We start from the raw sequence: 46,390 nt of genomic DNA, 5'->3' as shown, positions 1-46,390 counted from the left end.
TTCAACCCCCCCCCGGTGGGGGTGGTTTCGTTTGGTTCTCTCGGGGCCGGGTTTTGGGGGGGGTTGGGCCCGCCCCCCCCCCGGGGGGGCGGGGCCACAACCCGTGGCCCATGTCCGACCGGGCGTCAGGAGACGACGTCGCCGAGCGGCTTGCCCTCCAGGTGTCCCGCGACGTTCTGGATCGCCGCCAAGCCGATGCGGACGAGCGTCTCGCGGGTGACGCCCGCGACATGCGGCGAGAGCACCACGTTCGGCGCCTTCAGCAGGCGCAGGGCGGCGGTGGGCGGCTCGGGGTCGAAGACATCGATGCCCGCTCCGGCCAGCGTGCCGGCCGTCAGCGCGTCGGCGAGGGCGTCCTGGTCGATGAGCGCGCCCCGCGAGGTGTTGATGACGAAGGCCGTCGGCTTGAGGAGGGCGAGGCGTTCGGCGTCCAGGAGGTTGCGGGTCTCCTCCGTGAGCGGGGCGTGCAGGGAGACGTAGTCGGACGTGCGGAGCAGTTCGTCGAGTTCGACATGGCGTGCGCCGCCGAGGCGGGCCTCCTTCTCCGCTCCCGCCGGCCTCGGCCCCGCGTAGACGATGTTCATGTCGAACACGACGGCGCGGCGGGCGACTTCCTCGCCGATGTGGCCGAGTCCGACGATGCCGAGCGTCTTGCCGGAGAGCTCGGTGATGGACTGCTGGAGGCGGGGCAGCGCCCAGTCGGCCACGGTGAGAGCGGTGTGCGCGGGGATCAGCTGCTTGGCGAGCGCGAGCATGAGGGCGAAGGTCTGCTCGGCGACGTTCTGCTTCTCGGCGCCGCTCGAGCCGATCGAGCAGACGACGATGCCGCGTGCGCGGGCCGCGTCCACGTCTACGTAGTCGAAGCCGTGGCTCGCGCACTGGACGACTTCGAGGTCCGGGGCGGCGGCGATGTGCTCGGCGGTGACGGGCGCGAGGCCGGTGACGATGACGTGCGCCGCGCGCAGGGCCGCGGGGTCCTCGTCGGCCGACTCGACGACGGTGACGTGCGCCGACGCGGGAAGCAGCCCGGCGAGGGCGCCTCCCGCCGCGCGGCCGCCCACGTGGGGCGAGACGACGGCCAGGACGTTCTTCTCGGTGGTCATGCGGTCTCCTCGATCAGGTCGTCGGGGGTGAGGGTGGCGGGCCCCGCGTGTCCGGACAGGGCGAGGGTGAGGTCGAGTTCGGCGAGCAGGCAGCGGATCACGTGGTCGACGCCCGCCTGGCCGTCGAGGCCGAGCCCATAGGCGTACGGCCGTCCGACGAGCACGGCTTCCGCCCCGAGCGCGAGCGCCTTGAAGATGTCGTCGCCGGTGCGGATGCCGCTGTCGAACAGGACGCTGAGCCGGTCGCCGACCGCCGCCACGACGCGGGGCAGGGCGTCGGCGGCCGCGACGGAGCCCGCGACCTGGCGGCCGCCGTGGTTGGAGACCACCACTCCGTCCATGCCCGCGTCGGCGGCGCGGCGCGCGTCGTCCGGGTGCAGGACGCCCTTGAGCACGATCGGGCCGTCCCAGTTCTCGCGCAGGAACGCCAGGTCCGGCCAGGTCTTCGCGGGGTCGGCGAACATGCCGACGAAGTGCATCACGGCCGCGTTCGGGTCCTCGTGCACCGGCTTGGCGAGACCGGCCTGGAACGCGGGGTCACTGAAGTAGTTGGCGGTGCCCACGCCGTGCAGGAAGGGCAGATACGCCTGGTCGAGGTCGCGCGGCCGCCAGGCGAGGAGCGGAGTGTCGAGCGTGACGACGAGCGCGGTGAAGCCGGAGGCCTTCGCCCGGTCCAGGAAGCTCTTGGTGACGTCGCGGTCCTTGGCCCAGTACAGCTGGAACCAGCGCTGCGCGTCCCCCATCTCCTCGGCGACCTGCTCCATGGGCGTGCTGGAGGCCGAGGACAGGATGTACGGGACGCCGCGGGCCGCTGCCGCGCGGGCGGCGGCGGACTCGCCCTCCGGGTGCATGATCGACAGGACGCCGACGGGTGCGAGGGCGAGCGGCGCGGGCAGCCGGTGGCCGAGCACCTCCACGGACAGATCGCGTTCGTGTACGTCGCGCAGCATGCGCGGCACGATCCGGCGCCGCTCGAGTGCCGCGCGGTTGGCGCGGGCGGTGCTGCCGTTGCCCGCGCTGCCGGAGACATAGCCGACGGGGCCGGGACCGAGTCGCTGCTCGGTCAGCTCCTCCAGACGGGTCAGGTCGGTGGGCAGGCGGGGCACGGCACCCGTCATGCCGTTGAGATAGATCTCGTACTGGAAGTCCGCCCAGTTCGGCGTCGTCGTCATGTGGTGGGTCCCGTCCGGTATCCGTCAAGACTGCGCTGTCTACCTGACGATCCTTGCCACAGTGACAAGCCCCGTCCATGGTCGTACGCACTCTTTTCCGATGGGACTATCACCTTGTGACAAACAAGCGGGAGCGCGTCCGGCAGGAGATCATGGCCGATCCCCGCCTCGTCGAGGCGGTCGTCGACGCGGTGCACGAGCAGGTTCCCGCGTACACGGCGCTCGACGGCAGCAGGTTCCCGGAGGTGCGGGCCATCGCGGCCTGGGCGACGGACCGTCTCCTGGACCACTGGGTCACGGACGGTGCGATCGGCGACGCCGATCTGCGGCGCTTCCGCGGGATCGCGGCGGCGCGGGCGGCGGACGGCCGCCCCTTGCAGGCCGTCCTGCGCGCCTACCGGGTGGCGGCCGCGGTACTGGCGGACGAGGTGGCCGCCCGCGCGCCACAGCTGTCCGCGAAGGACGCCTTCGCCCTCGCGCAACTCCTTCTCACCGCCATGGACACCATCTCAGAAGAGATGACGACGGCGTACGCGGCCACCAGTGAGCGCCTCACGGGTGATCGGGACAGGTCGCTGCAGCTGCTGCTCGACGACCTGATCGCGGGCCGGCACGCGTCGTTGGGCGCGCTCAGCGCGAGGGCGTCACGCCTGGACGTGCAACTCCCCGAGCGCTACCGCCTGTTGGTGGCGGAATCGGTGGACCCCGGAGTCCTTGACGGTGGCTCCACCGACATCTCCCTCACCACGTCGACCGCGCTGCTCGCGGCCCTCGGTGGCGGCGGGGCCCGGGGCACGTCCCTGGCGACGACACACGGTTCGCGTGCGGTCCTGCTCCTTCCGGCCGCGTCCGCCGACGCCGTACCGGATGTCCTGCGTCGGCACGCCTGGCGCGGCTGTGTGATCGCGGGCGAGAGCCTTGAGCGCGTCGCGGTCGCCCACCGGCTCGCCGCGGGTGCCCTGGACACCGCTCCCCCGCACGCCCACCACGCCGACCGGGTCCTGACCGACGCCGACGCGCACGTCCTCGCGCTGCTCGCGGGCCACCCCGTGGTGAGCCCCGACCAGATCGGCCGGATCGTCCTCGGCCCCCTCGTCGACCGCGCCCAGCGCCACCTCCTGGAAGCCCTCACCGCGTACATCGACACCGGTTCCGCCAACGCCGCGGCCCGCGAGCTCCACCTGCACCCCCAGTCCGTGCGCTACCGCCTGCGTCGCGTACGGGACATCACATCGCGCGACCCCCAGGACCCGTGGCAGCGCCTCACCCTTGACATCGCGCGCACGATCGTGCTCGGGGGCCGGAACGGGTAGGGCGCCGACCGGTCCTGCGCGCGGTCGCTCCACCCCGGCGTGCGCTCGCGGGACAACGCCCCCGCTCGTGACGCGAGTTCACCTATCCGGACCGACTGCCTCCGCCTCCGTTGTGCCGCTCTCGCGGATCACGCGAACCTCGTGGCATCGGCTGGCGCCCGCGTGGCGCCGAGAGGAGACACATGCCCAGGTCGTTCAGCGGTGAGGAATTCCTTCAAGCACTCGCATCGGACTCGGTCCGCGAGAAACCCGTGATCGTCGGGATGGTCAAGAAGTCCGAAGAGGCCACGGAGAGCTTCCAGTTCGCTCCCGGCACGACATGTCAGGACTGGACGACGATCCCCGTGAGCCTCATCGATCAGGTGGAGCTCCTGAGGCAGGTTCCCTGCGACGAACACACGCACAGCCTCGTCCAGCTCACGCTCAAGGAGTCCGACTCCCCGGAGCACACCGTCCTGGCCACACTGCTTTCCCACTACGCGCGGGCCGGCGCCGCCCCGGCACCCTCGCCGTGCGGGACATCATCAGCGCACGCCCAGCCCCCGCCGCAGGGCCCTCAGGCTCAGTCCCAGGCCCGGCCTCACGGCCCTGTGCCTCAAGGTCCAGGAGCCAGAGGCCCGGCGACGCCTCCCCTGACCTGGGGCGTCGCCCCGCAGGGCACACCGCCCCAGGCCACGCCCCGGGCCCAGGCCGAGTGCGTGGACGGCAGCTCGGCCTGTGTGAGCGACGGGTACGGGGGCTACACGTGCCTGGCGTGCTGCCACGGCTACTGGAGCGACATCGGCCCCTGCCTCTACGGCAAATGGTTCGGCTGCAACGGCACGAACTACAACGCGTACAACTGCTGGCCCATCGCCTGACCCCGACCGTCCGCCGGGCGCGCGACGCCCGGCGGACGGACACGTCACCTGCGCCGCCACTCCTCGGCGAGCAGTTCGTAGGAGCGCACCCGGTCGGCATGGCCGTGGGTGATGGTGGTGATGAGCAACTCGTCAGCTCCGGTGGCTTCTTGGAGCTGCTCCAGGAGATCCGCCACGCGTCCGGGGGAACCCGTGAACTGGGTCTCCGTGCGGTCCTGGACCAGGGCCCGGTCCGTGTCGGTCCAGTTGTGGCGGCGCGCCTCCTCCGGCGTCGGGTACTGGATGGCGCCCTCGGCCGTGCGGATGCTGCGGACCCATGGGGCGTAACCCGCGGCGAGTTCGCGGGCGGTCTCGTCGTCCTCGGCGACGACGACGTCCGCGGAGACGCTGACATAGGGCTTGTCGAGTACGTCGGAGGGCTTGAACGCGGCGCGGTACCCCTCTGCCGCCTCTAGCACCGTGCCCGGACTGACGTGGTAGTTCGCGGCGAAGGGCAGGCCGCCCCGACCGGCGACGTCCGCGCTCTGGCCGCCGCTGCTGCCCAGGATCCACACCTGGATGTCGGCGCCCTCACCGGGCACGACATGCGCTTCGATGCCGTCATCGGAGCGGTACGTTCCCGCGAGCAGCGCCAGGATGTCGTCGACCTGCTCCCCGTAGTCCTGCGCCTCGGCGTGCGGCTGCTGGAGCAGCTTGCGCTGGAGGGCGACGCGGGGTGAGCCGAGCAGGTGCTCGTAGGAGAAGCGTGCCGGGATCCGGAGCCCGCCCGGAGCACGGCCGTCGACGACGGGGGTGGCGGTCGGCGGCGCGGCGCCCTGCGTGCCCGGCGGTCGGCCGCCCGAGCGGCCGAGGCCCAGGTCGAGGCGTCCGGGATGCAGCGCGTCGATCAGGCCGAACTCCTCGACCGTGGAGAGCGCGGTGCGGTGTCCGAGCTGTACGGCTCCTGCCCCGAGCCGGATCGTCGAGGTGGCGGCGGCGGTCAGGGCGAGGACGACCGCGGGCGATGTGCCCGCCACACCCGGGTTGAGGTGGTGTTCGGCGAACCAGTAGCGGGCGTACCCGAATCGCTCGGTCTGCCGGGCCAGGTCGATGGAGTTGCGCAGCGCCACGGTCGCGGTGGAGCCGGACGAGATCGGGACCAGGTCGAGGACGCCGAGCGGGATGGCTGACATGGGCGGTGATCCTCCTCAGTGGTCGGCCGACGCGGGCACGGGAGTGGGTACGGGAGTGGGTACGGAGAGAGGCACCCCGGCGTCTGAGCCGGCGTCGGCGTCGGGATGGGCCAGGCCGAGGTGGTCGCGCAGGGTGGTGCCCTCGTACTCCGTGCGGAAGACGCCGCGTTCCTGGAGGAGCGGGACCACGGTGTCGGCGAAGGCGTCGAGGCCGCCGGGGGTGATGTGCGGGACGAGGATGAAGCCGTCGCTCGCGTCGGCCTGGACGAAGGAGTTGATCGTCTCGGCGACGGTGGCCGGGGAGCCGACGAAGGACTGCCGGTTGCCGGTCTCGATGACGAGGTCGCGGATGGACCACTTGTTCGCGGCCGCGAGCTCGCGCCACTCCCGCGCGGTGGCCAGCGGGTCGCGGTACATCCGCACCTGGGCACGCCCGCGGGCGATGGTGTGCTCGCCGACGTCCGGGTCGATGTCGGGCAGCGGGCCCTCCGGGTCGTACGCGGAGAGGTCGCGGTTCCAGACGAACTCCAGGTGCTTGATCGCCGTGGCGCCGCTGACCTGCTTGCGCCGCACCTCCCGGGAGAGCTCCTCCGCCTCGGCGTCCGTGTCCCCGAGGACGAAGGTCGCCGCCGGGAGGATGAGCAGCTGGTCCTGGGTGCGGCCGTGGCGGGCCAGGCGGCCCTTGACGTCCGCGTAGAACGCCTGCCCTTCCTTGAGCGTGCTGTACCGGCTGAAGATCGCGTCCGCGCCTTCGGCGGCGAACTCGCGCCCCTCCTCCGAGTCACCGGCCTGGAAGATGACAGGTCGGCCCTGCGGGCTGCGCGGGACGTTGAACTGCCCCTGGATGTCGAAGTGTTGCCCCTGGTGGACGAAGGCGCCCGCCTTGGCGTCACTCAGGAACGTGCCGGTCCCCTGGTCGGCGACGATCTCGTCCCCGCGCCAGGAGTCGAAGAGCTCGCCGGCCGTGCTGAGGAATTCCTTCGCCCTGGAGTAGCGCTCCTCCTGCGGGAGGAACCCGCCGCGGCGGAAGTTCTCGCCGGTGAAGGCGTCCCAGGAGGTCACGACGTTCCAGGCGGCGCGCCCGGCCGAGAGGTGGTCGAGGCTGGCGAACTGGCGGGCCACCTCGTAAGGCTCGTTGAAGGTGGAGTTGATGGTGCCGGTCAGGCCGAGGCGTTCGGTGACGGCGGCGAGCGCGGTGAGCACGGCGAAGGTGTCGGGGCGTCCGACGACGTCCAAGTCGTAGATCTCGCCGCCCTGTTCGCGCAGCCGTAGCCCCTCGGCGAGGAACAGGAAGTCGAATTTGGCGCGCTCGGCGGTCCGTGCGAAGTGCGCGAAGGAGCTGAACTCGATGTGGCTCCCGGCCTCGGGGTCGCTCCATACGGTGGTGTTGTTGACGCCGGGGAAGTGTGCCGCGAGGTGGATCTGCTTGAGCGGCTTGTCCGGTGACTTGCTCATGTCGGGTTCCTTCCGGCTCAGGCGGTGGCGGCGGCGTAGCGGCTTGCGGGGCGGGCGAGGCCGAGGAGACCGCGCAGGGTGTCGGCTTCGTACGCGTCCCTGAAGGCGCCGCGGCGCTGGAGTTCGGGCACCAGGCCCCGGGTGATCGCCGGGAGGTCGTGGCCGACGACCGCGGGGCGCAGCCGGAACCCGGTGAGCCCGGAGTCGCGCAACTCCACGAGCAGATCGGCCAGTTGGGCGGGTGTACCGGTGAACACCCGGGCGTCGCTGGTGTACGGGTGACCTGCGAGGGCGTCCAGACGCTCCCGGCGGGCCGCGGCGGCGGCCGGGTCGTCGTCGAGGAACACCACCAGGTCGCCGAAGAGGTGCAGGGGCTCGTCGGCGCGTCCGGCCGCATCCTGCTCGGCACGGACCGCGGCGACGATGTCGCGTGCGTGCCCGGCGTCGCGCGGGGTGACGTATCCGATGTCGGCGGAGCGGCCCAGGAGCCGGAACGGGGCCTCGGTCGGAGTTTCGTGGGCGAGCGCGCTGACGACGGGAAGGCCCTGCGGCGGCCGTGGCGTGATCGAGGGGCCCTTGACGCTGAAGTGCTTGCCCTCGAAGTCGATGTAGTGCAGCTTGCCGCGGTCGACGAAGCGGCCGGTGGCGACGTCCCGGATCTCCGCGTCGTCCTCCCAGCTGTCCCAGAGCCGACGCACGGCTTCGACGTAGTCGGCCACCTCGTCGAAGAGGTCGAGGGTCAACTCCCGTACGTCCGGCCTGCCGAGGTCCTCGACGGCCTCGAGGGCGGGAAGCGTGCGGCGCCCGAAGTGCGCGGCCTCGTTACGGCGTGCCGACACCTGCACCCGTACGCCCGCGCGTCCCGCGCTGACGTAGTCGAGCGTGGCGATCGCCTTGGATATGTGGAAGGGCTCCGTGTGCGTGGCCACCACCGACGGCACAAGGCCGATGTGGCTGGTCAGCGGGGCGACACGGGCCGCGATGAGGACGGCGTCGAGCCGCCCGCGCACCTGGTCCGTGCGTCCGTCGGGCTCGGTGAAGTGCGAGGACTGGAGCCCTAGCCCGTCCTCGATCGTCACGAAGTCGAGCAGGCCGCGTTCGGCCTCGGTGACCAGATCGGCCCAGTACCGGGCGGTGAGCAACTCCCCCGGGCGGGCCACTGGTTCGCGCCAAGCGGCCGGGTGCCAGCCCGCGCCGTCGAGCGCGACGGCGAGGTGCAGCGCGGCGGAGGAGTCAGCAGAAGCAGAGTCAGCAGAAGAAGCGGAGGAATGAGATGAATGGGGCAATGAAGATGATGACGACACGAAAGGTGTGCCTTCCTGATCGACCGTACGACCGTGCGACCGTGCGAAACACCGGTCCCTCAACTCCGAGGGTGCGGCGGCGGAATGACGGGTCAGGAACGACAGAGCGCGCCGGCGACACGCTGCAGATCGATGTGCGGCCGGGAGTACAGATGTACCTGGCGGCTCGGGGCGATCACCATGACGCGCGGGGCGGGCGCGGGCGGCGCGGGCGACAGATGCGACAGGTGCGGTACAGCTGACACAGGTGTCACGTCCGTCACCTCCGCCCCTCCGACTCGGCGGGCCTGGGGCCTCGCCGGTCTCGCGCTTGCGGAACCCTGGACGGGCACCGCCTGGTCCTCACCTGGAGCACCCCGCCGCGTGGGAGGGTTGCCGGTCAGCAAGCCAGGGCTTGACGCTGACACTCGTAACCTGCTCGGGACGTTACGTGAGGTCGTAGCGGTGCGCAATGCCCGTGGATCATGGGCGTTCCCACATCGCCGTACGCGCCTCGTCGCCCGTCTCCGTCAAGTCAACCACCGGACCACTCCTTCTGTTCCTGGTGCGGGCCTTCTTGACGGAGCCGGGCACCCGGACCCAGACTTCCGGGGACGGTCACGATTGTCAGCGCCCGCCCGGCAGGGTTCCTGCCCGAGCGGGTCATCGGCCCCGGCCCGCTGACGGGCAACCCTTCCTCCGCGACGGGGTGCCCCGGGTGACGACCGGGTCCCGCCGTGGCGGCGGGGCAAGCGCGGCCCCGGGTACAACGGGCCTCGACGGCAGGGCTGGTGGACATGTCCAGGGCGGTCGGTGAGAGGAACAGCATCCAGCGGCCTCTCCTGTCCGCGCCCCGGCCCCGCCCCCGCGTTCTGACCAGACGTCTGCACATCGACCTGCTGCGCGTGTGCAGCGCCTCGGTGCCAGCTGTCTGACGTCCGCGCAGCGTCCACACACCAGCGACGCCTCCGGACAAGAAGCCTCATCGCTGCGGCCCGCTGTGGCCACGGATCCCCCTCTCCCCCGCTGTGCCACCGGCGCCGCGCGTGCCGCCGCCGGTCGGCGCCCCTCCCCTGTCTGGAGAGCCATGCCCGAGATCACGTCGCACCGTTCCCGCCCTGTTTCCCGCCCTGCCTCCCACCTGACTTCCGCCGCGGATTCATGCCCTCCGTACGACTCCGGCCCACTCGGCGCCTGTCCCGCGCCGATCCGCAGCCGCATCGGCGACGACGTGGCCGGCGGCTTCTACCCGGCACCCCACCGCTACCACCTGTATCTCTCGGCGGAATGTCCGGACTCCTTGCGCGTCTCGATCACCCTCGACCTGCTCGGGCTCAGGGAATCGGTCGCCACCACCCTCCTGGCACCGCACACCACCGAGGCGCTCGACTCCCTGCACCGCTCTTACGAGGCCACCGAGCACCACTTCGACGGGCCGCTGACCGTTCCGGCCCTGTGCGACCGATGGAGCGGGCACGTCGTCAGCAACCACACCCCCGACATCCTGCGCGACCTGGCCTGCCGCCTTGCCGCACACGGCAGTGGCCCGCTGCCCGTCCTGCGCCGACCGGCCCTGGCAGCACGGATCGACACCTGGCACGAGCTACTCGCCGAACCGCTCGCCCCCGCGACACTGGACAGGCTCGACTGCCGGCTGGCCTCCCGCTCCTACCTCGTGGGCGACGAACTCACAGCGGCGGACGTGGACTTGTGGGCGAGGCTCGTCCACCTCACCCCGGACGCGGCCGAGGACACCAACACCTACCCCCACCTGCGCGCCTACGTACGCCGCCTGCACGACCATCCGGCCTTCTACGCCAACCACCCCCGGCTTGGAGAGCCGGACCGGTGGTCGGACGCATCCGCCTGCGACCCACAATCCCTTTCCCAAGCCTAGGGCCCCTGTGCCAGGGTCAGCCCGTGAACGATTCCCGACGCGAACTGCTGCGCCGACAGTTCGACCTGACGTGGTCCCTCTTCGAGTACCACCTGGAGCGCCTGGAGCCCGAGGACTTCCTGTGGGAGCCCGCGCCGCTCTGCTGGACGGTGCGGCCCGACGGCGACGGAGGGTGGGTGGCGGACTTCGCGGAGACCGAGCCGGATCCCGTCCCGGTTCCCACGATCGGCTGGATCAGCTGGCACATCGGCTGGTGGTGGAGCGTCACGATCGACCACGCGCGGGGGCAGGTGCCGCGGGAGCGGACCGAGATCACGTGGCCGGGCAGCGGCGAGGCAGCCGTCGACTGGCTTCGCGGCCTGCGTACGGACTGGCTGTCGGTGCTCGACCGGCTCGACGACACGGACCTGGACGACACCGCCCCGTTCCCCTGGCAGAACGACCCCGAACACACCGTCGCCCACATGCTCGCCTGGGTGAACTCCGAGCTGATGAAGAACGCCACGGAGATCGGCCAGCTCCGCATGCTGCGCGTTCACCTCGCGTAGGAGGCCTCCTTCGCCGTGCGCACCACCTTCTTGGTCTTGTGTGCCTTCGAAGAAGGGCGCGAGGGGGACGCCGTCGAGCGTGTGGTGGAGCGGTTCGCCTGCTACCGGCTTGAGGGTGGGGAGCAGATCGCCGGAGAGTGCGGCCCTGCGGCGAAGGACGGGATCACCGGTGCCGCCGCCGCGAGAGCTGCGGGTGCGGCGGCCATGGGTGCCTCATTCCTGACGGCGATCAACGGCCGCGGCACGTGAGTGCCGCGGCCGTCGGGGGATTCACCAGATCCTGACGCGTTCCGCGCGGTCCAGCCAGAGCCCGTCGCCCTCCGCCGTCGCGAACGCCTCGTGGAACTCTTCGAGGTTGCGCACGATGTTGGCCCGGAATTCGGGCGGCGAGTGCGGGTCGATGGTGAGGTACTGCTGCTCCTGCTCCTTGCGGCGCTTGGTGCGCCAGCAGTAGGCCCAGTTCATGAAGAGCCGCTGGGAGCCGGTGAGGCCGTCGTTCTCGGGCAACGGGGCGCCGTCGAGCGCGATGCGGTAGGCCGTGTGCCCGATGGTCAGGCCGCCCAGGTCACCGATGTTCTCGCCCACCGTCAGCGAGCCGTTGACGAACTCGTCGGGGAGGTTGCGCGGCGAGAAGGCGTCGTACTGCTTGACCAGCGCCTTCGACTTGGCCTCGAACGCGGTCTTGTCGTCCGCGGTCCACCAGTCGTTGAGGTTGCCCGCGCCGTCGTACTGCGCGCCCTGGTCGTCGAAGCCGTGCCCGATCTCGTGGCCGATGACCGAGCCGATGCCGCCGTAGTTCTCGGCCGGGTCGGCGTCGGGCGAGAAGAACGGCTTCTGCAGGATGCCCGCGGGGAAACAGATCTCGTTCGTGCCCGGGTTGTAGTACGCGTTGACCGTCTGCGGCAGCATGAACCACTCGTCGCGGTCGACCGGAGCACCGATCTTGGCGAGCTGCCGGTCGGACTCGAAGGCGTCCGCCGCGTGCGCGTTGCCGAGCAGGTCGTCGCCGGAGACCTCGAGCGCCGAGTAGTCGCGGAAGGTGTCCGGGTAGCCGATCTTGGGACGGAACGTGGCGAGCTTCTCGTACGCGCGCTCCTTCGTCTCGTCCGTCATCCAGTCGAGGCGGGCGATCGACTGGCGGTAGGCCTCCAGGAGGTTGCCGACGAGGTCGTCCATGATCGCCTTGGAGCTCGGCGGGAAGTGCCGGGCCACGTACTCCTTGCCGACGGCCTCACCGATGGAGCCCTCGACGAAGGCGACCGCCCGCTTCCACCGGGCGCGCAGCTCCGGGGTGCCGTTGAGGGTGCGGCCGTAGAACTCGAAGTTCTTCTCCACGAACGCGTCCGTGAGGTAGGGCGCGCACGAGCGGAGGACCCGGACCAGTGCCCAGTCACGCCACTGCTCGATCGGCACCTCGGCGAGGGCCGTGGACAGGTGGGCGAAGTACGACGGCTGGCGGACGCACGTCTCGGCGATGGTGGCGTCCGAGCCGCCGAGCCCCTCGGCATAGCCGCGCCAGTCGAACTCCGGCGCCAGGGCGATCAGTTCGTCCAGGGTGGTGAGGTTGTAGGTCTTCTGCACGTCACGCGTCTCGGCCCGCTCCCAGTGCCCTGCGGCAAGACGGGTCTCCAGGGCGAGAACCGTCTTCGCGGCGTCCGCGGGCGAGGCGTGCTGCCCGAGGGTGAGCAGGTCGGTGAGGTAGGCGACGTACTTCTCGCGGATCTCGGCGAACTTCTCGTCACGGTAGTACGACTCGTCGGGCAGGCCGATTCCGCCCTGGAGGACGTTGAAGAGGTAGCGGTCGGAGTCGCGGTCGTCGGAGTCGATGTAGGAGCCGAAGAGACCGGAGCCGCCGGTCCGCTCGAAGCGGCCGAGGAACGCCGCGAGCTCCCGGTTGTCCCGCAGCCCCGCGACGGCGTCGATCAGGGGCTGCGCGGGGGCGAGCCCGCGGGCGTTGATCGCCTCCTCGTCCATGAAGGACGCGTACAGCGAGGCGATCTTGCGCGCGTCATCCGAACCGGCGCCGTCCGACGCGAGGTCCTGGATGATCACCTTCACTTGTTCCTCGGCCGTGTCGACCAACTGCACAAAGGGGCCCCAGCTGGAGCGATCGTCGGGGATCGCCTCGGTCTCCAGCCAGTGACCGTTGACGTGGCCGAACAGGTCGTCCTGCGGCCGGATCTCAGGGTTCATGCCCGCGCGGGCGTCATCCAGCATGCTCATTCACGCACCCTACGCGGACACCGCGCCCGAGCACGATCGGCTTGTCGGCGCCGACCCCGCCTCAGCTCTCGACGTACTCCCGCAGATGCCGCGCCGTCACGGTCCGCGCCCCGGCCACCAGGGCCGCGGGCGTACCGGTGAACACCACTTGACCGCCGTCGTGCCCGCCGCCGGGGCCGATGTCGATGATCCAGTCGGCGTGCGCCATCACCGCCTGGTGGTGCTCGATGACGACCACCGAGTTGCCGTCGTCGACGAGCCGGTCGAGGAGCGCGAGCAGCTTGTCCACGTCGGCCAGATGCAGTCCGGTCGTCGGCTCGTCAAGGACGTACGTCGATGACTTCTCGGCCATGTGGATGGCGAGCTTGAGGCGCTGTCGCTCACCGCCGGAGAGCGTGTTGAGGGGCTGGCCGAGCCGCAGATAGCCGAGCCCTACGTCGCTGAGGCGGCCGAGGATGGTGTGCGCCTGGCCGGAGGGGAAGAAGTCGTACGCTTCGGCGATCGACATGCCGAGGACCTCGCTGATGTTCTTGCCGCGTAGCCGGTAGGTGAGGACCTCGGCCGTGAACCGCTTCCCCTCGCACGCCTCGCAGACGGACGCGACGCCGGGCATCATCGCCAGGTCGGTGAAGATGAGACCGATGCCGTTGCACTTCGGGCAGGCGCCCTCCGAGTTAGCGCTGAACAGCGCCGCCTTGACTCCGTTGGCCTTGGCGAACGCGGTGCGGATCGGGCCGAGCAGCCCGGTGTAGGTGGCCGGATTCGAGCGGCGCGAGCCGCGGATCGGCGACTGGTCGGCCACCACCACGCCCTCCCGTCCGGAGAGGTAGCCGTGGATCAGGGAACTCTTGCCCGAACCCGCGACCCCGGTGACCACGGCGAGCACGCCGAGCGGGATGTCGACCTCGACGTCCTTGAGGTTGTGCAGATCGGCGCCCTTGATGGACAGCTGCCCCTTGGGCACGCGCACCTGCTCGCGCAGTCGGGCCCGGTGCTCCAGGTGCCGCCCGGTCAGCGTGCCGGAGGCGCGGAGCCCCGCCACATCGCCGGTGAAGCAGATCTCCCCGCCCGCCGTACCGGCCGCGGGGCCGAGGTCCACCACATGGTCGGCGATCGCGATGACCTCGGGCTTGTGCTCCACCACGAGCACCGTGTTGCCCTTGTCGCGCAGCCTCAGGAGGAGGTCGTTCATGCGGCGGATGTCGTGCGGGTGCAGGCCGATGGTCGGCTCGTCGAAGACGTACGTCACGTCGGTGATGCTGGATCCGAGGTGGCGGACCATCTTCACGCGCTGCGCCTCGCCGCCGGAGAGCGAGCCCGATGTGCGGTCAAGGCTCAGATATCCGAGGCCGATCTCGACCAACGATTCGAGCAGCTCGCGCAGGCTGGCGATCAATGGGGCGACAGCGGGGTCGTCGAGTCCGCGTACGAACGCGGCCAGATCGCTGATCTGCATCGACGAGCAGTCGGCGATGTTCAGACCGTCGATCCTCGATGACAGCGCCGCCACGGTGAGGCGTGTGCCGTCGCAGACCGCGCAGCGGGCGAACACCACGGCCTGATCGACGAAGGTCTTGATGTGGGACTGGAGGGAGTCGCGGTCCTTGGCGAGCCAGGTCCGCTGCATCTTGGCTATCAGGCCTTCGTACGTGAAGCCGTTCGAGCCCACCTTCACCTTGACCGGGGCCTTGTGCAGGAGGTCGGCCCACTCCTGCTCGGTGAAGTCCTTGAGCTTCTTGTCCGGGTCGTGGAAACCCGAGTTGACCATGATCTGCCAGCTCCAGGAGTCCACCGCGTAGTACGGAACGGTGATCGCGCCCTCGTTCAGCGAGAGTTCGCGGTCCACGAGCCGGTCGACGTCGACCGTGGATGCCTCGCCTGTGCCCTCGCACGTGGGGCACATGCCTTCGGGCAGGTTGAAGCTGAAGGCACCCGCTGTCCCGATGTTCGGGACGCCGAGGCGACTGAAGATGATCCTGAGCATGGTGTACGCGTCGGTGGCGGTGCCCACCGTGGAGCGCGAGTTGGCGCCCATCCGCTCCTGGTCGACGACGATCGCCGCGCTGAGATTGCGCAGGCCGTCCACGTCGGGGCGGCCCTGGCTCGGCATGAACGACTGGATGAACGCGGTGTACGTCTCGTTGATGAGGCGCTGCGACTCGGCGGCGATGGTGCCGAAGACGAGTGAGGACTTCCCGGAGCCCGAGACTCCGGTGAAGACGGTGAGCCGCCGCTTGGGGATGTCGAGCGATACGTCGCGCAGGTTGTTCTCGCGGGCGCCTCGGACCTGAATCACGTTGTGGCTGTCGGCGGGGGTGACCGTCACTGCTGCTCCTTGGCCTGAACCGGGCGGAGTGAATAGCGTACACCGTACCCAATCTCGCCCGGCATTCTTTTTGTGCCTGGCGGGCCATCGATGCGGGGCCGGACGCCCCAAACAGACATATAGGACTAACTGCCCTAAGGTTATTCAGGGGTGGGCGCCACTGGACAGAGTGGCGACTTTCAACGAGGAGGCACTGATGCTTGCTCAGCACACACCGCTTCTGACGACTTCGACGGACGCAACCGCGCTCAGTACGGCGATGGTGGAGCCAGAGGCGATCCTGAGTGACGCGCCGACGTACACGCCGGAGGCCGCCGGCGTGCTGCTGCTCCTGGCGCTGCTCTCGCCGAAGGAACCGAAGGAGCCGAAGAACAAGTGAGTCCTGATCGGTCCGAGGCCGCGTATGCGGGGTCGGCAGCCGATCTGGCTCTTCGTGCCCTCGATGCCCTGCGCGGCATCGGGGGCACGGCCACGATCGCCGAGCACGTCGAGACGGCGCACGACCCCCAGGCCGCCCTCGCGGCCATCCGTATCGTCGGGGCCGACGCCTTCGCCCCCTATCTCTTGTCCGAGGCCCCCTTCCACCCGCAGGACGCGGCGGCCGTGACCCGGTCCTTCGAGGTGTTTCCGCCCCCGGTGAGCACTCCCGCCCCGCCCCCGGCCGGAACGGTCGAGCCCTGGCTCGTCGCCTGGCGGGACTGGGCCACGACGACACTGCTCGCCCAGTTCACGGGACCGGGGGCAGCCGTCTCAGATCTCTCCGACGTCCCCGGACACGGAGCCGACGGCGGCCTCGACCCGGGCGTCGCCCTCGCGCGCCGACCCGCCGGAGCACCCGAGCTCACAGAGCCGGACCCCTCTGCGGCCACCCGCAGCGCCGATCATCCGGGCATCCCTTGGCAGACCTGGTCCGTGCGGATGGGCCAGCTCTCCCCGCTCGCCCTGCCCGGACTCGACGGGCCGGTGCACGACGCGGCCCGTGCGGCGCCGCTCGTCCTCGCGCGGGGAGCCACGCGCGCCGTACTGCGGCGCGACTTCTCCACCGCGGCCCGCATCACCCGCTGGCTCGCCCTGCTGGCCGCCGAGGGCGCCCGCCCGCCGCTCGATCCGGTACCCCTGGTCGAGCACATCGGCCTGCACGGCGGCGGCTCGCGGCTCGCTCTCGACGTCGCGATCAGTCGGCGACTCCTTGCCCTGGAGGGCGTATGACGACGTCCGTGACACAGACCGCGCACGAGGTCAGCTCGCGGGCGCTCACGTGGCTCCACGCGCAGCGGGAGCTCGGCGCCCTTCCCGCCGACTCCACCGCCGACCTCGGCGAACCCGACAGCGTGTACAAACCGCTGGCCGAGACCGCGCTCGCCGCCTCCCTCGTCCTGCGGGAGTCGGTGTCCGGCAGCACCGAGCTCCGTCTCGCCCGCGAGCTCATGGACTTCTCCTGGCGCCAGCTCGGCGACGGCGACATGCTCTACGAACGGCTGCTGCGGTACTCGATAATGACCGACCCCCTGGAGACGTACGCCCCCTTCGCCCGCAGCGGGCTCCGCCACCAGCCCCTGGAGAACCTGCTCGCCCACACCTCCGCACTGCGCTCCGTACGGGCTGCCGAGATGCTGCCCAACCGGCGGCTCGCCGTCGCCAACGCGGCTCGCGTCGTGGGCATCGACCAGGACGGACGCTCGTACGACTGGCCGACGCTGAGCCGCGCCACCTGGCTCGGCGCGACTCCCGAGCCCTGGCTCATCGACTGGATGACCGGCTACTACCTCACCCATACGGTGTTCCACCTCACCGACTGGGGTGCCCGCCCTTCCGGCCTGCCCGAGGACCTCACCGCCTACGTCTCCACCTGGCTGCCCGTGTGGATCGACATCTGGGCCGAGATCGAGCAGTGGGACCTGGTCGCCGAGCTGATGATCGTCGGCTGCTGCCTCACGGAGCCGCACTGCACGGCCTCGGACTGGGAGCGACTGGCCCGGGCCCAGCACCCGGACGGCCTGATGCCCCGCGACGGCGACCCGGTCCCCGACGATCCAGAACGCCGTTTCGCGGACCATCAGCACACCGCCGTGGTCGCCGCTGTCGCCGGGACCCTCGCCGTGTCCCGGACACTGGGCGGCGCAGCAGCGGGCCGGTGAGCCCTCGCGGCGCCATGCGCGCCGGACAGGAGCCGCCTTTCGTGGGGCCCGGATGGGCGGTGGATCTACTCGCCGGCCTGCGCGGCGCCGCTCCCGGAGCCAGCGCTGTGGCCCTGGCGGTGCGGCGCGGTGACGAACACGTCGTGCTCGTCACCGGTGACACGGCCTGGCGCGGCGGAGCACCGGCAGGGCCGGACACACGGTTCGAGACCGGCTCGCTCACCAAAACGTTCACCGCCCTCCTCCTGGCCGAGATGGCGGCACGCGGCGAAGTCGCCCTCGACGACCCGATCTCCCGCTTCCTGCCCCGCGGCTCCGCACCCCATCTCCAGGACGGCCGCATCACCCTCCTCCACCTGGCCACCCACACCTCGGGCCTGCCCCGCCTGCCGCCCGGCTTCCTGCGCCGCGGCGCACCTTCCTGGTTCAGCAACCCCTACGCGGGCTACTCCCCCGCCGATCTGCGCCGCGCCCTGGCCCACACCCGGCCGCGGGCCGCGCCCGGCGCCCGAGTGCACTACTCCAACTTCGGCGTGGGTCTGCTCGGCGATCTGCTCATCCGTGCCGCGAACGGCCGCACCGGGCCGGAACCCGCTAGGCCAGACCCCGCCGGGCCGGACCTCGCCGACGGAGGCTTCGACCGGCTGCTCTCCGACCGCGTCCTGGGGCCGCTCGGCCTGACCCGTACCAACTGCGCCGCCGACCAGCCACAGGCCATCGGCCACTGGCACCGCAGAGAGCGCCCCGCATGGCAGATGCCCGTCCTGCCCGCCGCCGGTGCCGTCCGCTCCAGCGCCCGCGACCTGCTGACGGCTCTCGACGCTCTCCTAGATCCCGCCGGAACCCCCGCCATTCCCGACACGCTGCGGACCGCCCTCGTCGATGTCACGACGCCCAGGATCGCCCTGCCGCGCACCGGCAGTCGCATCGGCCTGATCTGGAACATCAGGCCCCGCCCAGGTCACGACCTCTGCCACCACTCCGGCGGCACCCGCGGCTTCACCGCCTTCGCCGGGTTCAGCCCGCAGACCGGCGTGGCGCTCACCGCGCTGGCCAACACGAGCCCGGCGCTCACGGGCGCCTTCATCCAGCGCGCTTATCTGGATCTGCGGGCCCTCGCCCGCGATGCGTCCGCCGCTGCCTGAGCACCGTTCGGGATGAGACGAGTACGGAATGGGATGAATACGTCGTGCGCTGGAAGAGTCGGCAGCAGAGCGCCACGATGGTGTTGTCGAAGTCGCTTACTCCCTAGGCGACTTGACTAACCACAGTGGTGCCCGCCGGACGCCGGTCCTCTTCTCTTGTGATGAGGAGGCCCGTAGCCTTCTGCGTCGACCGTATAAGTCTCTCCGCATGGGCTGAGGACACGTGGACACTGCGAGTCTGCTTCTGTTAGGCGCAGCGGGCGGAGCAGTGCGTGGAATCGTGCATGCCTACGACTGTATGTCTGAATGGCTTCTGCGGCGGCGGGAGTTCCGGCTTTCGGAGCAGCCCGAGGCCGAGGGGCCGCCTCCCACGTTCGGGGCGTTCTACGACGTCGCGGGCGAGAGCATCGCAGCCGTGGTGCACATCGTGCTGGGCGCCGGAGTGGCGACGCTCATGGCCGCCTGGGGTCAGATCAGTGGAGGCTTCGCGACGTTCGCCGTCGGAGCGTCGGCGCCCTTGATCCTCGTACAGCTGGGGCACACCCGGCTGGCGGAGGCCGTCATCGGTGACCCCACCGCAGCGCAAGCCCCCCAGCCGCAGGACGCCCAGCCACCGGCGGCCGGGCCGTCGAACGAGCAGGCTGTCCCCCGACGACCGGCCACGGGTTCGAGGGGCGCCGAATGACCCGGCCCACGCTGCTCCGTCGGGCCGCCGCGGCCACGATCGGAGTCGGCCTGCGCCCGAGCCGCGCCAGGGTCCTGCCCCCTGTGCAGGACCGCCCGTTGGCACGCAGGGCCGCCGCCGCGGTCATCGGCGTCCGCACATACCCCCTACCCGCGGCAGCGAAAGCCGAGGTATCGGCACCGGACACGGAAGCGGGGCGTGCGGGCGGCAGCTCACAGCCAAAACCACTTCCGTTAGTGACCCTCGACCCGGTTGCCCTCGGCGTGCCCGAGGGCAACCGATTCGGGGAACGGCCGCGCCGTGGACGCGTCCTGACCGGAAAACAGCCGCCGCGCCGTGGACTCGTTCTGACCGCGGCGGCCGCCGTTATGGCCATTGCTCTTGGTGCCTACGTCTACCACGACGCCACCTCTGTGAAAGTGGAGCCCCCATCGGATAAGCCGACACCGACGGGCGCGGCGACGCCGACGACCACAGCACCGCCGACAGGCGCGATACCGAAGAAGTACCTCGGTACCTGGGAGAACACGATCGATAATGAACTCGGCCCCAACTCCCGGTGGATGGTGATTCAGCAGGGCGACGTGGGCGACACAGTCGTGACCCTGACGGCGGTCGGACCGACAAGCGACGGGGACGGATACCGCTGCGTGTTTGAAGCGCCACTGAAATCCGTCACGTCCGGCGCCATCCGGCTGAGCAGTTCGACGGTGACCTCAGCGAAACCGTCCTCGGCGTGCAAGCCCGGCGCTCCCTCGACGCTGACCCTGCTGGGCGAAGACCAGCTACGGCGCGTCAACAGCGATGGCAACGTCAAACTGACGTACGACCGCACCCGATCAACGACGACCGGGCGCTGACTGCGAGATGCACGGCCGCGGTGGTCGGCGTGTGCATGTGATGGCCGACGGGCGGCGGCTTGCTCTCACGTGCCCGGAACCAATCGCTCGGTGCTGCCGGTGTACTGGTCGAGCCGAAGGCAGGCAGCGGCCGATTCGGGCACGACCAGCGAGACCGGAGGATGACACTCCGGAACCAATTGCCTCCCGATGGCGCTTAGTTGGTATGGACATGACCGCCAGGCCACTCTTATGCTCCGCCTGAACTCATCGTGAGAGCGCTCTCATCCCCCTGTTCCTCCCCACCCCGATGGAACGACAGAAAGGGCACTGCCATGAGACGCAGAACCGGAGCCCGCATCGCCGTCTCCTCCTTGCTCCTGGTCGGCACCTGGGCAAGCGCCTCCCTCACCTCCACCGCCGGCGCCGCGCCCGCACCCGCCGCTCCCCCGGCCTCCGCGGGCATGCTCACCGCTCTGCAGAACGACTTCGGGCTCACCGCGAGCCAGGCGCGCGAACGCCTCGCCTCCGAGAAGAGCGCGACACGCGTCGACCGCGCGGCACAGCGGGTCGCAGGATCGACGTACGCCGGATCCTGGTACGACGCGGACACCGAAAAGCTGACCGTCGCCACCACCAGCGCGGGCAGGACCGACGCTCTGCGCGCGACCGGCGCCACCGTCCGCGTGGTCCGCCACAGCGCGAAGGCGCTCGACGCGGCGAAAGCACGCATCGACGCCCTGTCCGCACCCAAGGGCGTCAGCAGCTGGCACGTGGCACCGCGAAGCAACAAGATCGTGGTGAACGTCGTCGCAGCCCAGAAGGACGACAACGATGTCCAAAGGTTCGTCGACCGCGCCCGCAAGGCGGGCCCCGTGCAGGTCGAGACGGTAGCCAAGGCGCCGGGCACGTTCGCCGCGGGGACCGTGGGCGGCGACCCGTACTACACCGGCAACGTCCGCTGTTCCATCGGCTTCTCGGTGCACGGAGGGTTCGTCACCGCGGGCCACTGCGGGCAGACGGGAGCCGCTGTGCGCGGCTGGGACAATTCGAACATCGGCAACTTCCAGGGCTCTTCGTTCCCCGACAACGACTACGCGTACGTCAGCGTGGGCAACGGCTGGTGGACCGTCCCGGTGGTGCTCGGCTGGGGCACCGTCTCCGACCAGCTCGTCCGCGGTTCGGCGGAGGCACCGATCGGGGCCTCGATCTGCCGCTCCGGTTCCACCACGCACTGGCACTGCGGCAACGTGCTCGCCAAGAACGAGACCGTGAACTACAGCCAGGGCGCCGTCCACCAGATGACCAAGACCAGCGTGTGCGCCGAAGGGGGCGACTCCGGCGGCTCGTTCATCAGCGGTGACCAGGCCCAGGGCGTCACCTCCGGCGGCTGGGGCAACTGCAGCAGCGGCGGTGAGACCTGGTACCAGCCGATCAACGAGATCCTGAACCGCTACGGCCTCACCCTGCACACCGCCTGACGGCACGAAGGCTGACCGCGCCGGACCCGCGGGAGGGTCCGGCGCGTACGCCGCTGCGGTGAGTCCTGGCGGCTGGATGGCCCTAACCGGGTTCACCCCGGGCGTCCCGGAGGAAGGACTGCGGCTGCCACTGCCAGGAACGACTGGTCCCGGAACCGCGCGTTCGGGGACGAACGGAGAACCGCGATGACAGCTAGGTCCGGGGCTCGGCGCCGCACCCGCATCGGCACAAGACTCCTCGCCACGGTCGCCGTGGGCGCGCTCACCATGGGTGCCGCGCAGGGAAGCGCACCGGCGGACGACAGCGCCCCGCAGCGCGGCCGGTCGCCCTTCACCGGCCTGAGCGCCCATCAGGGCCCGGTACTCGCGGTCAAGTTCGACAACGCGCGCGGGGCCCGCCCGCACACGGGTCTCGCCCAGGCCGACATCGTGTACGTGGAGAAGGTCGAGGGCGGCATGAGCAGGCTCATGGGGGTGTACTCGAGCCGGCTGCCGCGCTACGTGGGCCCGGTGCGCAGCGCCCGTGAGTCCGACGTCGAGCTCCTGAGGCAGTTCGGCCGCCCCGCGCTCGCCTACTCGGGGGTGCGCAGTTCGCTGAACAAGATGCTGACGCATTCACCGCTGTACGCCCGCTCGCACGGCCGCGTCCCGGGTGCCTACTTCCGCAGCAACAGCCGCCCCGCCCCGCACAACCTCTTCGTCCGGCCCAAGTCCGTGCTGCGCTCGGCGCCGCGGGCCGACCACCCCACCGACATCGGCTTCCGCTTCGGCCGGGCGCCGAGGGGCGGTACCCCGGCCACGACGCGGACCGTCCGCTACGCGTCGGCGAGCCACACCTTCCGCTGGTCGCCTCAGCAGCGCCGCTGGCTCGCGTTCTTCGACGGGGCGCCGGCCCGCAGCACCTCGGGGTCGCAGCTCGGCGCGAAGACCATTGTGATCCAGCACGTGAGCATGCCCCCGTCGCGCTACAAGGACGTCAACGGCGCGGCGACCCCGTACATCAAGACGGTCGGCAGCGGCAGCGCGACCGTCCTGCGGGGCGGCAAGGCGTACAAGACCCATTGGAAGCGGTCGCGCGCCACGGGCGGCACGTCCTTCACGCTCTCCAACGGCCGGCGGATGCCCTTCGCGCCCGGCCAGGTCTGGATGGTCTACGCGGACCGCTGAGCCGGCCGCCGGCAAGCAGCACCGAACAGGCGTCCGCCCGGTGACCGTGATCGGTCACCGGGCGGACGGGGTCACTGCTCGTGGAGCGTCAGGGACTCAGCCGCGTACGGACTCGAGTTCCCGGTCCTGGTCCGGGTCTTCCTGGCGTGCCGTCGGGAAGTCGCCGAGCTGCTTGTGCAGCTTCTCGCCCTCCACGTCGACGTTCGGCAGCGCGCGGTCAAGCCACTTCGGCAGCCACCACGCCTTCTGGCCGAGCAGTGCGAGCACGGCGGGGACGATCGCCATACGGACGACGAAGGCGTCGAAGAGCACCGCGATGGCCAGGCCGAAGCCCATCATCTTGATCATGTCGTCGTTCTCCATGATGAAGCCGGAGAAGACGCTGATCATGATGACCGCCGCGGCGGCCACGACCCGTCCGCCGTGCGTGAAGCCGGTGACGACGGCCTCGCCGGGACGCGCACCGTGGACGTACGCCTCACGCATGCGCGTCACGAGGAAGACCTCGTAGTCCATGGCGAGACCGAAGACCACGCCGATCATGAAGATCGGCATCATGCTCATGATCGGGCCCGGTTGGTCCACGCCGACGATGTCGGCGAGCCAGCCCCACTGGAAGACCGCGACGACGGCGCCGAGCGCGGCGGCCACCGAAAGGAGGAAGCCGAGCGCCGCCTTGAGCGGTACGAGGACCGAGCGGAAGACCAGCATCAGGAGCAGGAACGCCAGGCCGACGACGAGTCCTAGGTAGGGCAGGAGCGCGTCGTCCAGGGTCTGCGAGAAGTCGATGGTCATGGCGGTCGCGCCGGTGACCAGGACCTCGGAGCCCGTCTTGTCCCCGAGGCCGTCGACCGTCGAGCGGATCGTCTTGACGACTTCCTCGGTCTTGTGGTCGCTGGGGCCGGTCTTCGGTACGACGTTGAAGATCGCGGTGTTGTCGGACTTGTTGCCGTTCGCCGGCGTGACGGCGGCGACGCCGTCGATCTTGGCGATCTCCTTGCCGACGGTACCGGCCGCGGCGGCCGCGCCCTTGTCCTTGCCCGTGTCGACGGTGACCATCAGCGGGCCGTTGAAGCCTGCGCCGAAGGACTCGGACAGCATGTCGTACGCCTTGCGCTGCGTGGTGTCCGGCGCCGACGTGCCCTCGTCGGGCAGGCCGAGCTCCAGACTGGTGGCCGGTACGGCGACCACACCGAGGCCCACCACCGCGAGCAGGAGCACCGGGATCGGGCGGCGCAGCACGAAGCGTGCCCAGCGCGTGCCCAGCTTCGGCTTGGCGTTCTCGTCCCGCAGCTCGCTCACGGGCTTCTTGCGGTCCTTGCGGCGCAGCACCTTCTTGCCCGCGAAGCCGAGCAGCGCGGGGATCATGGTGAGCGCGATGAGCACGGCTATCGCGACCGTGCCGGCCGCGGCCAGGCCCATCTTGGTGAGGATCGGGATGTTGACGATCGCGAGGCCGGAGAGCGCCACGATGACGGTGAGTCCGGCGAACACCACGGCGGATCCCGCGGTGCCGGTGGCGCGGCCCGCCGCCTCCTCCGGCTCCCTGCCGTCCGCGATCTCCGCTCGGTAGCGGGAGACGATGAAGAGGGCGTAGTCGATGCCGACCGCGAGGCCGATCATCATCGCGAGCGTCGAGGTAGTACCGGAGAGGTCGAGGACGCTGCCGAGGGCCGCGATGCCCGATACGCCGATGCCCACGCCGATGATGGCGGTGAGGAGCGGCATGCCCGCGGCGACCATCGAACCGAAGGTGATGATCAGGACGACCGCGGAGACCGCGATGCCGATGAGTTCGGCGGAGCCGCCCATCTCCTGCTCGGCCATGACGGCGTCGCCGCCGGTCTCGACGGTGAAGCCGCCCTTGCGGCTGTCGTCGGTGGCCGCGGTCAGCGCGTCACGCGTCTTGTCGGTCAGCTCGGTGGCGGCCACCTTGTACGTGACGGAGGCGTACGCGGTGGTGCCGTCCTTGCTGACGGCGTTGGCCTTGAAGGGGTCGGCGACCTCCGAGACCTGAGGACCGGCGCCCAGGGTCTTGACCAGCTTCTCGACGTCGGCCTTGGGGCCTGCCTCGGTCAGCTTCTCGCCCTCGGGGGCGCGGATGACGACACGGGCCGTGGCGCCCTCGGCGCTGGCCGCGGGGAACTTCTCGTCGAGGAGGTCGAAGGCCTTCTGGGACTCCGTCCCCGGCATGGAGAAGGAGTCTTCGGGCGGTGCGGGTGCCGCGGACGCGGAGAAGCCGACGCCGGCGAGCAGCACCACCCACATCAGTGCTACATAGCGGCGTCGCCGGAAGGCGAGGCGGCCCAGTTTGTAGAGGAACGTAGCCACGGCGAAAGGGGCTCCCGTCGAGTTTGGCAGGCAGGGTGACACCCCCCGCGGCACGATCAGCGCACGTCAGGGCGGTCAGCAGGTTTCCTCTTAATAGTCCAGGGCTTGAACGCCCCGGAAGTCAGACTCAGAGTCCGACTCTGCGCCCACGGGCGCTGTAGTGCCGCGCACGCAGGGTCATCCTCGGGTAGGAGATGTGGTCAGAGTGTGTAGACCCCACATCGCGCTCATGATCGCCGGAGTTTTCGCCTCCGTAACGTGGGACACCTGCTCGCCCCCGCGCAACTCGCTCTCATACCAGCGCAATAGGAGAGATAAGGTGGCGAGTCAGCCCTCAGATACTTGTCATCACCATCCAGGAGAACCTTCGTGACTCTTGCCATCGCGCCGTCTGAAGCCGCCGACTCGTCCGACGAGACCTCGGACGACACCTCGGTGGTCGACGCCACGGCCGTCCCGTCGGCCGACGTACCCGAGGCGGTGGCCCGGGACGCCCGCGATTTCGGCGCCTACGCGCGGACCGGCGGCTGGACCTTCGCCCTGAAGGTGGCGCGCAGTGTGCGCCCCGGCGGCATGGGTGCCGACGAGACGCCGAAGGTCTCGGCGAAGGAGTTCAGCGATCTCGCCAACTGCTCCGCCGAGCGCGTCATGCGCTACTACAAAGCCTGGGACAAGGCCGCTGACGATGGCCTCGTACCCCACTTCGAGGCGCTCACGCCCGGCGAGGACATCGAACTTCCGGACTCCGACGCCTGGTTGATCTACTACGCCTCCCGCTCCAGCGCCCACTCCCCCCGCGGCACCGCGATCACGGAGGCCGCCGAGGCCGAGGGCATCCGCCCCACCAAGGCCCTTGAGGTCGCCGAGAACCCCACCGCTCTGCGGGCCGCGATCCTCGCCGACCCCGGGACCGCCGAGGCGGCGCGGCGCGCGCTCATGGACAGGATCGACGACGACCCGGCGCTGCGCAGCGAGCTCGTCCGCGACATCGTCCGGACGGACGACCTCAAGAAGGCGGTCGCCGCCGAGTCGAAGGCGGGCGACCGCGTCGACTACGTACGCCAGATCGTCGACAAGGGGCAGGTCAAGACGCCTGCGGGCCAGCTGATCGACGCGCCCGCCGAGCTCAAGGAGGAGGCCGAGCGGCACCTGTCCCTCATCGACGAGCTCGACGAGGGCGAGGACTCCGGCGAGTGGGCCCGCGAGGCGTACGACACCGTGAAGGACCTGGTCGCCCAGACCGTCCAGAGCGACCCGCAACTGCGGGTGCAGGAGCGCCGCGCGAAGTTCTACAACAGCCTGCAGAAGGCGACGAAGGTCTTCGAGGAGCTGACCTTCGACGACGCCGAGGTCGACGACATCTACGAGGACGACATGCTGCGGCGCCTCGAGGAGCTGCAGCAGTCGATCGCCGCGTGCATCACGGCGTTGCAGACGGCGACGGCGGGCTCCGCCGGATCCGCTGCCGTTGAGGAGAGCAGCTGACCGACGCCGGTCCCCCGCCCTCCCCGTACGTCCCGATGATGACCATGGCCCCGTCCGTAGCCCTGAAGTCGTACGGCATGACCCATACGCGGAGGGATTCGCCGGACCCCGCCTCGCTCGTAGCTTCTTGATCAACGTACGGAGACCGACGTACGGAGTTGATCGAGGGGTCATGGATCTATGCACGGCAAGGCATTCGCGCCTGAATATCAAGGCGAGTTGGGTTCGGCACTCGGGGTGAACTCCTCCTACGAGGAGGTCCTTGCGCAGGCGGGCCGCGCCCTCTCCGAGGCGGACACCGCGCTGGAGAGGTCGCGTGCCGCACTGGCCCTGGCCGAGGCCAACCGGCGGCTCGGCCAGGTGGACGACGCGGGCGACGCCTGGCGTCAGAGCTACCGCAGCGCGCGCGTCGCGGGGGAAGCGGGCGCCATGGCCTGGGCCCTGTGGAGCGGCGGTACGCTCGCCCGCCAGTGCGGGCAGCTGCGGCTCGCCCGGCGGCTTCTGACCTGGGGAGTCGAGCTGGCCGCCGACAGCGGGGAACGCCTCGCGCACGGCTACGCGCTCGCCGGGCTCGCCGAGACCGGACGCATCCAGGGGGACTACGCGGCGGTGGCCGCCCTGCACGAGCAGCTGCTCGAACAGGGCCGTAAACACGGCGAGGCACGGCACATGGTGTGGGCGATGTCCGGCATCGCCCAGATGCGGCGGAACACCGGCGACTACGCCGAGGCCCTCGAGCTGTTCGAGGAGTGTGTCCGGATCGCGGCCGACGCGCAGGACGCGCGGGGGCGCGCCTGGTCGCTGCGCGGGGTCGCCGACGTCCTCTCACTGCGGGGCGAGGCGGATCGGGCGCTCACCCTGCTCTCGGAGGCGGAGGTCATCTGCCGGACCATGGGTCTGGCGGGCGCGCTCGCCTACAACCACAAGATGCGCGGCAACGTCCTTTACCGGGACGGAAGTTACGACGCGGCCCGCGAGATGTACGCCATCGCCCTCGAGGAGTTCAGCACCATGCGGGAGCCGCGTGGCGTGGCCCTGTCCCGGCTCGGCCTGGTCAAGTCACGTGCGCGGCTGGGCCGCGACCGGAGCGAGACCCTGGCCGAGCTCGCCGAGCTCGAAAAGGACTTCGCACGCATCGGTCTGCGGCAGGCACGGGACGGGGCCATCGCCTTCCGGAACGAGCTGGCCGCGGAGCCGAGCATGACATGACCACGTGCCGACGTGCCGAGATGACGACGTGCCGACGTGCCGACGTGCCGCAGAGGCGTCACCCGGTCGGCGTGATGCGGATGCCCACCGTCCCGCTCGCGCCGCGCCGGAGCTTGCTGCCGAGCAGGGTGAGGCGGCCGACCAGGCCGTACTTGCGCGCGAGGAGGGTGCGGTAGCGCGCCGTCACCTCGGGGTCGCAGATCTCGGCGGTGGCGGGGATCTGCTCGCCGGTCGGGTTGCCCCGCAGGTCGCAGGGGCCGATCAGGACGTCGGCGCGGTTGCGGATCCGCTTGACCTTCCAGGAGTCCGTGACCGTCCAGACGCCCAGCGCGGCGCCGTCCTCGACGACCCAGACGGGCGTCGGCACCGGGGTGCCGTTCTTGCGGTAGCTGGTGACCAGCAGGTACTTCCCGGCGCCGAGCCGCGCCTGCGCTACCTCGTCCACGTGCCGCTCCAGAGCTCTTGTCGCCTCAGGTTGTCGCCTCAGACTCAGACTCGATCAGCCTGTGGAGCGGATGCTACTAGCGATCAGGTTCGCTTCACGATCAAGCGTGCCTCCGGGGCCCGGACGGATCCGGACCCCGGAGGCGTGAGCTGTGCGACGGTCAGGCGCCCCACGTGCCCTGGTTGACGGCGCAGTTCCAGCCGTTGCCGTGGACCTGGAACTTGACCTTGTAGGACCTGGTGTTCAGCAGGCGCGTCTTGACCCTGACCCCGAGGCTGGCCTTGCCCTTCAGGCTCTTGTCGTAGACGGAGACGGTCTTCGAGGTCTTGTGCGAGACCTTGCCGCCCTTCGCCTTCGCCGTGCCGAAGCGGACGTTCTTCACGTTGCTGACGGTGAAGGTGACCTTCTTGAAGCTCTTGGTGCTCTTGTTCTTGAGGCCGAAGTACAGGCCGTCGCCCTTCACCCAGCCACCCGGGCCGATGTAGAACCGGGACGTGTAGACGATGTCGATCGGGCAGCCGGAGCTCTGCGCCGAGGCAGCCGACGCCTTGGGCGCCTTCGGTGCGTCGGCGGCGGACGCGGATCCGGCCAGGCCGAGCTGGGCGGCGGTGAGAGCTCCTGCCGTGGCCAGTACCGCAGCGGTCGTACGTGCGTGGTTCATCAGGCTGTTGCCTTTCCCCCTGTGGCCCTCGCGGGCCCAACTTTCAGAACGGTGCGATGCGTGCGCACAGGTCCGTCTTCGTCCCTGTGCCGCCCGTATTTTTAGCAGGCGGAGGGACATGAGGGGACATCAGTTGCCTGAGCGCACAGCACCGTGACAAAAGCCGGACAATCGCCCAGTAGAACGGAATTAGGACTTCCGCACCTTGACTTCCGCACCTTCACATCGGCGGTGGCGCTGGCGCGGGCCCCAGCGTCGTCGTGCCCGGCGTTGTCCGGTGGGCGAGGCCGGTGCGGTAGACGTCCAGGGCGGCCTCCGTCCGGCCCGTGCGCCGGAGCAGATCTCCGAGGAGGCAGCACAGCCCGGCCACGTCCCCGGCCGCGCCCGCGCGTTCGAGCAGCGGCAGTCCGGCGCGGTAGTGCTCCTCGGCAGCATCCGTGTCACCGCACTCCTCCGCGATGAGGCCGAGCAGCCGGTGCGCGGCGCCCACGTGCACCGCGCCGCGTCCGGCCCTGAGAGCCGGGGTCTGCCTGGTCTCTGCGGCTTCTGTGGTTGCTGCGGAATCCGCGGAATCCGCGTCTCCTGTCAGCAGCGGCCTCAGCAGCGCCTCGGCCTCCCGGACCTTGCCGCGTCGGCGCAACACGTCCGCGAGTTCCACCTCGACCTGGTCGGCGAAGAGCGCGGCCCGCTTGGCGGTGAGCATGTCGTGTGCGGTGCGCAGCTCGTTCTCGGCGCGTTCCAGGTCGCCGTCCTGGGCGTGCACATAGCCGCGCATCCAGTGGCAGTGGGCGAGCTCGGTGCGGATGTGCAGCTGCTGGTAGAGATCCTGGGCTCTGGCAAGGGATGCGTCGGCCTCGGCGATACGGCCCTGGGCGATGAGCGTACGGGCCACCCCGCGATGCATCCCGGCGAGCAGCGCCGGGTCATCCACACGCGGGGAGAGCGCGAGGGCCAGTTCGGCGGCGTGTGCGGCGCGCTCGTGTGCGCCCATGTCCATGTACGGGGCGATGGACGCCGAATAGAGGAGGAGCAGCGCGTCGGGGTCGTGCAGGCCGGAGGCGTTGAGCTGGTCGAGGGCAGTCTCCAACAGATGGCAGGCGTAACGGAGTTCACCCGTGAGCCGGTGGGCGTTGGCGCGGCCGCGGATCGCGGGGACGCGGCGGGGCAGCGGCTCATCGGCGAGCAGCCGCTCCACGGAGGCGAAGCACTCGTGCGCGTCGTCGAGATCGCCGGATTCGAGGAGGCACTCGCCGAGACCGAGGAGTGCGGCGGCCCGCTCCTCGGGCAGTGCGTGCTCGACGGCCTCGGCGCACACGGCACGGAAGAGGGCGGCAGCATCCTCGGGAATCCCGATTGCGAGGGCGCGCCGCGCGTCGGTCAGACGCAGACGCAGCTCGGCGGCGAGGCGGGCGGGGCGTCCCGTCGAGAGCTCCTCGGGAGTGACTCCCAGACGCTCGGCCAAGTGCCGGATGGCGGCTTCGGAGGGCCTCACCTTGCCCGACTCCAGCGTGGAGACGTACGCGGGCGTGTACGCGGGTTCGGCCAACTGTCGCTGCGTCAGGCCGAGTTCCGTACGAAGACGCAGGACGCGGCGCCCGATCTCGGCGGGCTCGTCGAGCCGCGCGCCGCCAGGCCCTCCTGGTCCCCCAGGTCCCCCAAGTCCGCTCTCCGTCATCTCTTCGTCGTCCTCTCCCGATGTGAGCCAAGTCCATCCAGGCCTGGAGACAGTCGACTTAGGGGAATGTGGCCCGAACTCACCATTCCCACAGCCACCTTGCGCCCCAGGCATTGCCTGCCTTCCCGACACCCCCTACATTGAACCGCGCCTTAAGCTCCCTTAACCCCCCACTTATGTCGCGGACTTGCCCACCGCCGAGTCCGTGCGGATCCCCGGGAGATCTCCCATGCGTAGACGCGCGTCCCACATACCCCACGTATCCCGCAAGCGCCTCACCGTGGCCATAGGTGTCGCCCTGGCGGCGGCGCTCGCCGCCACCGCGCCGGTCGCCGCGGACCAGGGCAAGGACAGCGGCTCCCCAACCGCTCGGTCAGGCGGCACCGATTCCGCCGACCACGTCGAGGTCGAGTATTTCGACGGCCCCGGCAGCCACCCCCGCCACACCCAGGTCCCCGCCTCCGCCCCGCTCGACAGGAAGCAGCAGGCCACGATCAAGGACGACGGCGACGTCCTGCCGATCGTGGAGGCCGGACCGAGCGACACCAAGGTCGACGTCGTCTTCATCGGCGACGGATACACCGCGGCCCAGCAGGAGGACTTCCACACCGACGTGCGCACCAAGTGGAAGGAGATGGCGGCAGTCGAGCCGTACGCCGAGTACGAGGACCTCTTCAACGTCTGGGCCGTCGACGCCCACTCGCAGCAGTCCGGCGTCTCGGGCGATCCGACGAGCGACGTCCACAAGAACACGGCCCTGGACTCGGCGTTCTTCTGTGACGGCACCGAGCGGCTGCTGTGCGTCGACACCAACAAGGTCGAGGCGTACGCGAGCAAGGCCGCCGACCCCGACCTCGTCATCGTGCTCAGCAACTCCACCAAGTACGGCGGCGCCGGCTACAACGCCATCACCTCGCCTTCCGGGTACGACGGCATAGGCACCGCCTCCTCCGACCACCCCGACTCCGATCAGGTCGCCGTCCACGAGACGGGCCACTCGCTCGGCAAGCTCGCCGACGAGTACTGGTACGACGACAGCAGCTACACCGGCCCCGAACCCGGCGAGTCCAACCTCAGCAAGCTCAGCGCCGACGAGATGGCCGCGCAGAAGACGAAGTGGCACAGCTGGCTCGGCCAGGAATCACCCGACGGCGGCAAGGTCGGAGCCTACGAGGGCGGCGGCTACCACGGGCACGGCGTCAACCGCCCCACCGAGGACTCGATCATGCGCACGCTGGGCCGCGAGTTCAATCTGCCCGGGCGTGAGGCGATGATCGCGGGCTTCCACAAGCACGCGCCCGTCCTCACCGGTGCCACACCCACCGACCGGCAGGTGCGCGGCACCGAGCGGATGCGCGTCGAGGCGTCCTCCCACGCACGGGTGCGCTGGTACGTCGACGGCCGCGAGGCACGGCAGGCGCGGGGCGAGAGCAGCGTGACCCCCGGCACGCTCGGGGTGCCCGCCGACGGCCGATCGCACACCGTCACGGCACGCGCCACCGACCCGACCGAAGCGGTCCGCGACCCGCAATCGCGGAAGCTCCTGACCGGCTCGCTCAGCTGGCAGGTCACACGCTGAGGGCCGCAGCAGTCACCCGGCGGTGACCAGGGGATACTTCGGCCATGACTACGCATGCGAAGCAGTCGCCGGAGACGGCAGCACCGGCGGCACCTGTCCCGGGATGGGTGCTGCGGGCCGCCGAGCCCTCCGACGTCGAACCCATAGTCGAGCTGCGTGCGATCGTGATGCGCCCGGATCTTGAGCGGCTCGGCCGGTTCGACGAGGTTCGGGTGCGCCAGAGGCTGCGGGACGCGTTCACTGCCCGGCACACCTCGATCGTCGTCGCCGATGGCGCCTTCGCGGGCTGCGTCGCCCTGCGACCGGGCGAGGACGCGCACTGGCTCGAGCACTTCTACCTCGACCCGGCCCTCCACGGCCGCGGCCTCGGTTCGGCCGTGCTGCGCGAACTGCTCGACCGGACCGACGCCGAGGGCACCGACGTCCGCCTGAACGTCCTCCAGGGCAGCGCGGCCCGGCGCCTCTACGAGCGCCACGGCTTCAGCGTCGAGAGCGAAGACCCGGTCGACGTCTTCATGGTGCGACGGCCTGGCTGATGCGGCAGGGCGGGAATTGGCCCAGGCTCCCGATGCACAAATGGTCCACGGACCCGACCATTTGGCTGGCTAGCCTCTCCTCATCAACGAAGAGACGGCCCAGCGGCCGCCTGCCCGGGGGAGCCTTGTGCCGATTCAGATCCTGCCGCCGACCGGAGCGCCACGTGTGCTCGCCGCCGCCCAGCTGAGCAACTCGCTCGGCGACGGCGCCTACTACGTGACATCGGCCCTGTACTTCACCCGGGTCGTCGGCCTCTCCCCCACGCAGATCGGGCTCGCGCTCACGGCCGCCTGGGCCATCGGTTCCGTGACGGGCGTACCGCTGGGCGCACTGGCCGATCGCAAGGGACCGCGCGGCACGGCGGTCCTTCTCGCCCTGGCCACCAGCGCGTCGGTCGCTTCCTTCCTCTTCATCCGCTCCTTCGTTCCGTTCCTCATCGCGGCCTGCCTGTACGCCGTCGCCCAGTGCGGGCTCGCCGCGGCGCGGCAGGCGCTGCTCGCGGGTCTGGTGACCCCGGCGGCGCGTACCGGCGTACTGGCCCACCTCCAGTCCACGCTCAACGCCGGTCTCGCCGTCGGTGCAGCGCTCGGTGGCCTTGCCCTGCAGCACGACACGCGCGGGGCGTATCTGGCGGTCTTCGCGCTGGACGCGGCCAGCTTCCTGCTCTGCGCGCTCGTACTGCTCCGGCTGCCCGTGGTGCCGCGGTCCGTGGCCCGCGAGCAGGGTGAGCCGCGCCTGGCTGTGCTCCGCGACCGTCCGTACGCCGCCATCACCGCGCTCAACGCGATCCTGCTGCTGCGGATGCCGCTGCTGAGCCTCGCGATTCCGCTGTGGGTGGTGGACCGGACGGACGCGCCGAGCTGGCTGGTCTCGGCGCTCTTCGTCCTCAACACCCTCGCGGTGATGGCGTTCCAGGTCCGCATGGCCCGTGGCGTCAGCGGACCGCGCACGGCCACGCGTGCGGTGCGGCTCTCCGGTCTCGTCATGCTCGCCTCGTGCGTGGTGTTCGCGTTCTCCGCCGCGGGGCTTCCGGTGTGGGCGAGCGTGGCGATCCTGGTGGCGGGTGCGGTGCTCCAGGTCATCGCGGAGATGCAGCAGTCCGCGGGCTCCTGGCAGATCAGCTTCGACCTGGCGCCCGCGCACCAAGTGGGCCAGTATCAGGGCTTCTTCGGCACCGGAGTCCCCGTCGCCCGTACCGTCGGGCCGCTCCTGCTCACCTCGCTCCTCGTGGTGTGGGGCGTACCCGGCTGGCTGCTCCTCGGCGGGATCTTCCTCGTCGCGGGCCTCGCGATGGGACCCGCGGTGCGGTGGGCGGAGCGGGCGCAGGCCGAGGCCAGGACGGCGGAGAGTGCGCGTCTCAGGCACTAGCCCGCGTCGTGCGGAAGCGTGCGGCGTACGCGGACGGCGTCGTCCCCAGATGGCGGGCGAAGGCCCTGCGCAGCGTCTCGTCACTGCCCAGACCGCTGCGCTCCGCCGCGTCGGTGACGCTCGCGCCGCTTTCGAGGAGCATGCGGGCCGCCTCGAGCCTGAGGGACTCCACATACGCGGCCGGGGTGGTGCCGATCTGCCGCGAGAAGAGCCGGGTCAGATGCCGGGGGCTCACGGCGGCCCTCCCGGCCAGGGTCGCGAGGCGGTGGTCGGCCGCCGGGTCGGCGGCGATGGCGTCGAGGAGCGGGCGCAGTACCGGATGGCTGGTCGCCGGGGTGCGTGAGGCGGCGGAGAACTGGGACTGGCCGCCCGGCCGCTGCAGGAAGACCACGAGGTCCCGGGCGACCCGCCGCGCGATGTCGGGACCGTGGTCCTGTTCCACGAGAGCCAGGCAGACGTCGATACCCGCGGTGACCCCGGCCGAGGTGAGCACGGACCCGTCCTGGACGTAGATGGCGTCCGAAGTGACGGTGGTGTCGGGGTGGAGCCGGGCCAGCTTCGCCGCGTGCTCCCAGTGCGTGGTGGCCCTGCGCCCGCGCAGGAGTCCCGCGGCGGCCAGGGCGAAGGCCCCGGTGCACACGGCGGTCACCCGCCGCGCCCCGCTCGCCAGTTGGGCCACGAGCTCGACGAGGTCGGGCCGTTCGGCGAAGGTGACGAACTCGGCGTGGCCGGGAACGACGAGCGTGTCCGCGACGCCCACATCGGCCGTCGGCAGATCGGCCGCGATCCGCAGTCCGGTGGAGGTCCTGACGTCCTGCCCGTCGGGGGTGCAGACCCGCACGGTGTAACCGCCGCCGGTGTAGCGGGCCGCGGTGGCGAAGACCTCCAGGGGGGCCGCTACGTCGAGAAGCCGCACGCCGTCGAAGGCCAGTACGTAGACGTGGTGGGGGCGGGGTCCGTCCAGTGGTTCGCGCACGGGTCCACGGTAGCGGCAAGGCGTGTCCAGATGTGTGGGGTACCTGTCCACAGGGACATGGCCGTCGGACACGTACGTCGAGCAGGCTGGTGCCGGCAGCCGCAGCCGACAGAGACCCGCACCCCCCAGGAGTCACGCCATGACCGTGCACGCTTCCTCCGCCGCCGGAGTGTCCGTACCGGACACCAAGCTGGCCGCCGCGGCCACCGAACTGGTCCGGGACACGACCAGCGAGCTGATCTACCACCACTCCCGCCGCGTCTTCTGGTTCGGCAGCCTGCGGGGCGACCGGCGCGGGCTGAGCTTCGACCCCGAGTTGCTCTACATCGGCGCGATGTTCCACGACCTGGGCCTGGGCGAGCGGTTCCGGGACAGCGGCCGCCGCTTCGAGGTGGACAGCGCCGAGGAGGCCCGCGGCTTCCTGCACGGTCACGGCGTACCCGAGGACAGCGTGCGCCGGGTGTGGACCGCCATCGCCCTGCACACGACCCTGGGCATCCCCGAGTTCATGGAGCCGGAGGTCGCCCTGGTCACGGCCGGGGTGGAGTACGACGTCCTGGGCATCGGATACGACGACCTGACCGCCGGGGACCGCGCCGAGATCACCGCGCTGCACCCCCGCCCCGACTTCAAGCGGCGGATCCTGGAGGCGTTCACCGAAGGCATCGCCCCCAAGCCGGAGACCACGTTCGGAAACGTGAAGGCCGACGTCCTCGAGCACTTCGTCCCCGGCTACACCCGCGGCGACTTCGTCGAGGTCATCCAGAACTCACCCTGGGAGGAGTAGAGAGCGAGTTCACCTGTCAACCGAGGGTTGACACCCTTTCGACTGTCAACCTAACGTTGACACATGACGCAGCCCCTGCAGCCCACACAGCCCATCCGTCTCGACGATCTGATCCAGGCCATCAAGAAGGCCCACCCCGAAGCGCTCGACCAGCTCTCCGACGCCGTGATCGCCGCCGATCACCTCGGTGATGTCGCCGATCACCTGATCGGCCACTTCGTGGACCAGGCGCGCCGCTCGGGCGCCTCGTGGACGGAGATCGGCAAGAGCATGGGGGTCACCAGGCAGGCGGCCCAGAAGCGGTTCGTGGCCAAGGACCCCGGCGAGATGTCCGACCTCGATCCGCGACAGGGCTTCAGCCGGTTCACCACCCGGGCGAAGAACGTGGTCATGGCATCGCAGGAGGAGGCACGCGCGGCGGGCAATGACGAGATCGGCCCCGGCCATCTGACGCTCGCCCTCCTGACCGAGCCGGACGCACTCGCCGCGAAGGCGATCGTCGCGCAGGGGAGTTCGCTCGACGCGATCCGCGAGAGCGTCACCGAGGCGCTGCCTCCCGCGGTCGGCGAGGTTCCCGACCTCATCCCGTACGACGCGGGGGCGAAGAAGGTCCTGGAGCTCACCTACCGCGAGGCGCTCCGGCTCGGCCACAACTACATCGGGACCGAGCACATCCTGCTCTCGCTCCTGGAGGCGGAGGGCGGCACGGGCACGCTCGCCGGGCTCGGCCTCGACAAGGCGGCCGCCGAAGCGAACATCACCGAGGCTCTGGAGGCGATCCGCACCTCCCTCAACCAAGTGTGACGGAACCCGGGTCGGCCGCGGCTCCGCCCGCGCCGGGCTCCCGCCCCGCCGCCGCGCGCACCCGGGCCGCCTCCCGGACCGCCGCCACGTTCGCCTTGCCCTGCCGGGACCCCGCAAGCTTCGCCTTGATGTGGTCGCGTACGAGGATCGGTTCGTAGGCGAGTTCGTCGGCGGCATCGAGGTGGCTCGGCAGCGTGGCGACGACCGCGTCGACGTTGCCGTCGTGGAAGTAGGCGGCGGACCGGCGCCGGACGATGCCGCCGTCGACGATCGGCGGCTTGACCCGGTGCAGGGTCGACATCCAGCGGTCGTTGGTGAGCCGGGCGGTGAGGTCGCCGAGGTTGACCAGGAGCGCACCGTCGACGGGAGAGACGTCGTGCCAGGCCCTGTCTGCACCGAGCACCTGCAGCCCGGCGACCTGGTCCGCCCACAACACGGTGACAAGGCCGAAGTCGGTGTGCTCCCCCATCCCCGTCGGATCGCCGTCGAGGCTGACGGCACCTTCCGGCAGCGCGTAGTTGTTCATGCGCAGTACGTCGATGGAGTGATCGGTCAGCGGCTCGAAGAAGCCGGACGGCTCCCCCAGGGCGTCCGCGAAGATCCGGGTCAGGGTGCGTGCCACGCGACCGGCCCGGGCGAAGTAGCCGAGCACGGCCGGTTGGAAGCCTTCGACCTGAGCGGGCCAGACGTTGAGCCCGTAGTCGTCCTCGGACAGATCGAGTGCGGGGAACGAGCGGGCTTCGGTACCGATGTTGAACGCTTCGAAGAAGTCGTTCATGCGCCCGGCTGACTCCACACCGAGGCTCAGGCTGAGGGATTCACTCTTGGGAGGGCTGTATCCACGGTTCGCCCCCATCACGCGGTAACTCTTCTTCACTTCCAGAGGCAGTCCGAAGAACCCGTCCACGGCAGCGGCCAGACCGTCCACCGTCTCGTCGGGAATGCCGTGGCCGAGGATCTGGACGAAGCCGACGCGGGCACAGGCGTCGTCCATCTCGCGTGCCACGCGGTCACGTTCGGCCGCCGAGCCGCCGTCGACGTACGGCGTGATGTCGATGACGGGAACTTCAAAAGGCACGAAAGGCGAAGGCGGCTCGGCCGGCGTATGCGGCTCGGTCGTGGACGGGGACATGGGCGTCATCCTGTCGTGAGCGAGGGACTACGCCAGATTCCCTATCACGATTTCATTGCCTGGTCTCACTGCACGGTTCCACCCGTTCCACCGGTTCCACCGCCGATTTCCGACGGCGCATCAGCCGGGGCGATGTCGCCCTCCAGCCTCCGCAGCCGCTCCGTGTCGCAGACGCGCGGGCAGGTGCCGCACGCCTCGGCGGCACGGATCGTGTAGTACAGGCAGCAGCCGAGACGGGTACGGGTCGGGTGCCGCTCGCCGTCACGGGTCGTCAGGTGGCGGAAGTCCGCGCCCCCCGGGAAGGGGGCGACCGGTCCTGGGAGCAGGGCGTCCACCGCCCGCAGCGCCTCGTCCTCCTGGCCGAGCATGCGCCCCAGGTACCAGATCCCGGAGATGAGATCGTCTCCGGCCATCCCCCACAACACCCTTCGCCTGCGGCGCAGTTGGGGGCCCATCGCCGTGAGCAGCGGCCGCATGTGCGCGACGACGACGGCGCGGAGTTCGACGCGGAGCGACTCCTCGTCGGGAAAGACGCGGACTCCGGGGAGCCCGGCCGCCGGGTCGTCCGGGAGGCAGGCGAAGGAGCCGGGGACGACCTCGAAGGTGCCGGTCTCCACGTGGACGCGTACGTCCTGCGGGCGGACGCGCGGCACGCGCCGCTCCAGGTACCAGGCGCCGCTCATCAGCAGCGAGACCGACCAGAGGTAGCCGTGCAGGGCGCGCGATGCGGCGACATCGGGGCGGGGGGTGTGGTCGTGACCGACGCGGATGCGGGTGGCCTCCGCCTCGACGAAGGCCTCCCGGGCATCTTGATGCAACGTCAGTTCGGCACCGGTGAACCACCCCTGCCCCGCGATCGAACCGGGTCGCACCACCGTGACGGCGAGCGTCTCACAGTGCGCGGCGAGCCGTTGATAGGTCGCGGCGAGCAGGTCGGCGGGGCTCAGGGCGGTGGGGCTCAGGGCGGTGGCGGTCGGCGCCAGGTCCGGGGCCACGGTCAGCGGCACTGGTACTCCTCGGAAAGCAGGTCCATCGATGGCTCGCCGGTGGATCCGTCCACCGCGAACTAGGTAAGGCTTACCTTATTTTCCTTGAGTTTGCCTCATCGGGAACGGCGCGCCGCGCACCTCCCCGCGGCGAGTGGTCCCACCGCCGCGGCGAATTGACATCGTTAGGCATACCTAACCTAAACTCTCACTCCGTGTCCAAGATCGCTAGGGCCGTCCCGCCAGACAGCCTTTCCGCGCGGCGGATCCGTCTACTCGTCGCCGGATTCGGTGCGTTGGCGCTGTGCGCACGAGACGTGGATGTCGGGCATCAGTGTCCAAGCCGCGGAGTACGTCCTTGAGGACGTGGCCACGGCGACAGACATCGAACCGCCGACGAGATCGGCGCCCCTCCCTCACATCCTCATCCGCTCGCACCCTGAAGTGGACTCACCCATGCGGCTGTACGTCCTTGCCCGCAACCCCACCGACTCCGTCACCGAAGGCTTTCTGCCCGCCGCGCGCGGGCTCGGCCTCGACGTCACCCTTCTCACCGATCAACCGGACGCTCACCGGCGCGGTCCCACTCAGGAGACCCTGAGAGGCCTGGAGATGGGCCTGGAGATCCTTGAGTGCGACGTACGCGATTTCCGGGCCGTCATCAGCCGGATCTCCGCACACCACTCCCCCGGCGCCGTCTTCACCAACAGCGACCATCTGCAGACTCAGGCCGCACTGGCCGCCGAATACTTCGGGCTGCCCGGCAAGGACTGGCGGACGGCCTTGCGCACCAAGGACAAGGCGCAGATGCGGCGCCATCTCGCGGCCGCCGGCGTCGACGCGGTCTGGTCGGCGGAACTCTCGGCGGGGCAGAATCCGACGGACCTCCGCGCACTCGACGTGCCGTTCCCGTGCGTGGTCAAACCGCGGGAGGGCGTGGCGAGCGAGGACGTGGTGCTGGTCGACGGGCCCGGGGAGCTGGAGCGGCGGTGCGCGGAGATTCAGACACGGCGGCCGGGCGCCGCGCTGGTCGTCGAGGAGTATCTCGCCGGGGAGCTGCGCACTGTGGAGACTCTGGGCGACGGCCGGGTCCGGCACGTCCTGGGCGGCTTCCGTACGGAGGTGTCGCCGCCGCCGTACTTCATCGAGGAGCGGATGACGTTCGTCCCCGCGCATCCGGAGGCGGTGACGGCTCAGGTCCTGACCCAACTGGACGCGCTCGGTGTGGGGTTCGGCGCCTGCCACACGGAGTTCGTCGTGGCGGCGGGGCGAGCGCGGCTCATCGAGGTCAACTACCGCGCCATCGGCGACCAGTGCGACCTGCTCCTCGCCCAGCTCCTGGACATACCGCTCTTCGAACACATCCTCCGTACGCATCTGGGCGAGCCGCTCCCTTCGAACCTGGGCGCGCGGACGAACGGCAGGGCGCGGCTCGACTACCCGTGCGCGCGGAGCGCGGGAACGCTGACGGCCGCCCCGCGCGCGTGCGAAGTGACGGTGGGCGGAGTGCGGCTGACGTACCGACCGCTGCGGGAAGTCGGCGAACGGCACGAACTGCACGGCACCAACCGCGACTTCCTCGGCGTGGTCCGCGCCACCGGCACCGAGCAGGCAGCGGTGGACCGAGCCGTGGCGGACTTCGTCGCCGAGCATCGCTGGGAGATCACACCGTGACGGGCGGTACGGACGGGGGCGCGGGCGCGGGCATGGGTGTCGAGGGTGAGCTCCTGTTACGCGTGCTGAGCGCGCTCCTGCGCGAGGACGTGGTGGGGTTGCGCACCCGGAGCGGCGCGGTGCGGCACGCGGACGGCTTGTGGCTGAGGCTGCCGGTGGAGATGGCAATGGGAGTCGCGGTGCGGGACGGCTCCGCGGCAGCTGAAGCCACCGCCAGGATCCCCGCACCCCGGCCCGGCGGCGACGCCCTGCTGATGCCCGTCCGCGCGGACGGCTATCAAGGGACGTACGCCGCTCGGCTCCCGCTGCTCCGGCGGGAGTCCGACGGGGTGGAACTCCGTGACGCGGGCGGCATCCTGTCCGCCCTGCGTCACCTCGCCGACCCTGTGGACCGTGGCGGGTTCGATGCCTTCGCCGCGGAGTGCGGGCAGGCGCTCGACGCCATGCGGCTGCACGCCGAGACGAAGGGCGAGGCGGACACCCTGCTCACCGGTCGGTACGGCGGAGATCCCGCCGCCTGGACCGGACTGGCCGGAGGACTCGGCTACGACACGCTCGCCGCGCGGGCGGATCACCCCGTGTATCCGACCTCACGCGGCCGGTCCGGGCTCTCCGTCACTCAACTGCGTTCTTACGCGCCCGAGTTCCACCCGGTCTTCGCACTACGGCAGCTCGCGCTGCCCCGCGAGGCCGTCACCGTCGGCGGAGACACCGATGCCTGGCTCTCGCCTGCCGCAACCGGCGCGCCAGAGCTCGACGGGAGCCATCTCCTGCTCCCCGTGCACCCCTTGACCGCGGACGGCCCCCTGCGGGACGCACTGCGGGAAGCGGGGCTCGACGGACGGGCCCGGCTCGTCGACGGCCCCGGACCCGAAGTCGTACCGACCCTGTCGATGCGTACCGTCGCCCTCTCCTCCGACCCCACGCGGCACCTCAAACTGCCGCTCGCCACCGCGACACTGGGCCTGCGCAACCGGCGTACGATCAAGCCGGGCACTCTCACCGACGGTGCCGCGGGCCAGCGCCTCACCGAAGCCGTCATCGCCCGCGAGCCCAGGTTCCAGGGGGTCGTCCTGCACGCGGACGAGACCCGCTTCGCCCACGCCGGGCATGAGCTCCTCGCCGTGCTCCTGCGCCGCTACCCCGCCGGGCTCGACAGCGCAGCCGTCGTACCGATGGCCGCGCTCATGTGCCCGGCGCCAGGTGGCGGCGACCGACTGCTGATCGACCACCTCGCCGACCGCTTCTACGGCGGCGATCCTCTCGCCCTCCTGGACGCCGCACTCGCCCTCCTCTTCGACTGGCAGACCACCCTCTTCGCCTACGGAATCGCCCTGGAGTCGCACCAGCAGAACATCTCGCTGGTGATGGACGAGCCCGCGGGCGACGGCTCGGGCCACCGCACACGGTTGCGGCTGCTGTTCAAGGACAACGACGGGCCGCGCGTCAACCTCGCCCGGCTGCGGGACGCCGTGGGGCAACAGGCGCCCGGTCGTGCGGAGTTCGACGATACGAGGATCTTCGTCGACGGGGATCGTGCCGTGCTCGATCTGTTCACCACCATCACCGTCCACCTCTGCGCGGGCTCCTACGCCTTCGGTCTCGCCAGTCACGGCCACGCCCCGCTGGGGCGGCTGCTGCGGCTCGTGCGCGAAAGGCTCGCCGAGGCCGTCGAGCGACTCGGCACGGGCCCCGGCGAGCCGGGCGCGCTGCTGCGGACCTACGTCCTCGACGCGGCGGAGCTGCCGGTCAAGGCGATGGTCACCGCGGGCACCCTGCTCTCCAAGGAGCGCTCCGGGGCCGCCGACATCAACAAGCACTACACGACAGGGCCCAACTACCTTCGCCGGGGGGCGACTTCATGATGGCCACCGCACCGCCGGCTCACGCCCTCACGGAGGGGTCGACCGTGGGCTTCAGCCGGTCCGTGCCTCTACCGACCGGCACCGCGATCGCCCTGATAGCCCTGGCCGCAGCCACTCTTCCCGCCCTGTTCCACCGCTCGCCCCGCATCCGCTGGAGCCGTTGATGTCCTTGCCGACCGGCACGTTCTCCGCCCCGTCCGCACTGCCCGCCCAGTCCGCCACCCTCCTCGCGCGCGCCCCCGTCGCCGGCGCCGCGCCCACCCGGTTGCCCAGCGCCGACCAAGCGGTCACGCACACCCTCCTCAACTGCCTGCTGCGCGAGGTCTCGGGGCCCGAGCACCAGACCGCGGTCGTCGACGGCGATCTCCTGCTCAGGCTGCCGCGCCGCGGGGTTCTCCTGCGCGTCGCGCTGCGCCGTACGTCCCTCCTCGGCGCCCATCGCTTCACCGGCCCTGTGACCGAGCAGCGGGACGGCGGCTGGGTGGAGGTGGACTGGTCGCGGCTCGCCGAGTACACGCACGCCGAGCTCTCGCTGCGCACGGGCGTGAGCAACGAGGAGTTCCTCGAACAGATCGCCTCCAGCCATGAAGGCGTCAGCGCCGCGATCGCCGCCGACCGTACGGCGCCGGCCACGGGGACCACAGGAGCGAACCCCGCCACCGATACGGACCCGAAGTGGCTCTCGGGCTACCTCGCGTCCGAGCAGTCCCTGCTGTTCGGCCACCGCTTCCACCCCACCCCCAAGGCCCGCGGCGGCGACCTCGCCGACTGGTCCGCGTACGCCCCCGAGGCCGCAGCAGCCTTCCCGCTGCGCCACCTCGCCGTACGGGATCACCTCATCGCCGAGGAGTCGGCGCGGCCGGGCGCCACGGACCCGCTCGACCGGCTCGGGACCGTGCCGGACGGCTATCGGCTGCTTCCCGTGCACCCCTGGCAGTACGACCTGCTGCGGGAACACCCGGGGCTGCGCGCCGCCCTGGACCGCGAGGACGTCATCGACCTGGGGCCGGGCGGCTCTCCTTTCGCGGCCACCGCCTCCGTGCGCACGCTGTACGACGGTGACACCTTCCTGAAGTTCAGCCTGAACGTCCGTATCACCAACTGCCTTCGGAAGAACGCAAGTTACGAGCTGTCGGGTGCCGTCGCGCTCACCCGCGTACTCGAAGAAGCCTTTGACGACCTCGCCGACCGCTTCCCGGGCAGCGCCGTGCTCCGCGAGCCCGCCTACCGCAGCCTGGCGCTCGCGGGCCCCGACGGCCGCATCGACCTCGCCCTCCTGGAGGGCCTCGGCGTCATCGTCCGTGAAGGCCTGACCGGGCGACTCCTTCCCGGTACGACGCCACTGCTCGCCGGGGCCGTCGCGGACGAGTATCCGACGGGGCCCGGCCACATCTCCCGCCTGCTTGAGGGCGCGGGGCCGCAGCGGGCCCTCCAGTGGTGGCGGACGTATCTGCGGCTCCTGCTGCCACCGGTGCTCGCCGCGTACTTCGACCACGGCCTGGTGCTCGAACCGCATCTGCAGAACGTCCTCGTCTGCGTCGACGGCGAGGGCATGCCCGCCCAGGTGCTCTTCCGTGACCTGGAGGGCACCAAGCTCCTGCCCGAGCGGCACGCCAAGACCCTGGCCGCGCTCCCGCCCGAGGTCGCGGAGCCGATGACGTACGACGCGCAGCGCGGCTGGGACCGCGTCGTGTACTGCCTCCTGGTCAACCACGTCGCCGAGCTGCTCGCCGCCCTCGCCGACCTCCATCCGCACACCGAGCCCGCCCTGTGGTCCGAAGTCCGTTCCGCACTGCAGGAGTTCGCCGACACGCACGGCTGCCCGCCCCGGCTCAGCGCCCTACTCGCCGGTGTACCGCTGCCCGCCAAGGCCAACCTGCTCACCCGCTGGGAGCGCAAGGCCGACCGGGACGCGGGTTACGTCCGTCTCACATCCCCCTTTCCGCTCGCCGAGCATGTGCGGGACCTGGGTGCCCGCACCGACGCACCTTGGAGCACCGCCGGATGACCGTCCCCACTCCCGCTGTACGTGAGCGTGCCCTCGGTCTGGCTCCGGAGGAACTGCCCGCCTACCTGTACGACCTCTCGGCGCTCGACGCCCATGCCGCCGCCGTGCGCGCCGCGCTCCCCCGGCAGGTCGAGCTCTACTACGCCGCCAAGGCCAATCCGGAGCCGGAGATACTGACCGCGCTCGGCCCGCACGTCGACGGCTACGAGGTCTCGTCGGGCGGCGAACTCGCCCATGTCGCCAAGGCCGTGGCGGGACGCCCGCTGGCCTTCGGCGGACCCGGCAAGACGCCGGACGAGATCGCGGCCGCCCTTGAGCTCGGCGTGGAACGCTTCCACGTGGAGAGCGCGTACGAGCTGCGGATGCTGGCCGCGCTCGCCGCCCGCGTCGTGCCGCACACCCGCGTCGGAGTGCTGCTGCGGTTCAATCTCGACCTCAACGAAGCTTCTCTGGCGGGAAGTTCACTCACGATGGGCGGGCGCCCCACTCCGTTCGGCATCGACCCGGTCGAAGCGGACTCCGTGGTCCGCGGGTTCTCCGACGGCGGCTTTCCCCAGCTTCATCTGCTCGGCGTGCACGCCCATTTGGCCAGCGGTCTCGACGCACCGCGGCAGCTCGCGGTCGCCGAGTCCATCGTGGCCTGGTCGCAGGCGCTCGCCCGGCGCCGTGGCGTCCGGCTGACGGAGGTGAACGTCGGCGGCGGGATGAGCGTGGACTACGCCGACCCCGACGCGCGCTTCGACTGGGCCCGGTACGGCGACGGCCTCGCCCGGCTCTGTGCGGCGCACCCCGAACTGACGCTCCGCATCGAGCCGGGGCGGGCGCTGACCGCGTACTGCGGTTGGTACGCCACCGAGGTTCTGGACGTGAAGCAGAGCCACGGAGAGGAGTTCGCGGTGGTGCGCGGCGGCACCCACCATCTGCGCACCCCCGCGGCCAAGGGCCACGACCAGCCCTGCACCGTGCTCCCGGCGCGCGAGCCGTGGCCCCACCCGTGGCCCCGGTCCGAGGCGCTGCAGGACCGGGTGACGTTCGCGGGGCAGTTGTGCACTCCCAAGGACGTCCTGTCCCGGCACGTTCCGGTGGCGGCGCTACGGGCCGGGGACAGGGCGGTGTTCGCGATGGCGGGTGCGTACGCGTGGAACATCTCGCACCACGACTTCCTCATGCATCCGAGGCCTGGCTTCCACTTCCTCCCGTAGCACCGCTCAATACCGCTTTGGTGCCCCTCAATATCCCTTCGACCATCGCACGACGTTGCGCAGCGGCTCTCCGCCGACGAGCCGCTGCCAGTTGTCCTCGAAGAGATCGAGTATCCGCTCCGTCTCGTCGCGTGAGCCGCCCGCGGTGTGCTGGGTGAGGATGACGTTCGGACAGCTCCACAGCGGGTGTCCGGCGGGCAGCGGCTCCTCGCGGGTGACATCGAGGACCGCGCCGCCGAGCCGGCCTGAGCCGAGGGCCGCGACCAGGGCGTCCTCGTCGGCCAGCGTGCCGCGGCCCGCGTTCACGAAGACCGCGCCGGGGCGCAGCCGGTCGATACGCCGCCGGTCGAAGAGGTCGGCGGTCTCGTCCGTGCCCGGCAGCAGCCCCACGACGATGTCGAAATCGGGCAGCCGGGCGTCGAGTTCCTGCCGGGTACGGATGTCGCCGTCACCCCGTGCGAAGTGCGCGACGGAGCAGCCGAAGGGCGCGAGGAGTTCGGCCAGACGCAGGGCGATGGCCCCTCTGCCCAGGATGAGGACGTTCGCGCCGCCCAGGAGCCGAAGCCCCGGCCGTATGTCGAGCGTCGACCAGGTCTCCCCCGCGCGGAGTCCGGTCAGCACGTCGACACCGCGGTAGAGCGCGAGGATGCCTGCGAGGCAGGTCTCCGCGACCGGATCGGCGAAGAGTCCGCCGAGATTGGTGACGGCGAGGCGCTCGCCGAGGACAGGCCAGTCGAGGCCGGTGTATCGGTCGATGCCGACGGACGCCAGTTGCAGCCACCGCAAGTGCGGCGCCTTCGCCACCCAGTCCGCTCTCGGGTTGCCGAGTGCGATGTGGGAGTCGGCGAGGACCTGCGCG

The 46,390-nt window shown here is 70.6% G+C and carries 41 protein-coding genes and 2 riboswitches (1 of these 43 cut by a window edge); of the genes, 25 read left to right on the top strand and 16 right to left on the bottom strand.

All coding sequences use genetic code 11. The features are described 5' to 3' along the window. Positions 1 to 125 precede the first annotated feature (125 nt). Both ACWFRJ_RS23465 and ACWFRJ_RS23460 read right to left on the bottom strand, forming a co-directional pair. A complete protein-coding gene (locus tag ACWFRJ_RS23465) occupies positions 126 to 1,103 on the bottom strand; it encodes a 2-hydroxyacid dehydrogenase (RefSeq protein WP_453534104.1) in 978 nt (325 codons plus the stop codon). Further along, positions 1,100 to 2,275 carry a lactate 2-monooxygenase gene (locus ACWFRJ_RS23460; protein ID WP_453534101.1) on the bottom strand — a complete coding sequence of 392 codons (1,176 nt, stop codon included), beginning with the start codon at positions 2,273 to 2,275 and terminating at the stop codon, positions 1,100 to 1,102. The genes ACWFRJ_RS23465 and ACWFRJ_RS23460 overlap by 4 nt, the downstream gene beginning before the upstream one ends. A 116-nt stretch (positions 2,276 to 2,391) precedes the next feature. On the opposite strand from ACWFRJ_RS23460, the gene ACWFRJ_RS23455 reads away from it, so the two are divergent. Continuing rightward, positions 2,392 to 3,588, top strand: a complete 1,197-nt coding sequence (locus tag ACWFRJ_RS23455; RefSeq protein WP_453534098.1) for a PucR family transcriptional regulator — start codon at positions 2,392 to 2,394, stop codon at positions 3,586 to 3,588. A 182-nt stretch (positions 3,589 to 3,770) separates the two neighbouring features. Further along, a complete protein-coding gene (locus ACWFRJ_RS23450; protein WP_453534095.1) occupies positions 3,771 to 4,448 on the top strand; it encodes a hypothetical protein in 678 nt (225 codons plus the stop codon). Positions 4,449 to 4,492: 44 nt separating this feature from the next. On the opposite strand, the gene ACWFRJ_RS23445 is transcribed toward ACWFRJ_RS23450, so the two are convergent. From ACWFRJ_RS23445 to ACWFRJ_RS23430, 4 genes are all read right to left on the bottom strand, one after another. Further along, positions 4,493 to 5,620 (bottom strand): LLM class flavin-dependent oxidoreductase, encoded by a 1,128-nt coding sequence (locus ACWFRJ_RS23445; RefSeq protein WP_453534093.1) that lies wholly within the window; start codon positions 5,618 to 5,620, stop codon positions 4,493 to 4,495. 15 nt (positions 5,621 to 5,635) lie between these two features. Beyond that, entirely contained in the window at positions 5,636 to 7,075 is a 1,440-nt protein-coding gene (locus tag ACWFRJ_RS23440) for an NtaA/DmoA family FMN-dependent monooxygenase (protein ID WP_453534090.1), read from the bottom strand. Positions 7,076 to 7,092: 17 nt separating this feature from the next. Then, on the bottom strand, positions 7,093 to 8,361 hold the full coding sequence (locus ACWFRJ_RS23435; protein ID WP_453534087.1) for an LLM class flavin-dependent oxidoreductase: 1,269 nt from the start codon (positions 8,359 to 8,361) through the stop codon (positions 7,093 to 7,095). A 110-nt stretch (positions 8,362 to 8,471) separates the two neighbouring features. After that, positions 8,472 to 8,561: a putative leader peptide gene (locus ACWFRJ_RS23430; protein WP_344519751.1), complete on the bottom strand. Its 90-nt coding sequence runs from the start codon at positions 8,559 to 8,561 to the stop codon at positions 8,472 to 8,474. Between the two features lie 119 nt (positions 8,562 to 8,680). Continuing rightward, a riboswitch (SAM riboswitch) is annotated at positions 8,681 to 8,794 on the bottom strand. A 180-nt stretch (positions 8,795 to 8,974) separates the two neighbouring features. Then, positions 8,975 to 9,119: riboswitch (SAM riboswitch) on the top strand. Positions 9,120 to 9,445: 326 nt separating this feature from the next. On the opposite strand from ACWFRJ_RS23430, the gene ACWFRJ_RS23425 reads away from it, so the two are divergent. Genes ACWFRJ_RS23425 through ACWFRJ_RS23415 form a run of 3 tightly spaced genes read left to right on the top strand, consistent with a single transcriptional unit; the run spans position 9,446 to position 11,052 of the window. Next, on the top strand, positions 9,446 to 10,255 hold the full coding sequence (locus tag ACWFRJ_RS23425) for a glutathione S-transferase family protein (RefSeq protein ID WP_453534084.1): 810 nt from the start codon (positions 9,446 to 9,448) through the stop codon (positions 10,253 to 10,255). Positions 10,256 to 10,278: 23 nt separating this feature from the next. Next, positions 10,279 to 10,803 (top strand): DinB family protein, encoded by a 525-nt coding sequence (locus ACWFRJ_RS23420; protein ID WP_453534081.1) that lies wholly within the window; start codon positions 10,279 to 10,281, stop codon positions 10,801 to 10,803. 15 nt (positions 10,804 to 10,818) lie between these two features. Continuing rightward, the gene (locus ACWFRJ_RS23415; RefSeq protein WP_453534078.1) at positions 10,819 to 11,052 is read left to right on the top strand and encodes a hypothetical protein; all 234 of its coding nucleotides are present in this window, start codon (positions 10,819 to 10,821) and stop codon (positions 11,050 to 11,052) included. 21 nt (positions 11,053 to 11,073) lie between these two features. On the opposite strand, the gene ACWFRJ_RS23410 is transcribed toward ACWFRJ_RS23415, so the two are convergent. Continuing rightward, positions 11,074 to 13,026: a M13 family metallopeptidase gene (locus ACWFRJ_RS23410; RefSeq protein ID WP_453534075.1), complete on the bottom strand. Its 1,953-nt coding sequence runs from the start codon at positions 13,024 to 13,026 to the stop codon at positions 11,074 to 11,076. A 61-nt stretch (positions 13,027 to 13,087) separates the two neighbouring features. Next, on the bottom strand, positions 13,088 to 15,322 hold the full coding sequence (locus ACWFRJ_RS23405) for an ATP-binding cassette domain-containing protein (protein WP_453534629.1): 2,235 nt from the start codon (positions 15,320 to 15,322) through the stop codon (positions 13,088 to 13,090). Between the two features lie 226 nt (positions 15,323 to 15,548). Between ACWFRJ_RS23405 and ACWFRJ_RS23400 the strand changes: the two genes are divergently transcribed. The 8 genes from ACWFRJ_RS23400 to ACWFRJ_RS23365 all read left to right on the top strand — a co-directional run bounded on the left by ACWFRJ_RS23400 (position 15,549) and on the right by ACWFRJ_RS23365 (position 22,807). Beyond that, the gene (locus ACWFRJ_RS23400) at positions 15,549 to 15,731 is read left to right on the top strand and encodes a hypothetical protein (protein WP_453534072.1); all 183 of its coding nucleotides are present in this window, start codon (positions 15,549 to 15,551) and stop codon (positions 15,729 to 15,731) included. Continuing rightward, complete coding sequence (locus tag ACWFRJ_RS23395) at positions 15,728 to 16,561, top strand: hypothetical protein (protein ID WP_453534069.1); 834 nt, start codon at positions 15,728 to 15,730, stop codon at positions 16,559 to 16,561. Before ACWFRJ_RS23400 ends, ACWFRJ_RS23395 begins: the two co-directional genes overlap by 4 nt. Beyond that, positions 16,558 to 17,490, top strand: coding sequence for a DUF6895 family protein (locus ACWFRJ_RS23390; RefSeq protein WP_453534066.1), 933 nt, complete (start codon positions 16,558 to 16,560; stop codon positions 17,488 to 17,490). Before ACWFRJ_RS23395 ends, ACWFRJ_RS23390 begins: the two co-directional genes overlap by 4 nt. 41 nt (positions 17,491 to 17,531) lie before the next feature. Continuing rightward, a complete protein-coding gene (locus ACWFRJ_RS23385; protein ID WP_453534063.1) occupies positions 17,532 to 18,635 on the top strand; it encodes a serine hydrolase domain-containing protein in 1,104 nt (367 codons plus the stop codon). A 298-nt stretch (positions 18,636 to 18,933) separates the two neighbouring features. After that, the gene (locus tag ACWFRJ_RS23380; RefSeq protein ID WP_453534060.1) at positions 18,934 to 19,320 is read left to right on the top strand and encodes a hypothetical protein; all 387 of its coding nucleotides are present in this window, start codon (positions 18,934 to 18,936) and stop codon (positions 19,318 to 19,320) included. 236 nt (positions 19,321 to 19,556) lie between these two features. Next, on the top strand, positions 19,557 to 20,180 hold the full coding sequence (locus ACWFRJ_RS23375; protein ID WP_453534057.1) for a hypothetical protein: 624 nt from the start codon (positions 19,557 to 19,559) through the stop codon (positions 20,178 to 20,180). Positions 20,181 to 20,494: 314 nt separating this feature from the next. Further along, positions 20,495 to 21,640 carry a S1 family peptidase gene (locus ACWFRJ_RS23370; RefSeq protein ID WP_453534054.1) on the top strand — a complete coding sequence of 382 codons (1,146 nt, stop codon included), beginning with the start codon at positions 20,495 to 20,497 and terminating at the stop codon, positions 21,638 to 21,640. A gap of 186 nt (positions 21,641 to 21,826) precedes the next feature. Beyond that, positions 21,827 to 22,807: a DUF3048 domain-containing protein gene (locus ACWFRJ_RS23365; RefSeq protein WP_453534051.1), complete on the top strand. Its 981-nt coding sequence runs from the start codon at positions 21,827 to 21,829 to the stop codon at positions 22,805 to 22,807. A 96-nt stretch (positions 22,808 to 22,903) separates the two neighbouring features. Here ACWFRJ_RS23365 and ACWFRJ_RS23360 read toward each other — a convergent pair whose 3' ends face one another. Next, the gene (locus tag ACWFRJ_RS23360) at positions 22,904 to 25,138 is read right to left on the bottom strand and encodes an MMPL family transporter (protein WP_453534048.1); all 2,235 of its coding nucleotides are present in this window, start codon (positions 25,136 to 25,138) and stop codon (positions 22,904 to 22,906) included. Positions 25,139 to 25,507: 369 nt separating this feature from the next. On the opposite strand from ACWFRJ_RS23360, the gene ACWFRJ_RS23355 reads away from it, so the two are divergent. Together ACWFRJ_RS23355 and ACWFRJ_RS23350 are read left to right on the top strand one after the other, a co-directional pair. Then, a complete protein-coding gene (locus ACWFRJ_RS23355; RefSeq protein WP_453534045.1) occupies positions 25,508 to 26,623 on the top strand; it encodes a hypothetical protein in 1,116 nt (371 codons plus the stop codon). A 219-nt stretch (positions 26,624 to 26,842) separates the two neighbouring features. After that, a complete protein-coding gene (locus tag ACWFRJ_RS23350; protein ID WP_453534042.1) occupies positions 26,843 to 27,832 on the top strand; it encodes a tetratricopeptide repeat protein in 990 nt (329 codons plus the stop codon). A 58-nt stretch (positions 27,833 to 27,890) separates the two neighbouring features. On the opposite strand, the gene ACWFRJ_RS23345 is transcribed toward ACWFRJ_RS23350, so the two are convergent. The 3 genes from ACWFRJ_RS23345 to ACWFRJ_RS23335 all read right to left on the bottom strand — a co-directional run bounded on the left by ACWFRJ_RS23345 (position 27,891) and on the right by ACWFRJ_RS23335 (position 30,613). Beyond that, the gene (locus tag ACWFRJ_RS23345) at positions 27,891 to 28,277 is read right to left on the bottom strand and encodes a PPOX class F420-dependent oxidoreductase (RefSeq protein ID WP_453534039.1); all 387 of its coding nucleotides are present in this window, start codon (positions 28,275 to 28,277) and stop codon (positions 27,891 to 27,893) included. A 160-nt stretch (positions 28,278 to 28,437) separates the two neighbouring features. After that, the gene (locus ACWFRJ_RS23340) at positions 28,438 to 28,938 is read right to left on the bottom strand and encodes a hypothetical protein (protein WP_453534036.1); all 501 of its coding nucleotides are present in this window, start codon (positions 28,936 to 28,938) and stop codon (positions 28,438 to 28,440) included. Between the two features lie 220 nt (positions 28,939 to 29,158). Continuing rightward, positions 29,159 to 30,613, bottom strand: coding sequence for a helix-turn-helix domain-containing protein (locus ACWFRJ_RS23335; RefSeq protein ID WP_453534033.1), 1,455 nt, complete (start codon positions 30,611 to 30,613; stop codon positions 29,159 to 29,161). 229 nt (positions 30,614 to 30,842) lie between these two features. Here ACWFRJ_RS23335 and ACWFRJ_RS23330 point away from each other — a divergent pair, with 229 nt between their 5' ends. The 3 genes from ACWFRJ_RS23330 (at position 30,843) to ACWFRJ_RS23320 (ending at position 34,097) form a co-directional block, all read left to right on the top strand. Continuing rightward, a complete protein-coding gene (locus tag ACWFRJ_RS23330; protein ID WP_453534030.1) occupies positions 30,843 to 32,192 on the top strand; it encodes a M64 family metallopeptidase in 1,350 nt (449 codons plus the stop codon). A gap of 44 nt (positions 32,193 to 32,236) precedes the next feature. After that, positions 32,237 to 32,728: a GNAT family N-acetyltransferase gene (locus ACWFRJ_RS23325; protein WP_453534027.1), complete on the top strand. Its 492-nt coding sequence runs from the start codon at positions 32,237 to 32,239 to the stop codon at positions 32,726 to 32,728. Positions 32,729 to 32,855: 127 nt separating this feature from the next. Further along, on the top strand, positions 32,856 to 34,097 hold the full coding sequence (locus ACWFRJ_RS23320) for an MFS transporter (RefSeq protein WP_453534024.1): 1,242 nt from the start codon (positions 32,856 to 32,858) through the stop codon (positions 34,095 to 34,097). Here the strand turns inward: ACWFRJ_RS23320 and ACWFRJ_RS23315 are convergent. Next, complete coding sequence (locus ACWFRJ_RS23315; protein ID WP_453534021.1) at positions 34,087 to 35,073, bottom strand: GlxA family transcriptional regulator; 987 nt, start codon at positions 35,071 to 35,073, stop codon at positions 34,087 to 34,089. The two genes, ACWFRJ_RS23320 and ACWFRJ_RS23315, sit on opposite strands and share 11 nt — an antisense overlap. A gap of 139 nt (positions 35,074 to 35,212) precedes the next feature. Here ACWFRJ_RS23315 and ACWFRJ_RS23310 point away from each other — a divergent pair, with 139 nt between their 5' ends. Both ACWFRJ_RS23310 and ACWFRJ_RS23305 read left to right on the top strand, forming a co-directional pair. Continuing rightward, positions 35,213 to 35,860, top strand: coding sequence for an HD domain-containing protein (locus ACWFRJ_RS23310; protein WP_453534018.1), 648 nt, complete (start codon positions 35,213 to 35,215; stop codon positions 35,858 to 35,860). Between the two features lie 63 nt (positions 35,861 to 35,923). Continuing rightward, the gene (locus ACWFRJ_RS23305) at positions 35,924 to 36,664 is read left to right on the top strand and encodes a Clp protease N-terminal domain-containing protein (RefSeq protein ID WP_453534015.1); all 741 of its coding nucleotides are present in this window, start codon (positions 35,924 to 35,926) and stop codon (positions 36,662 to 36,664) included. Here the strand turns inward: ACWFRJ_RS23305 and ACWFRJ_RS23300 are convergent. Beyond that, a complete protein-coding gene (locus ACWFRJ_RS23300; protein WP_453534012.1) occupies positions 36,651 to 37,796 on the bottom strand; it encodes an isopenicillin N synthase family dioxygenase in 1,146 nt (381 codons plus the stop codon). The genes ACWFRJ_RS23305 and ACWFRJ_RS23300 overlap by 14 nt on opposite strands. A 65-nt stretch (positions 37,797 to 37,861) precedes the next feature. Continuing rightward, the gene (locus tag ACWFRJ_RS23295) at positions 37,862 to 38,797 is read right to left on the bottom strand and encodes a (2Fe-2S)-binding protein (RefSeq protein WP_453534626.1); all 936 of its coding nucleotides are present in this window, start codon (positions 38,795 to 38,797) and stop codon (positions 37,862 to 37,864) included. A 441-nt stretch (positions 38,798 to 39,238) separates the two neighbouring features. Here ACWFRJ_RS23295 and ACWFRJ_RS23290 point away from each other — a divergent pair, with 441 nt between their 5' ends. From ACWFRJ_RS23290 to ACWFRJ_RS23270, 5 genes are read left to right on the top strand one after another with little or no spacing between them, the layout of a single operon-like run. Continuing rightward, positions 39,239 to 40,456, top strand: a complete 1,218-nt coding sequence (locus ACWFRJ_RS23290; RefSeq protein WP_453534623.1) for an ATP-grasp domain-containing protein — start codon at positions 39,239 to 39,241, stop codon at positions 40,454 to 40,456. A gap of 32 nt (positions 40,457 to 40,488) precedes the next feature. Continuing rightward, a complete protein-coding gene (locus ACWFRJ_RS23285; protein ID WP_453534620.1) occupies positions 40,489 to 42,321 on the top strand; it encodes an IucA/IucC family protein in 1,833 nt (610 codons plus the stop codon). Further along, entirely contained in the window at positions 42,318 to 42,485 is a 168-nt protein-coding gene (locus ACWFRJ_RS23280) for a hypothetical protein (RefSeq protein ID WP_453534009.1), read from the top strand. Before ACWFRJ_RS23285 ends, ACWFRJ_RS23280 begins: the two co-directional genes overlap by 4 nt. Continuing rightward, positions 42,485 to 44,329 carry an IucA/IucC family protein gene (locus ACWFRJ_RS23275; RefSeq protein WP_453534007.1) on the top strand — a complete coding sequence of 615 codons (1,845 nt, stop codon included), beginning with the start codon at positions 42,485 to 42,487 and terminating at the stop codon, positions 44,327 to 44,329. Before ACWFRJ_RS23280 ends, ACWFRJ_RS23275 begins: the two co-directional genes overlap by 1 nt. Continuing rightward, complete coding sequence (locus ACWFRJ_RS23270; protein ID WP_453534004.1) at positions 44,326 to 45,531, top strand: type III PLP-dependent enzyme; 1,206 nt, start codon at positions 44,326 to 44,328, stop codon at positions 45,529 to 45,531. Before ACWFRJ_RS23275 ends, ACWFRJ_RS23270 begins: the two co-directional genes overlap by 4 nt. Before the next feature lie 27 nt (positions 45,532 to 45,558). Here ACWFRJ_RS23270 and ACWFRJ_RS23265 read toward each other — a convergent pair whose 3' ends face one another. Beyond that, on the bottom strand, positions 45,559 to 46,390 hold the 3' portion of the coding sequence (locus ACWFRJ_RS23265; protein ID WP_453534001.1) for a D-2-hydroxyacid dehydrogenase. The gene runs 167 nt beyond the window's last position; only the last 832 of its 999 coding nucleotides appear in the window; the start codon falls outside the window, past its right edge; its stop codon occupies positions 45,559 to 45,561.

This window comes from Streptomyces sp. NPDC055239, from assembly GCF_053606205.1.
This window is presented reverse-complemented; position numbering and strand designations above follow the sequence as displayed.

Excerpts from the sequence above, each read along its gene's own strand:
- ACWFRJ_RS23465 (WP_453534104.1), bottom strand. The coding sequence starts at position 1,103 with ATGACCACCGAGAAGAACGTCCTGGCCGTCGTCTCGCCCCACGTGGGC.
- ACWFRJ_RS23460 (WP_453534101.1), bottom strand. The coding sequence starts at position 2,275 with ATGACGACGACGCCGAACTGGGCGGACTTCCAGTACGAGATCTATCTC.
- ACWFRJ_RS23450 (WP_453534095.1), top strand. The coding sequence starts at position 3,771 with ATGCCCAGGTCGTTCAGCGGTGAGGAATTCCTTCAAGCACTCGCATCG.
- ACWFRJ_RS23445 (WP_453534093.1), bottom strand. The coding sequence starts at position 5,620 with ATGTCAGCCATCCCGCTCGGCGTCCTCGACCTGGTCCCGATCTCGTCC.
- ACWFRJ_RS23440 (WP_453534090.1), bottom strand. The coding sequence starts at position 7,075 with ATGAGCAAGTCACCGGACAAGCCGCTCAAGCAGATCCACCTCGCGGCA.
- ACWFRJ_RS23430 (WP_344519751.1), bottom strand. The coding sequence starts at position 8,561 with ATGGTGATCGCCCCGAGCCGCCAGGTACATCTGTACTCCCGGCCGCAC.
- ACWFRJ_RS23425 (WP_453534084.1), top strand. The coding sequence starts at position 9,446 with ATGCCCGAGATCACGTCGCACCGTTCCCGCCCTGTTTCCCGCCCTGCC.
- ACWFRJ_RS23410 (WP_453534075.1), bottom strand. The coding sequence starts at position 13,026 with ATGAGCATGCTGGATGACGCCCGCGCGGGCATGAACCCTGAGATCCGG.
- ACWFRJ_RS23400 (WP_453534072.1), top strand. The coding sequence starts at position 15,549 with ATGCTTGCTCAGCACACACCGCTTCTGACGACTTCGACGGACGCAACC.
- ACWFRJ_RS23390 (WP_453534066.1), top strand. The coding sequence starts at position 16,558 with ATGACGACGTCCGTGACACAGACCGCGCACGAGGTCAGCTCGCGGGCG.
- ACWFRJ_RS23380 (WP_453534060.1), top strand. The coding sequence starts at position 18,934 with ATGTCTGAATGGCTTCTGCGGCGGCGGGAGTTCCGGCTTTCGGAGCAG.
- ACWFRJ_RS23370 (WP_453534054.1), top strand. The coding sequence starts at position 20,495 with ATGAGACGCAGAACCGGAGCCCGCATCGCCGTCTCCTCCTTGCTCCTG.
- ACWFRJ_RS23365 (WP_453534051.1), top strand. The coding sequence starts at position 21,827 with ATGACAGCTAGGTCCGGGGCTCGGCGCCGCACCCGCATCGGCACAAGA.
- ACWFRJ_RS23340 (WP_453534036.1), bottom strand. The coding sequence starts at position 28,938 with ATGAACCACGCACGTACGACCGCTGCGGTACTGGCCACGGCAGGAGCT.
- ACWFRJ_RS23335 (WP_453534033.1), bottom strand. The coding sequence starts at position 30,613 with ATGACGGAGAGCGGACTTGGGGGACCTGGGGGACCAGGAGGGCCTGGC.
- ACWFRJ_RS23330 (WP_453534030.1), top strand. The coding sequence starts at position 30,843 with ATGCGTAGACGCGCGTCCCACATACCCCACGTATCCCGCAAGCGCCTC.
- ACWFRJ_RS23325 (WP_453534027.1), top strand. The coding sequence starts at position 32,237 with ATGACTACGCATGCGAAGCAGTCGCCGGAGACGGCAGCACCGGCGGCA.
- ACWFRJ_RS23310 (WP_453534018.1), top strand. The coding sequence starts at position 35,213 with ATGACCGTGCACGCTTCCTCCGCCGCCGGAGTGTCCGTACCGGACACC.
- ACWFRJ_RS23305 (WP_453534015.1), top strand. The coding sequence starts at position 35,924 with ATGACGCAGCCCCTGCAGCCCACACAGCCCATCCGTCTCGACGATCTG.
- ACWFRJ_RS23300 (WP_453534012.1), bottom strand. The coding sequence starts at position 37,796 with ATGTCCCCGTCCACGACCGAGCCGCATACGCCGGCCGAGCCGCCTTCG.
- ACWFRJ_RS23290 (WP_453534623.1), top strand. The coding sequence starts at position 39,239 with ATGCGGCTGTACGTCCTTGCCCGCAACCCCACCGACTCCGTCACCGAA.
- ACWFRJ_RS23285 (WP_453534620.1), top strand. The coding sequence starts at position 40,489 with ATGGGTGTCGAGGGTGAGCTCCTGTTACGCGTGCTGAGCGCGCTCCTG.
- ACWFRJ_RS23280 (WP_453534009.1), top strand. The coding sequence starts at position 42,318 with ATGATGGCCACCGCACCGCCGGCTCACGCCCTCACGGAGGGGTCGACC.
- ACWFRJ_RS23275 (WP_453534007.1), top strand. The coding sequence starts at position 42,485 with ATGTCCTTGCCGACCGGCACGTTCTCCGCCCCGTCCGCACTGCCCGCC.
- ACWFRJ_RS23270 (WP_453534004.1), top strand. The coding sequence starts at position 44,326 with ATGACCGTCCCCACTCCCGCTGTACGTGAGCGTGCCCTCGGTCTGGCT.